The organism is Sandarakinorhabdus sp. (genome assembly GCF_051860625.1).
In the GTDB taxonomy this organism is placed as follows: domain Bacteria; phylum Pseudomonadota; class Alphaproteobacteria; order Sphingomonadales; family Sphingomonadaceae; genus Sandarakinorhabdus.
In genome coordinates this window covers 444,845-500,535 of sequence record NZ_JBHYDQ010000001.1, presented here as the reverse complement: position 1 = coordinate 500,535, position 55,691 = coordinate 444,845, and the positions used below count along the sequence as shown (strand labels likewise).

Here is a 55,691-nt window from a genome sequence, read left to right as displayed (position 1 = left end):
GGCAATCAGCGTGCCACCACACTGAAATCGCCGGCCGTCCGGCGCTTCAAACAGCAGAAATGCCTGAAACGGCCACTTTCCGGGCGGCGCCTCTGCGCCGCCAACCACGCGCGCACCCACCGCCGGTGCCGCCGCGGCGGGTGCCACCGCAGCGAAAGCCAGCGTCAGGATCATCCAAGCAATAAAGGGAAAGCGGGCGATCACTTGCGTGCGCTCTCCAGGCGAGACACGTTGCGACTGTTGGCCACCAACTGCTTGCTGCGCAGATAAGCCTCAGAAATCAGCTTGTCAGGCTTGGACAGCAAGCCATCAGCTTTCGCATAATAAGCCAGAGCAGCGGCTGGATCGTCAGGCAGCAATACTTCCTGGCAAACGCCAAGATTATAGAGAAGGCCGACATTCTGTGCATTTGCTGGGGAATTCAGGCCGTCAAACATGGCGCAGGCGCGATCCATTCGCCCACCCTTTGCAAACTCTACAGCATTTTTGAACACTTCGTTATCGGTTTTTACGAGACCGCTCGTACCATTCTTTATTTTCACCTCGACTGTCATGCTATAAGGTGACACAAGCCTCTTGGTAACTTCTGCAGCATCTTCGCGCAATTCAAGCAGAAGAGCTTCTGGTGTTGTGGCTGTTGACCTGGGCGTTGCATCCTTGCGTCCGAATATCATGCCAACAAAATCAATGGCTGCGCCACCACCATCCGCGCATTGTTCATATTGGCCCTGACGGGTCACCGTTTCTGAAAACAGGATCGACCCGTTGTCTACCCGGATTGCTTGTGGCACGACGGAATATTGGCCCGTCACTCTCTGGCAGGCAACATTTGATGTAACATTATTACATTTTGTGCCAAGACCTCCCCCGACACAGCGCGTTACCTCCTTCGTAAATGGTGTTTGACGGACACTTGCCTCCGTTACGGTTCCAGTGAACACGACGCGTACGCCGAGTTTTTGCCCGTTACGAATTGCAGTGGCCATTTCGGACTTGCTGATTACTTCGGTTGATCGAAAGTTCAGGCTGTCCATGGTGCGCAAATCAAAGGTGGGCCGCCCGTCCATCACCGCCGATTGCAGGCGGCCGGCAAGTGATGCTGTAAAAGACGCACCGTCGCGCCCATTGAATGGCAAGACGCCGATTGATCGCATCGCCGCCACCGCCGGATAGCGTGGCGCAACCTGCATATCATAATTGATCTTTTGCTGCGCCGCTGCCGGGTACCAGCCAAGACACGCAAGTGCAGCAAGCCGAAGGGCATAGCTTCGGATGGAAATCGGTCGATTGAACGTCGTTGTCATACGCCACCCCGCTGTTGTCGAAGAATGATCGTCAAATTGGCTGCCCCGCGCCGGATCGACAGCTGCGTTGGCAAACCTTCACCGATGCGGCCGAGCTGTTCGCCGATAGCAACACTGCGACTTGTCACACGCCCGTTGACGGCTGTTATTCGGTCGCCTGGCAACAACTCGCCATAAGCCAAGCTGGTGCGGGCAACAGACATCACCTCAATATGGTCGCCGTCCGAGACCACACGCAACTGCATCCCCAGCCCTGAAAATAGCGGCTGCGCGGGCAGGCTCGGCGCTGCGATGACTGGCTGTACGGTCGCCAGATCCAGGACCCGCGAACGGGCCAGCGCCGCGAACCGGCCTTTTGGAAAATCTCGCGAGTAGGCCTGGCAAGGGGCGGGCGATCGCGCTTCCCTGCATTGCAGCCAGGTTTCTGTTTCGAGATCGGCTGGCTGGCCTGCAAGCCGCGGCGGCGTGAAATAAAACTGCTCGCTGGACAGGCTGCCGTAGGTGAACGGCTCCTGTTCTCGCTTTGTCATGCTCAGCACATCGTCTCGTACCTGGCGGAACAGCAGGTTAATCTCGCGCCCTGGTTCGACGATGCGCCGCGCCAGTGCGGTGGCAAAGGGGCTGTTTGCACCACTGCCGTCGGCTGCCACCGTCCCAGCTTTGGCACTATAGACGACAAGACTGTCGCCCGAAGGCTCGACCGGCGCCAGCCCGCGGCCGATGTTGCGGCTGGCAGCCGATCGGCGCAATCCCGCCGGCGGGGTTCGGCATGCGTCCAGAATGATGATGCGCATGCGTCGCGCGCCCTCGACCATCGCAGTGACGGTCGACAGCTTGACCGCTTCGATATCGAGATCGCGGTCGTTTGCCAGCGCGGCATCGACGGGGATCAAGTAATTCTCTCCGTTATGCTCGATGCCGTGGCCTGCAAAATAGACCATAGCGACGTCAGCGCGTTCAGCTTTTGCGGCAAAGGACCTGATGGCACGTTCCATCGTCAGGCGATCAGCGTTTGCCACCAGCTCTACGTCGGCAAATCCAACAGCTTTCAGGCTGGCAGCAATCAGCCGGCCATCTGCGACAGGGTTTGGCAACGCTGGCGCACCGCCAACATAGGCGCTGTTCGCAATGATCAAGGCAACGCGTCCCGTCTGCGCGTCAACCGCCGTTGCACACAACAACATCCAGACCAGCGTGAAAATGCGTACCACGAAACCTGACCCCCCTCAGGATAAGTCGCATAAATGCCAAGTGATGATAGGCTTAACAAGCAGAACTTGCGGCTGGACGGAGTCACTGGCATCGTCCACGGGTACAGGGTGGCCAAAAGTTCTACGACTTTTTTTGGCGGTGGGGATATGAGCAAACGTAATTGGCAAATTTTCGTGGCAGTCTCGGTACTTATTGGCGGTTTTTTGTCGCCGCAGGTAAGTTTTGGTCAGACTCCGACTGTGGAAGAGGCCAAACAGCGGCTGCGACAGGCGGGCGAACGGGGCGGCTACGGCCGGGCTCTTGTGCACAATGATTCGCAGGGCGGCATAGCGCTGGCCTTCCCAGATCGACCCTCCAGCGTGCCCGCACCGCCGCCCGCAAATCCTCCAGCCCGATTCGGCGCCATCGATTTCGATCATGATTCCGCACGGCTGCTGCCAAGCGCCATTCCCACGCTGGATGTGTTGGCAAGCGCCATGCAAACTCCGGAACTGACGGGTCTCAGATTCCTGATCGTAGGGCATACATCGTCGGTTGGTGATGATCGCTACAATCTGCGTCTCTCCAATGAACGCGCCCGCTCCGTGGTCAGCGCCCTGGTGGCTCGCGGTGTCTCAGCAGACCGGCTGTTTCCCGAAGGCAAAGGCGAGGCCGAGCCGATTGGTGGTATAGACCCTGAGGACGGTCGCAACCGCCGCGTCGAGTTGTGGCGGCGCAGCGAATGATGGCGTCAGGGACCGGGGGTGGCGGCCGCCGCCGCGCACGTGGCGTACCCACTCACATCATTGCCACTTCGGCACAGGATGCGCCAACTCAAGGATGATTTGCTCAAGCCTGGCGGGTTTGCGGCAAGCAATATCCTGTCAATACTATCGATTTCTGCTGCATCCAATGGCGCAGTTCCAACGCCGAACATCTGACGCAGTGGTTCTGGCAGCAGTGGCAGGATAGGCACGGTGGCACCGTAACATATCATTTGCTCCACAAGATCCGGGTGGAGTGCCTTTACTTCGAACGTATCGCCTGGGCCTGGCAACGCAACATTCTGGCCAGGCTGAATCGAGCCGTCACGACGCTGGCGATTGGGGTAAATCAGCGCCATTTGTTTGGCCCCGTCAACGTAGTAGCACATGATATGGCCAGGACGGACTACAGCCAATGAAACGCTGATCCGTTCGTTCATGCCGACAATCGCCTCGGCTCCAACTTGCGCTGATTCGTAAATATCGAGCGCCCGTAGGGCTGGAGAGGCCGGTGAAATCAATAACCCGAGCGGATTGCCGGTCAGGCTGCCAGGCAATTGTGCAGCCTGCGGCAGGCGGGGGGCTTGTGTCTGCAAGGCTTCAAAAAGCTCGAACAGGATTTCGCCGGTTGCAATCAGCCCCTGCTGGCGTTGGAAGGACGCGATAGCCTGACGCAACTCGGGCGTGACGTCGGTTCCGATGGCGCCCTTGTACAGCCCTCGATCTGCCAATGCTTGTGCAATAGCTGCAACGCGCTGCGCAGGCTTCATCCGGTCAAAATTGCGGCGTAACGTTGCTACCGCTGTTTGGTTCGACGCAGTGCCCGCAAGGCACCGCTCGAAAGGCACTTGCGCAAAGCTGCCGATCGACTGGATCAACGCCAGATCGACCATCGCTGACAGGGCCGCCATGGGGCCGTCATTCCGACTGAACCCGGCGCCGATAAAGCCCCCGAAGAAACTGATGTTGCCCGCGACATCGCCGTTACGGCTCCGGCTGGCGAGGGCGATTGCCACTTGCGACGTGGTTCCCGGCAGTATCGCTGGCTGCTTGCCGCCCGTCTTCAGGTAGAGCGTCAGCTCCATGCGGGATTCAGTGTTGTTGCTGCCAAAGCCAAAACCAAGAGGCCCCAGCGTGACGCCGCCGGATTTGTTTCTGCCTTTCAGGTCCCGTTCGAAGGCTGTTACTGACCCTTCAACGACAAGGGCGTCCGGCGGCAGCGCAGCTAGAGTGTCTTCGCTGGGATCCGTTTCGATCTGGAAAAAGCGGCTATTGAGAGACATCCGGGCCAACGCGCGCACAATCAGGTCACGCGTGTTGGCACCGATTTCCTGCGCAGGCTCGTCAAGCCGGTGCACCAGAATACGTACGCGCTTCTGATATTGCGTCCGCGCCAGCAGCTGATCCATGCAGGCCAGTGCTGGCGCGAAATTGGTGGACGCCTGCTCAACCGGAGCTGCAGGGCGCGCTGCAACGTTGATGTCCTGCGCGGCAACCGGCATCGCCAGCGCGGTGCACAAGCCAACCAGCCTGCGAAAATACCGTGAATTCAACATTACGCCCCCTGGCCGATCTGCAGCGTCAGTTTGCGGCGCGCCCGCCCACGCAGTTTTGCACCGACAGCACCGTCACATTGCCCACCACGGTTGGCTGGTTGGGCCGGGCAGGGTTCGATCCGATATTGACGTCCTTGTCGCACACTGTCGTGGCACGAAACTGATTGGCGCCAATCCCTGAACGCACACGCGCCAATTGCGCCAACGCCTCGGCATCAATCAGCGTGGCCTGAACCGGTGTTGTCCGATGCTGGGACCGTTGCACCCCCAATCTGCCTTGAGTCGCAGCGAGACGTTGTTGCGGGGTCGGCCTGTCATATCGCGACTGGTAATTTCCCGCATATTGGGCGGTCGCGGGTTGGCCTGCCAGCAACATTGTGCCTGCCAGAGCCAGCCAGGTCAGTTTGGTGATAATCATGTCAATCCCTCCTGTATTCAGCAAACGGCGCCGCTGGTGCCGATGCGGATGCGGGTGCGGGTGCGGAAGCCCAAATCGATGGCGGTGACGTTCCCGGCCGCACCAGAGGCATTGCGGCCACCGGGACCGACGCTGCCGACCGCAACACATGTCCGGCTGCCCCAACCAATCGACAATGCGCTGGCTGAACGCACCGAACCGCGGGCACGTGCGCCGCCACCATCACCCACAACACTGCCCACCAGCACACGCGATCGCGCACCACCCCCGATGGCAATCGAGGTAACCCGATTGGCCGTTCCGAAGCTGCTGGTTGCGCCGCTGCGATCACCGATAACCGATCCGACGGCCGTGAAGCTGCTTGTGTAGGGGCCAACCGCCACAGACTGTTGATTGCCGACCTGGCCAACGGCGATCGTCTGTGCGTGACCAGTATAGGCTGGTAGAGCAAGAAGAAGTGCAATAAATCGTAAATTCGACATCCCGCTCTCCATTGTTATGATACTGGCATGGTTGTGGTGCGGAAGCAGCCCCACATTGCTGCTGACCCAGGCTGCCAATCAAAAAATAATTTTTTCCCGCACAGCCAGCATCGGCCGCCACGTTCCTCGCCACCACTGGTTCAGCGCAGGCATCCAGCCTGCCGCAACGTGGGAGTGAGAACAATGACCAAGGCTTTTGTGATGATCGCGATTGTGGTCGGCCTGTTCGCTGGGGCCGCCCAAGCTGCACCGTCTGGCAACAGCTTTGCCGGCGATGTCAATGTGCGGGGGAGCGTCGGCAAGAACAAAACCGTGGTAGCCATCGGTCCTAAGGCCGAGGCTTTGAGCTTCACCGGCGTAATTGCAGGACAAAACCTGTTCAAGGGTACCACCAACGTGCGGGGAAGCATCGAGGGCAACGAAACTGTCGTGGCCATCGGCCCCGGCGCAAAGGCCGTTTCCGCAACTGGTGCTGTCCTCAGCGAAATGCCCTGAGCACATTTGCCGTGATGTCTTGAGCATATCGGCCTATCAACACCGCCTCCCGCCTCCCGCCTCAGGCCCGCATCGGCAACGATGCTGACCCGGGGCGGGTACGGCCAGCAAGGTGGTTGGGCCTCCCCAAGCAAGATGCGCCGATCAGCACATCGATGGTCCATCGAGGATATCGCCGTTGACACCGCTTCCTGCCTCTGGCCTGCATCGGTAATGATGCCAGCCGGGGTGGGAATGGTGACGCATGACGGATGACGATATTTACTTGAGTGTGCGGTGGACAGAACTTCGTCGTTTCATCGTGGCTCGGGCTCGACCATTTCTTGCCAGGCTGGGAACCAGCATTGTTGCCAACAATGGCCTTGATGATGAAGCCTGGGAGAAGTTTCACCTTGGACTTGTCAATGATCTGGCGTCGCGCGTGACAGCAGCGCAGTTGAATTTCAGCGAAGGCGCCAAATCACAGACGCAGACAAGGGCCGAAGCAAGCTTGAGCCTGGTGGGCAATGTGGACCTTTTGCGCCGGCCCCTCAATGAAGCGGCAATTGCAATGTTGGCGAAGCGGCAACGAGGCGATGCCGAGGCCGATCTGTTTGGCATGCTGATCGGTGGTTTGCGCCGCGGGTTGAACGCAGCCCGCCGCGAGCTGACCAATGTAACCGAACATGAAGACCGCACTTGGCAAACCCTCGACCGCTTGAGCCGTGACTATCTGCGCGGTCCTGGAGCCCATTGGTCAAGCCGCTGCGACTGGGCATTTTTTTCTGATTTTTCTCGACACCTTAAGGGCTTGATAGATAGAGACCGCAATCTTGTGACTGATGTCACAACACTGGCCAGGTATTTTGGTCGCTTCTGCATAGACTGTCAGGACCTCGCCTACGAGATCGACTCCGATGGTGACCTTGTAGAACCGACTCTGCCTGTTTCAGGTTTGCCACGTTCTGATGCGGCACGCCGCTGGCTGACACTTTGCCTGGAAGGCTTGCCCGATGATGCGCGGGAAATGATCGCAGTTCAGTTCAACACGGGCCAGATCGCTGAGCTGAATGCGAAGTCTTGGCGGGAGCGCAATCAGATTTCCCGTCACCGTTTCGAGCGCAGTGTCGACGCCAGCCTATCAGCCCTGCGAGCGTGCCTGGAGGAAAAAATTAAATCCGGGTTTCCAGACGAGCTGCACCCGCGGTCGGTGTGGTCAGCAATCGACACGATCGACGAACGGGATTGAGGAGAAAAGGACAATGTCCGCGGATCGCCTGCTGGCTGCGCTTTTGGCCGGCCAACCACAACCCAACACATTATTCGACGATGCCGCATTTGCTTCGGCTGTCCACCACAGCCTGACCAGTGGTGTCCCACTGGCCAATGCAGATGCAATGCAGATCTGGTTGCATCCCGAGGCCCGGGAACTTTACGCCACGATCCGTACAGACCTCACCCGACGGGCCAAACGCCAGTGGGTCGGCCGTGGTCTTGATCTCAGTGCCGAACGGCTTGCCGCCGCAAGTGACGACGGCGAAAGCGGCGTGGCCGAGGAGATTCGTGCGCGTGGTTTCACCGTTACGACCCACCAGAACAAGGGCGACGGGCGGTGGCTCGTCAGTCTGCTGATCGAACCCGAGATCGCTTCCGAGCTGCCAGCCGGGATTTCGGTCGCCCTCAGCGATTCGGGCGGCCTTGGCTGGCTATCTGGACCGCTCGATCGTTTGGGCGGCATCGACGCTTGGTGGCCGCACAACGAAAGTCCCCGCCAGCGCCTGGCTGTCCATCAGCTGCTTATTGATTTTGCCTGAAGCGGCACAGCCATGCAGTCCGCACAATTTCCCACGCTTGGCGCCGGCAGTGTCCGTTTCATCACGTTGGAACTCTCCCGCTATCCGGAACTGGACGGCAAACAACGCTTTGCCGCTGTGCCCGGACTGCCGAACATTACCGAGCAACTGATTGACGCTCGCCAAAGCGAAGCTGTCGGCCGCCGCGATCGCGGAGTCTTGATCCAACTTGATGCCACCGCCATCGTTGATCGCAGTTACGGATTGGCCTTGGCGATTGCTGACAAGCGACTGGAATATGGCGGACCAGCAACAAGCATTGTTGCGACTGGTGTGCTCGTTGATCGGGGCCAAGGGCGGATTGGGCCGGTTAGCGGCCTGGGCGAAAAGGCCGCTGCCGTCGCAGATATGGTCGACGGCGCGCCGGAACCGGTGGTCTTCGCATTTCCGATTGACCAGGAAACAGCCATACCCAGCGATGTGGCGCGCCGGCTCCACGCACAGGTCCAGGCAGGCAAATTGCGTCTGGCCCCTTGTCGTCAACTCGATGACCTAGATTGGCTTTGGTTGGCGCCTGGCCTAGACCGTCCACACCGCAGAAGGCGCGGCGCTAGCGTTGCAGCAGTGGCTTTGTTGATCTTTGCAGTGAGTGCATGGGGGGGCTATCCTCGTTGGTTGGCTCATGAATGTGAAACTGATGCAGAGGCGCTGAATAATCCCAACATGTCCGCGCGGGCCATTGCTGCTGCTGTAGCCAGCTGTGACAGGGCATTGGATAGGCAGCCTGACCATGGACGACTGGCCTTTTTGGCCGGTCAGGCCCATGCTGCCAACGGGGGCGGTCAGATCGATGCCGCTACTTTGGCACTGTTCGCGCGTTCAGCGCGCCAAGGTGACGCAAACGGGCAGATTGTCTATGCTCAGGCCGTTTGGCTGGAGCCTTCATGGCAAGCCAATCGGCGTGAAGCGAAAGGGCTGCTGGAGCGCGCGGCGCGCAATGGCGACACCGCGGCGGCCGAGCAGCTTGGGGTGATGACGCTGATCGGCAATCCGAACAGTCCGCCTGGCGATGGAAGCCCCGAAGCGGCCGCACCCTGGTTCCGCGCCTCGCAGCCGAAATCTGGCGCAGCCCCCCTGTCGATCGACGACAGGCAAGCCGTCAAGGCCAACCGATGGCAAGACTTGGGCCGACTCGGATTGCTGACATCCCTTGATCGCCCGATTGCACAATATCCAGTTGGCACGACGATAGGTGTTGCCGCCACTACGCGCCGGCCTTCAGTGATTACAATTTGGCGCATCGAAACAGACGGCACTTCGGTACTGCTTGCATCCCGACCAGCGCCATCTGGTCAGTTGGCCCTGACCATATCGGCACAAGGTACAGGTTTGCAGCGACTGCTCGTTGCAGCATGGCCAATGCCGACGGTCCGCGACTACAACAACGCACGTGGCCTTGAAGCAGATACCATGCTGGCGGGATCAGACCGATTGGCCGTGCAGATGATGAGGCTGGCCGTGGTGGGACCTGCATAGCGGCATGCCCCCTGCTGCTGTTCTTGATTACCGCGAACTCAGCCGGGCGCGGGTGCCGCGGTTCCTGTTCGATTACACGGATGGCGGCAGCTATGCCGAAACGACGCTGGCGGCAAACCTGGCCGATCTGGCGGCCGTGCGGTTGGATCAGCGTGTGCTGGTGGATGTGTCGCGCATCGATACGGTGGTGACGCTGCTGGGGCAGAAGCTGGCGATGCCGGTGATATTGGCGCCGGTGGGCCTGGCTGGCCTGCATGCGCGGCGCGGGGAGGTGCAGGCGATGCGGGCGGCACAGGCGGCGGGGGTGCCGATGGCGTTGTCCACCGTGTCGGTGTGCTCGTTGGCCGAGGTGGCACAGGGTGCCGGTGCACCGCCTTGGTATCAGCTTTATCTGGTGAAGGATCGCGGCGCCAACGTCGCGATGATCGAGGCCGCCAGGGCGCAGAACTGCCCGGCGCTGGTGCTCACCGTCGATCTGCCGACGCCTGGCGCGCGATACCGTGATGTGCGCTCCAGCCTGTCTGGGGCGCCGGGGCTGACCGGCTGGCTGCACCGTGCCGCACAAGTGGCGGCGCGGCCGCGCTGGGCGGTGGATGTCGGCCTGCTGGGTGGCCCGGTCGAGATGGGCAATCTGTCCAGTCTGGTCGGCGCGAAGGCCCCGCTCAGCGATTATCTCGGCTGGCTGGCGCGCAATTTCGATGCCAGCGCCGATTGGGATCGGCTGGCCTGGGTGCGCGCGCAATGGCCGGGGCCGTTGATCGTGAAAGGTATTCTCCACCCGGACGATGCCGCGCTGGCGGTACAATACGGCGCCGATGCCATTGTGGTGTCAAATCATGGCGGCCGGCAACTGGATGGCGCGCTGTCGGCGGTGCGGGCGCTGCCGGCGATCCTGGATCGGCTTGGTGGCTGCGTGCCGGTGCTGGCCGATGGCGGGGTGCGGTCCGGCCTTGATGTGCTGCGCTTTGTCAGCCTGGGGGCGAGCGCCGTGCTGATTGGCCGGCCCTGGGTGTGGGCGCTGGGCGCGCGTGGGCAGGGGGGCGTTGCGCATGTGCTGGCGTTGATCCGGGCCGAGCTGGAGACGGCCATGGCGCTGACGGGTCGCACCCGGCTGGCCTGATGCGCCAAAGCCTTGTATCGCGCGGACCATGACCGATCGGCTGACCATCGCCCTTGCCCAGTTGAACGCCAGTGTCGGCGATGTGGCCGGCAATGCCGACGCCATCCTGCAGGCCCGCGCGGCGGCGGCCGGCGCCGATCTGCTGCTGACGCCGGAGCTGAGCATTGTCGGCTATCCGCCCGAGGATCTGGTGCTGAAACCCGCGCTGGTCGCCGCGGCGCGGGTGCAGGTGGAGCGGCTGGCGGCGGCGACGGCGGATGGTGGCCCGGCGCTGCTGGTCGGCGCGCCCTGGGCCGAGGATGGCAAGCTGTTCAATGCCATGCTGTTGCTCGATGGCGGGCGCATCGCCGGCATCGCCCGCAAGCATGATCTGCCCAATTACGGCACCTTCGATGAAAAGCGGCTGTTTGCCAGCGCGTCGCTGCAGGGCCCGATGATGTTTCGCGGTGTGCGCATCGGCGTGCCGATCTGCGAGGATATCTGGTTTCCCGATGTGTGCGAATGCCTGGCCGAAACCGGGGCAGAGCTGCTGCTGGCACCCAATGGCAGCCCGTTCGAAGTGACGAAGGGCGATCGCCGCCTGTCGGTGGCGGTGGCGCGGGTCAGCGAAACCGGCTTGCCGATGGCGTTTCTCAACCGGGTCGGCGGCCAGGACGAGCTGGTATTCGATGGCGCGTCGTTCGTGCTGAATGCCGATCGCACGTTTGCGCACCGGTTGCCCGACTGGGATGAAACGATCCGCATCACGCAGTGGCAGCGTGGGGCCAATGGCTGGGCCTGTACCCCCGGCGAGATCAGCCCGCCCGATGCGGACCCTGCCGATATCTATCACGCCATGTTGGTGGGCCTGCGCGATTATGTGAACCGCAACCGCTTTCCCGGCGTGGTGCTGGGGCTGTCGGGCGGCATCGATTCGGCGCTGTCGGCCGCCGTCGCGGTCGATGCGCTGGGGGCGGACCGGGTGTGGTGCGTGATGCTGCCCAGCCCCTACACCAGCCGCGACAGCCTGGAAGATGCCGCAGGCTGTGCAGCGATGCTCGGCTGCCGGCTGGACACGGTGCGCATCGAGCCGGCCATGCAGGCGTTTGACGCGATGCTCCAGCCCCTGTTTGCCGGGCGCGACGCAGACCTGACCGAAGAGAATATCCAGTCGCGCATCCGCGCCGTCACGTTGATGGCGCTTTCGAACAAATTTGGCCACATGCTGCTGACCACCGGCAACAAGAGCGAGATGAGCGTGGGCTATGCCACCATCTATGGCGACATGGCCGGCGGCTATTCGGTGCTGAAGGATGTTTACAAGACGACCGTGTTCCGTGTTTCCGAATGGCGCAATGCGCATCGCCCGCGGCTGGGGCTGGGCCCCGATGGCCCGGTGATGCCGGTGCGGGTGATCACCAAGCCGCCGACCGCCGAACTGCGCGACAATCAGCGCGATGACGACAGCCTGCCGCCCTATCCGCTGCTCGATGCCATCCTGCATGGTCTGGTGGAGCTGGAACAGTCCGCCGCCGACCTGGTGGCGCAGGGGCTGGACGCTGCCACCGTCGCCCGCATCGAGCGGCTGCTCTACATCGCCGAATACAAGCGCCGCCAGGCGCCGCCCGGTGTGAAGATCGGCGGCCGCAATTTCGGCCGCGACCGGCGTTACCCGATCAGCAATGCGTTTCGCACGGCCTGAGCTGGCGCTGCTCGCCGCACTGATGCTGATGTCGCCAGCGCTGGCGGCGCAGGCGTCGGCCCCACTGCCGCCGCTGGAGCTTTCCGCGTCTTCGCCGCTGATCGATGTGGAGATTGCCGGGCAGCGACTGCGGCTGACGGTGGACATCGGCGGCGACGATGTCGTGCAGATCAATCCCGGCAGCAGCGCCCATGCCATGCTGGCGGGCGCCGAGCGCCCCGATGGCAGGCCGGTCAGTCGCGGCAACTATCACGTGGCCGTTGGGCAGACATCGCGATCGATCCCCTTCGTCCGTGACGTGCTGCTGATCGCCGGGCGGCCCATCAAGGCGCGTGTGCTGATGCCGGATACCGCGCCGCCCGGGCAACCGCCCGGCAGTGACGGCACCATCGGCTTGCCGCTGCTGCCGCATAGCTCGCTGACGCTGCGCTGGCGGCCGGACACCGACGGGGATCACAGCGTTACCCTGCCGGCGCGGATCGGCCGCAGCGATGCCTATGGTTTCGATTGGGCGCTGGCCGGCGATGCGGTGCTGGATGTGGAATTGCACCCGCTGCGCCCGAACAGCGTCGCCAGTGCCGCCGCCGCCAGTATTCTTGCCGAGGCTGGCGCTGGTCGGCTCGATGGTCCGGTGCAGCGGGTGCTGATTGCCTATGGCGTCGCCCGCCCAGTCCGCGCGCTCGTGCTGGAACGGCCCGTCAAGATCGCCGGGCTGGTGCTGGCCACGGCCGATGTCCGCTTGTTCGATTGGGCCGGGCGCGCCGATCTGCCGCCTGACGCCAACCCGGATACGGCGCTGACCGTGATCGGCCGCCGCGCGCGCCAGCCCGGTTGGGCGGTGCTGAAGCTGGGCCAGGACATGCTCGCCCGCTGCGCCAGCATCAATTGGCAGCGCCAACCGGATCGATTGCAACTGACCTGCCTTGCCAGTTGAACAAAGCGGGGAATCCGGCGGCACAAGCATCTTGCCGCATGGCCTGTCTGGCGCAATGATGGAATATCCGGTCGATACACCGCTCAGACGGCGACCGTTCTTGGGGAGGAACGCACGTGAACATCAATCGTCGTGAAACCTTGGCTGGTGCCGCTGCTGCCGCCGCACTTGCCACTGCTGCCGCACCGGTCGCCGCACAGTTTCCGGATGGCACCTACGCAGGCGCCCGCCGCCTCGGCTCGAAGGAAAAGGTCGCTTACTGGGTGGCCACCGTGACGCCGTGCGATGCCAAGGGCATGTTCGATCCCGGCGCGATGAAGGCGGTGATGGAATGGCACCAGAAATGCGGCGCCGACGGCGTTGTCGTGCTCGGCACGTCGGGCGAGTTCCCGAGCTTCTCGATGGCCGAGCGCAAGTTCATCACCGAGACGGCGATGAAGCACAAGGGCAACATGAACATCATGGTCGGCCCCGGCACACCCAACATCATCGAGACGATCGAACTGGCCAAGCATGCCCAAAGCGTTGGCGCCGATGGCCTGCTGGTGATCCCGCCGTTCTACTTCAACCAGCCGCCCAACGATGGGCTGATCCATTATTACACCCAGTTGTTCGAAGCGGTGTCGATCCCGATCAACCTTTATCACATCCCCGGCACGTCGGAGGTTGCGATCACCCATGAACTGCTGCAGGCGATGATGAAATATCCGCATCTGGCCGGCATCAAGGATTCGTCGGGCAGCGCCGAAGGCTTCCAGAAATTCCTGACGGCTTTCCCGGAGCTCAACATGCGTTGCGGCACGTCGAACAACCTGATTCCGGCGGTGTCGGCCGGCATGGGCGCCATCCTGGCTGACGGCAACCAGTTCAGCGACAAGTGCGCGGATATCTTCAAGACCTACCGGGCCAAGGGCGACTGGCAGGCCAAGCTCGAGCATCTGCGCGCCGCGCAGACGGTGATCCGCGATCACAACATGGGCGCCAACACCTATGCGTCGATGAAATATGTGCTGTCGCTGCGGATGGGCGGCCCGATGATGTATGCGCGCACCCCCTATCCGCAGTTGACCGACGCGCAGAAGACCAGCCTGAAGACCGGTGTGGAAAAGGCGATGGCGCTGGCCTGACGATCCAGCCCCTCCGCCCGCCCCTTCCCATGCGAAAGACCAGACCGATGATGATCACCCGTATCCTGCCACTTTCCATCGCCGCCGCGCTGCTGCTGAACGCGGCGCCCGGCGCGCTGGCGCAAACCCCGGCCAAGGAAGGCACGGTGTCTGCGCGCACGACCGCCGGAGTCGCCAACTGGACCACCTACAATGCCGATCTGAAAGGCAGCCGTTATTCGCCGCTCGATCAGATCAATGCCGGCAATTTCAACGATCTGGAGATCGCCTGGCGCTTCAAGACCGACATTCTGGGCTCGCGCCCCGAATATAAGCTGGAATCGACCCCGCTCGCGGTGGACGGTGTTGTCTATACCACCGGCGGCACCCGCCGCGCCGTGGTGGCCTTGAATGGCGCCACTGGCGAACTGCTGTGGACCTATGCGCTGCACGAGGGCAAGCGTTCGGCCGAAAGCCCGCGCGCGCTGTCGGGCCGCGGCCTCAGCTACTGGACCGACGGCACCAAGCGCCGCATTCTTTATACCACCATCGGCTATCGCCTGGTCAGTCTGGACGCCGACACCGGCCGCCCCGATCCGGATTTCGGCACCAATGGCATTGTGGATCTGAAGACCGATTTCGATCAGGATCTGGGCGATCTTGATACCGGCGAAGTTGGTGTGCACTCGGCGCCGGCAGTGGCAGGCAACACCATCATCATCGGCGCGGCCTTCCGCGAAGGCTTCACGCCGCGCACCCACAACAACACCAAGGGCTATGTCCGCGCCTTCGATGTGCGCACCGGCAAGCGCATCTGGACCTTCCACACCGTGCCCAAGAAAGGCGAGTTTGGGTATGAGACCTGGCTGAACAACGCAGCCGACGTGAACGGCAACACTGGCGTGTGGACGCAGGTGTCGGTGGATGAGGATCTGGGCCTGGCCTATCTCGCGGTCGAATCGCCGACATCGGATTTCTACGGCGGCAAGCGGCCCGGCCCCAATCTGTTCGGCAACAGCCTGGTGGCGGTGGACCTGAAAACCGGCGAACGCCGCTGGCACTATCAACTCATCCACCACGAGATCTGGGATCTCGACAACAGCTCGGCGCCGCTGCTGATGGACGTGACGGTGGATGGCAAGCCGCGCAAGGTCGTCGGCCTGCCATCCAAGCAGGGATTCTTTTATGTCTTTGATCGGGCCACCGGCGAACCGGTGTGGCCGATCAAGGAAGTGAAGGTCGCCAAGGGCGATGTGCCCGGCGAGTGGTATTCGCCCACCCAGCCGATGCCCACCAAGCCGCCAGTCTATGCCCGCAACGGTGTGGAAGAAAAGGATCTGATCGATTTCACGCCGGAGCTAAAGGCCAAGGCGCTGACATTGACCAGCAAATACAAGCTTGGCCCGGTCTACACGCCGCCAATCGTTTCCACGCCGGAGAAATTCGGCGTGATCAACAATTGGGCCCAGGGTGGCACCAACTGGCCCGGAGGCAGCTTCGATCCCGAATCCGGCATCGCCTATGTCTATGCCTGCGGCGCCTGCATCTCCTCCACCGGACTGCTGCCGCCACCCGCAGGTCTGTCCGATATTCCGCTCGTCGTCGGCGTGGCCGGCCAGCCGGTGGTGATGATCAAGGGCCCCGGCGAAGGCGCTGGCGCGGACAGCCCGGCGCCATCCTCGCCGCCCGGTGCCGGCGGTGGCCCGCCGCGCCTGGCCGTCGATGGTTTGCCGCTGGTCAAGCCGCCCTATGGCACGATCAGCGCCATCGATGTGAACAGCGGCACGATCAAATGGCAGATCGCCCACGGCGAAACCCCGGATTTCGTGCGCAATCACCCGGTGATCAAGGCGATGGGCGGCATTGCGCGCACCGGCCAGGCCACCTATCAGATCGGGACGCTGGTGACGAAAACCGTGGTGATCGCCGGGGAAAATCAATACACCACCACCCCCGACCACCCGCGCGGTGCCATGCTGCGCGCCTATGACAAGCAGACCGGCCAGGAAGTCGGTGCGGTGTACATGCCGTCCACCCAATCGGGTTCGCCGATGACCTATATGGTGGGCGCAAAGCAGTATATCATCGTGCCGACCAGTGGTGGCAACGCATCGGGCGAGTTCATCGCCTATGCACTGCCGAACAAGCGATAACGGAGTGAAATGATGCGTTCGGTTGTGTTTGCCCTGCCGCTTGGCCTCGCCATTGTTCTGGGCAGCAGCGCGCTGGCCCAGGATGGCGGCAAATCGGTATGGCAGGGCGTGTTCACGCCTGAACAGGCAGAGCGCGGCGCCGGGCTCTATGCCCAGCGTTGCGGCGCCTGCCATGGTGCGGCGCTGAACGGCACCGGCGAAGCACCGGCGCTGATCGGTGGCGAATTCGTCAGCCATTGGGACACGCTGACGGTGGGCGATCTTTACGATCGGGTGCGCACCACGATGCCGCAGAATGATCCGCAATCGATGACTCGTGAAGAATATGCCGATGTGCTGGCCTTCCTGTTGAAGAACAACGGCTTTCCGGAAGGTGGCCAGCCGCTTGATCGCCGGTCGGAAGTGCTGGCGATGATCGGCATCACGGCGCAGAAGCCGGACAGCACCGGAAGCTGAACCGTGCAGCCGCCGGGCACGCTGCAAAGGCGGCCCGAAGAAGCTTGGGGGATGGATATGAAGAAACGCCTGTTCGTGGCCGCGGCCCTGCTGGCCGGCACCGCCGCCGTGGCCCAGCAGGCGGCCACAACCCCGCCGCGCCCGGTGTGGACGGTGGACACGCTGCCCAAACCGGCCCCGCTGACCGCGGAGACCAACAAGCAGCCCAACGGCTACCGCAGCGACCTCAATTTCTTCAAGCTGCCGCCCGGCCGCGTGATGGGATCGACGAGCGCGGTGGGTGTGGACAGCAAGGGCCATATCTGGATCGCCGAGCGCTGCGGCGCCAACAATTGTGCGACCAGCAACATCGATCCGATCATGGAATTCGATGAAAATGGCAATTTCATCAAGGCGTTCGGCGGCGGGCTGACGGTGTTCCCGCACGGTTTCTTCATCGATGCCAAGGACAATATCTGGCTGACCGACGCCCGCGCCGTGAGCGGACAAAATGGGGGCAAGGGCGCGACGGTGATGAAATTCTCGCCCGACGGCAAATTGCTGATGACGCTGGGCAAGCCCGGCGTACAGGGCAAGGGCACCGATGTGTTCACCGAACCCAATGCGGTGCTCGTCGCGAAGAACGGCGATATTTTCGTGTCGGACGGCCACGAAGCCGATCGCGGTGTCGCCCGCATCCTGAAATATAACGCCAAGGGCAAGTATCTGATGCAATGGGGCCAGCCCGGCCAGCAGCAGGGCGACCTGGAAGTGCCGCACGCGCTGGCGATGGATTCGAAGGGCCTGCTCTATGTCGGCGATCGCTGGAACAACCGCGTGCAGGTCTATACCCAGAACGGCAAATTGCTGAACAGCTGGTTCCAGTTCGGCCGGCCATCGGGCCTGTTCATCGACAAGAACGACATGCTCTACAGCGCCGACAGCGAAAGCCGGCGCCCGGTCGGCTATGGTTACAACCCCGGCTGGCAGCGCGGCATCCGCATCGGCAGCGTGAAGGACGGCAAGGTGACGGCCTTCATCCCCGACACCGATCCCGATCCCGACAAGGGCGCCACCAGCAACGCCGAGGGCATCACGGTGGATCGCAACGGTGTGATCTATGGCGCGCAGGTGAAGGAGCGCCTGGTGGCGCGGCATGTGCCGGTGAAGTGATTCGGCCCGGTTTCTGACTGTGTCTTCCGGCCCGGCCCCGCTTGGCCTATGGGCAGGCAGATGATCGTCACCCGTTTCGCTCCATCCCCCACCGGCCGGCTCCATGCCGGCAATATCCGTACCGCGCTGGTCAACTGGCTGCTGGCCAGATCGGCTGGCGGCCGCTTCGTGTTGCGGCTGGACGATACCGATCTGGCGCGCTCTACCGAAGCGTCGGCGCAATCGATCCGCGATGATCTGGCGTGGTTGGGGCTGGTGCCCGATGCCGAGGTCAAGCAGTCCGAACGCTTCGCGCTGTATCAGGCCGCGCTCGATGCGCTGGCGGCGCAGGGCCGCGCCTATCGCTGTTATGAAACGCCGGAAGAGCTGGAGCTGAAGCGCCGCGTTGCCCTGTCGCGCGGGCTGCCGCCGATCTATGACCGGGCCGCGCTGGCGCTTTCCGACCAAGACCACGCCGCACTGGCGGCGCAGGGCCGCAGCCCGCACTGGCGCTTCAAGCTGGACGACAGCGCCATCCACTGGGACGATGCGGTACGCGGGTCTTGCGATTTCGATGCGGCCAGCCTGTCCGATCCGGTGGTGCGTCGCGGCGATGGCACCTGGCTGTACATGCTGCCATCGGTGGTCGACGATATCGATCTGGGGATCACCGACATTGTGCGCGGTGAGGATCATGTCACCAACAGCGCCGTGCAGTTGCAGATGTTCGCCGCGCTGGGCGCAACAGCGCCACGGCTGGCGCACATGGCGCTGTTCACTGGCAAGGATGCCGCGCTGTCGAAACGGCTGGGATCGGATGGGGTCGATCAGTGGCGCGAACAGGGAATCGAGGCCGTGGCGATTGCTGCGCTGCTGGCCCGGCTCGGCACGTCGCAACCGATCGAGCCGGTGGCACGGTTGGCCGATCTGTTGCCCGGCTTCTCGCTCAGTCACTTTGGCCGCGCACCAGCGCGGTTTGATCCGGCCGATCTGGTCGCCCTGTCGCCGCGCTGCCTGCATCTGATGGACTTTGCCCAGGTGCAATCGCGCCTGCCCGCCGACTTGACGGAGGCCGGCTGGCTCGCCGTGCGCGGCAATCTCACCCGGATCGAGGAAGCCGCACTGTGGAGCCAAGTCATCACCGGGCCGATTGCGGCGGTGATCGAGGAGCCGGATTATATCGCCGCGGCGCGCGACGCACTGGCCGAGCTGGAATGGAGCGATGACATCTGGGCGCGCCTGATCGACACCTTGAAGGCCAGCACCGGCCGCAAGGGCAAGGCGCTGTTCCTGCCGCTGCGCCTCGCGTTCACGGGCCAGCCGCACGGCCCGGAAATGGCGGCGTTGCTGCCGCTGATCGGGCGCGACGCAGCCCTGGCCCGGCTGGCGGGCTGAGCGGGCGCCCGAACGCCGCACCTCTGGCAAAGCTTGGGCCGCGCCCTTATGGATAGCGCATGGCCTTTCTCGATCCGCCCGATGCCCAACAGCGCCGCACCCGATACTGGATCGGCGGCGGTGCGGTGCTGGCCACGGCCGCGATCATGACCCTGTTTCTGATCGAATCGCGCTGGGGCTATTCCAAGCCTGATTCAAAGATCATCTATGCGCAAAGCTGGAAGGCCGATCGCACGCGTGAACAGGCCATTGCCGACATGAACGCCACCAAGGCGGCACGGGAAGCCAAATTGGCCGAAGCGCGCGCCTTCATCGCGACACTGCAGGGCCAGGCGAAGATCGACGCGCAGGCGCAATATGATGCCTATGTCGAAGGCGGCGGCCCGGCCAAGGACATTCCTTATGTGCAGGCGCAGCCGGCCACCGACGCCATCGTGCGCGTGCCGCCGCCGGCCGAACCGCCCATCGAGTGAGCGGCGATCACGAGGACTGGCGCTGGATGGGCGCGGCGCTCGCGCTGGCCAGCCGCGGCATCGGGCAGACCACCCCCAATCCGTCCGTCGGCTGCGTGATCGTGCGCGATGGCCGCGTTGTCGGCCGTGGCCACACCCAGCCTGGCGGTCGCCCCCACGCCGAGGCGATGGCGCTAGAGCAAGCTGGTGAGGCGGCGCGCGGTGCATGCGCCCATGTCACGCTGGAGCCCTGTGCGCACAACAGCGTGCGTGGCCCGGCCTGTGCCGATAGCCTGATCGCCGCCGGCGTGGCGCGAGTGGTGGTGGCCGCCGCGGATCTTGATCCGCGCACCAATGGCAAAGGCATCGCGCGCCTCGCCGCCGCTGGCATCGCGGTGACCAGCGGCGTGCGCACCGCCGAGGCCGAAGCAGGCTTGGCTGGCTTTCTCACCCGGTTGCGCCATGGCCGGCCGCACATCACCCTGAAACTCGCCGTCAGCCTGGATGGCGCCATTGCGATGGCCGATGGCCGCAGCCGCTGGCTCACGTCGCCGCGCGCCCGTGCTGCCACGCATCTGCTGCGCAGCCGGTGCGATCTGATCGTGGTGGGCCGCGGCACCTGGGATGCCGATGCGCCAACGCTGGACGTGCGCCTGCCCACCCTCGAACCGCGCAGCCCGCGCGTGGGCGTGGTTGGCCGCGCAGGTGGCCTGCCAGCGCATGTCGCGCACTTTGCCGATCTTGCCGCCGTTGCTGCCGATCCGGCGCTGCATGTGCTGGTGGAAGGCGGCATGGGCCTTGCTGCCAGCCTGCTCGCCGCCGATCTGGTCGACACGCTGGTGTTGCACCGCGCGCCGATTCTGATCGGCGCTGGCCGCACGCTGGGCGATATCGGCCTGAACGATCTGGCGCATGCGCATGGCCGCTGGGCCGCCGCGCCGGCATTCATGCTGGGGCCGGACGGCATTGAACGCTTCACCCGCATCCGATAGGGCAGTTTCATGTTTACCGGCATCATCACCGACATCGGCACCATCACGGCGGTGGAGGAGCGCGGCGATCTGCGCGTCACCGTCGCCACTGGCTATGACACCGGCGGCATCGCCATCGGCGCGTCGGTGGCCAACAGCGGCGTGTGCCTGACCGTGGTCAGCAAGACCGCGAACAGCCTGTCCTTCGATGTTTCCGCAGAAACGCAGCGCTGCACGGCCAAGGGCATGTGGCAGGCCGGCGCCCGCCTCAATCTGGAACGCGCGCTCAAGGTCGGCGATGAACTTGGCGGCCACATCGTCACCGGCCATGTCGATGCGGTGGGCCGTATCACCGACATCAGCGCAGAGGGCGACTCCAAACGCTTCACCTTCCAGATGCCGGCCAGCGTCGCGCCTTACATCGCGCCCAAGGGCAGTGTCAGCCTGAATGGCGTCTCGCTTACGGTCAACGAGGTGGCCGATGATGATCTCGGCCACTGGTTCACCATCAATCTGATCCCGCACACGGCCGACTGGACGACCTTTGGCACGGCTGCAGTGGGCGACGAAGTGAATATCGAAATCGACGTGCTTGCCCGCTATCTGTTCCGGATGAACCAGCTTCGCGCTTGACACTGTAATGTGATAGCGGCACACATCGCATCACATTCTGATGTGAGGCGCGATGATGAGCGAGTCCCTGATAACGCGGCTGCGTGACCTTGTTGCCAGCGGCGAGGAATCGAAGGCCGGCATGGCCCGCGCCGCCGGCCTGCACGCCAACAGCTTGCGCGCGCTGGACGAAACCGACTGGAACCCGACAACCGACACGCTGCGCAAGCTGGAAGCCTGGCTGGCCGACCGCGAAGCCGGCCCGGCGCTGTCTCCCATCACCGACATCATCAACGAAGCCCGCAACGGGCGCATGTATATCCTGGTTGATGATGAAGACCGCGAAAATGAAGGCGATCTGATCGTCCCAGGCCAGATGGCGACGCCGGATGCCGTCAATTTCATGGCCAAACATGGCCGCGGCCTGATCTGCCTCGCCATGGCCTCCGAACGGGTGCGCGCGCTCGGCCTGCCGTTGATGGCGCAACACAATGGCACGCGCCACAGCACCGCCTTCACCGTTTCGATCGAAGCCAAGGAAGGCGTGACCACCGGCATTTCGGCCGCCGATCGCGCCCGCACCATCGCGGTGGCCATCGATGCCGGCAAGGGCGCCGAACATATCGTCACGCCCGGCCATGTGTTTCCGCTGGTGGCGCGCGACGGCGGCGTGCTGGTGCGCGCTGGCCACACCGAAGCAAGCGTGGACATCTCGCGCCTGGCTGGCCTGAACCCGTCGGGCGTGATCTGCGAGATCATGAACGATGATGGCAGCATGGCGCGCCTGCCCGATCTGATCCCGTTTGCCCGCCGCCACGGCCTGAAGATCGGCACCATCCGTGATCTGATCGCCTATCGCCACGCCCATGACCGGCTGGTGAAATGCGTGGCCGAGACTCGCCTCGAAAGCTGGCACGGCGGCGACTGGATCGCCAAGACCTATGCCAATACCGCCGAGTACAGCGAACATATGGTGCTGCAGAAGGGCCGCATCGAGCCCGGCAAGCCCACGCTGGTGCGCGTGCATACCCAATCGATGTTCACCGACATGTTCGCCGAAAAGGGCAACCGCGCCGGGCAGCTGAACCGCGCCATGGACGAGATCGGCCGGGAAGGCGCCGGCATCATCGTCATCATCCGCGACGGCAGCCCCACCGCCATTTCCGAACAGATGCGCGCAAAGGACCAGGGCGAGCCGATCACCTTGCGCGATTACGGCATCGGCGCGCAGATATTGGTCGATCTCGGTGTGTCCGAGATGATCCTGCTCACCAACCAGCACCGCAACATCGTCGGCATCGAAGGCTATGGCCTGAAAGTGGTCGGCGAACGCGCCATTCCTGCCCGGAGTTGACCATGCACATCCTCATCGTCGAAGCCCGTTTCTATGACCATATCGCCGACATGATGCTGGATGGCATCAAGGCGGCCCTGAATGCCGCCGGCGCCACCCACGAAGTGATCACCGTGCCCGGCGCGCTGGAAATCCCCGCCGCCATCGCCTTTGCCGAAGCTGCGGGCAAATATGACGGCTATGTCGCCAGCGGCTGCGTGATCCGCGGCGAGACGTACCACTTCGAGATTGTCGCCGGCGAAAGCGCCCGCGCCATCATGGCGCTCACCCTGGACGGGCTGGCCATCGGCAACGGCATATTGACCGTGGAAAACGAAGCCCAGGCCATCGCGCGCGCCGACAAGGGGCAGAAGGACAAGGGCGGTGAGGCCGCCAAGGCAGCGCTGGCCATGGTGGCGCTGCGGGAACGCTTTGCGTGAACCAACGCCCTCCCCGTTGTGGGGAGGGCGTTTTTACGCCGCCAGCGCCAGCGCCGTCGCTTCGGCAATGGCGCGCTTGGCGTCCAGTTCGCCGGCTTCCTGCGCGCCGCCCACCAGCTGCGCCGGCACACCGCGCGCGATCAGCGCGTCATACAGGCTGCGCTCCGGTTCCTGCCCGGCGCAGACGATCACCGTGTCCACCGCGAACAACCGCGGTTCACCGTTCACCAGACAGTGCAGGCCCGCGTCATCGATGCGCAGATAGGTGACACCGCCCAGCAGCTTCACGCCGCGGCGCTGCAGGCTCAGCCGGTGGGTCCAGCCGGTGGTCTTGCCCAGCGATCGCCCGGGCGCGCCGTCGCGGCGCTGCAGGATCGTCACCTCCCGCCCGGCATGTTCGATCTGCGGCGCGATGCCCGTCACCCCGCCGCGCGGATGGCCGGCGAAATCCACGCCCCATTCCCGGCAGAAGGTCGGGATATCCATCGCCGCCGACGGCCCGGCATGGGTGATCAGCGTCGCCACATCGAAGCCGATGCCGCCGGCGCCCATGATCGCCACGCGCTTGCCGATATCGCGCCGGCCCATGATCGCATCGATATAGCCCACAGCCTTGGGATGATCGATGCCGGCCACATCGGGCACGCGCGGGCGGATGCCGGTGGCGACGATCACCTCGTCATGACCCGCCGCAGCCAGCATGTCGGCATCCACCCGCGTGTTCAGCCGCAGGGTGATGCCGAGTTTTTCGATCATGCGCCGGAAATAGCGCAGGGTTTCGGAAAATTCCTCCTTGCCCGGCACGCGGCGCGCCAGATTGAACTGGCCGCCGATCTCGGCCGCAGCATCATAGAGCGTCACCTTGTGGCCGCGCTGAGCGGCTTCGGTGGCGAAGGCGAGGCCCGCCGGCCCGGCGCCCACCACCGCCAGATCGCGCGGACGCGTGGTGGGCTGCGGCACGATCAATGTTTCATTGCAGGCACGCGGGTTGACCAGGCACGAGGTCAGCCGGCCGGTGAAGGTGTGATCAAGGCATGCCTGGTTGCAGGCGATGCAGGTGTTGATCTCGTCCTCGCGGCCTTCATACGCCTTGTTGACCAGATCGGCATCGGCCAGCATCGGCCGCGCCATCGACACGAGATCGGCATGGCCGGCGGCCAGCACCTGTTCCACCACATCAGGCATGTTGATGCGATTCGACGTGATCATCGGCACGGTCACATGGCTCCGGATGCGCCCGGTCACTTCGGCAAAGGCGGCGCGCGGCACCATGGTGGCGATGGTCGGCACCTGGGCTTCGTGCCAGGTGAAGTGCGTGCTGATGATCGTCGCGCCGGCGGCCTCCACGGCCTTTGCCAACTGGATCACCTCGTCGCCCGACATGCCGCCGTCCAGCATATCCATCGCCGGAATGCGGAAGATCAGGATGAAATCATCCCCCACCGCCGCCCGCGCCCGGCGGATCACCTCCACCGGGAAGCGCATGCGATTCTCGAAACTGCCGCCCCATTCATCGGTGCGGGTGTTGGTTTTTTCGACGAGGAAGGTCGAGAGCAGATAGCCGGCCGAACCGATGATCTCCACCCCGTCATAGCCCGCTGCCCTCGCCAAGCTTGCGCAATTGGCAAAATCCGCCAGCTGCTTCTCGATGCCGTCCGCGTCCAGTTCGTTCGGGACAAAACGCCCGATGCGGCTGCGCACCGCCGATGGCGCCACACAGGCGGGGGTGCCGGCCAGCGGCCCGGCATGGAGGATCTGCATGACGATCTTCACGTCTGGATCGGCGGCATGCACGGCCTCGGTGACGATGCGGTGCTGGGCGGCTTCTTGCGGCGTCGAAAGCTTGGCGCCGCCGCCACCTTCGTGATTCGGCGCGATGCCGCCGGTAATGATCATGCCCACCCCGCCGCGCGCCCGTTCCGCGAAAAACGCCGCCATGCGCTCGAACCCGCCCTCGATATCCTCGAGGCCAGTGTGCATCGATCCCATCAGCACGCGATTCTTGAGGCGCGTGAAGCCCAGATCGAGCGGGGAGAACATCAGCGGATAGCGGTCATGTGTAGCCATGGCGACATGATACCCCAGCCGCAGCGCCGGTCATCCTCCCAGTTCCATGCGGGCTCGCTTGCTATCCCATCCGCGACACTCTGAAGCGCGGTGCGCACGCCGCAGTGCAACATGATCGTGCTGCGCGCATAACGTGCCCAAGCCTGTCCTCCACAGGCCAGCGTGGGCGGTGGCCTGGCGACCCGACCCGCTTTCCACCGCCCCCGCTGCCCCCGTTCTTGCTCCCTCTTGGCGGCACACCCCTTTTGCGCCTATGCCCGCAACAATGGCGGCGCTTTCCAACATCGATACCTGGATCTTCGACCTGGACAACACGCTGTATCCGGCGAAGGCGGCGTTGTTTCCGCAGATCGATGCCCGCATGGGCCAATATATCCAGCGGCTGCTGAGCGTGGACCCTGTCGAAGCGCATCGCATCCAGAAAAGCCTTTATCACACGCACGGCATGACCCTGCCCGGCCTGATGTCGTTGCATGGTGTCGATCCCCATCATTTCCTGACGGATGTGCATGATGTCGATATCGATGTGATCGACCCGCACCCTGAGCTGGGCGAACTGATCGGCCGGCTGCCGGGCCGGAAGTTCGTCTTCACCAACGCCGACGCGCCTTATGCGACACGTGTGCTGGCCCGGCTGGGCCTGTCCGAAGCCTTTGATGCGCTCCACGATATCCATGCCCTTGGCTATGTGCCCAAGCCGCAAGCGCCGGCCTATGCCCATATCTGCGCCACCCACGATATCGACCCGATCACATCCCTGTTCGTGGAAGACATGGCGCGCAATCTGGCGCCGGCCAAGGCCATCGGCATGACCACAGTGTGGATCGACAATGGCTCTGAGCAGGGCCCCGTCGGTGGCAGCAGCCATATCGATTATATCATCGAGGATCTGGCCGGCTTTCTGGCCGGCGTGTTGACGGAATTGGAGCGCACATGAGCATGATGGATGTGATCGAGGCCGGCTGGGAGAGCCGCGCCGACGTGACTTCGAAAACGCATGGCGAGCTGCGCCTTGCCGTCGATCATGCACTGGCCCTGCTGGACAGCGGCGAACTGCGCGTTGCCGAACCCGATGGGCAAGGCGGCTGGACCACCCACCAGTGGCTGAAGAAGGCCGTGCTGCTCAGTTTCCGGCTTAACGACAACCAGGTCATGCCCGGTTTTGGCAATGCCAATTTCTATGACAAGGTGCCGCTGAAATTCGATACGTGGGGTGACAATCGCTTTCGCGACGCCGGTTTCCGCGCGGTCCCCGGTGCCATCGTGCGGCGCGGCGCCTATATCGCGCCCGGCGTCGTGCTGATGCCCAGCTTCGTCAACATCGGCGCGCGCGTGGGCAAGGGCACCATGGTCGATACCTGGGCCACGGTGGGCAGTTGCGCCCAGATCGGTGAGAATGTGCACATCAGCGGCGGTGCCGGCATCGGCGGCGTGCTGGAACCGCTGCAGGCCAATCCGGTGACCATCGGGGACGGTGCCTTCATCGGCGCCCGCGCCGAAGTCGCCGAAGGCGTGATCGTGGGCGATGGTGCCGTGTTGTCGATGGGCGTCTATCTGGGCGCGAGCACCAAGATCATCGATCGTGCGACGGGCGAAATCCACATCGGCCGCGTGCCGCCCTATGCCGTCGTTGTTTCGGGCACGCTGCCAGGCAAGCCGCTGCCCGATGGCACCCCGGGGCCCAATCTTTATTGTGCCGTGATCGTGAAGACCGTGGACGCCCAGACGCGCAGCAAGACGGGCATCAATGAGCTGTTGCGCGATTGAGCCAAAGCACGACGATCAGAACGGAAACATGATGGTGATCGCGAAGATCGCCACGGCTCCCGTCAACAGGTTGAGCGGCACGCCGACCCGCACGAAATCCATGTAGCGGTATCCGCCGAACTGGTAGACGATCACATTGGTCTGATAACCGAACGGCGTTGCAAAGGCGGCGCTGCCGGCCATCATCACGGCGATCAGAAACGGCCGCGGGCTCACCCCCAGGCTTTCGGCCAGCGCCACGGCAATCGGTGTTACCAGCACGGCAACCGTCGCGTTCGACAGCGCCTCGGTCAACAGCGTGGTCGCCAGATAGAGCAGAATGAGCGCCATCAGCGGCTGCACGCCCGAGAGTGCACCGATCAGGCCTTCGGTCATCGCCGCGGCCAGCCCGCTTTCCTGCATGGCGATGCCGATCACCACCATGCCGGCGATCAGGATCAGTATGTCCGGTTTCAGGCCGCTATAGGCCTGATCGGCGCTGATCACCTTCAGCAGGATCAGCACGACAGCCCCCGCAAAGGCCGTCGCCGCGATCGGTGCAACGTTCAGCGCCGATAGGGTGATAGCGCCCACGAACACGGTCAGCGCGATGGCGGCCTTCAATGGCTGGAAGGGCTGCCGGGCCGCAAACAGTTTCACATCACCGATCTGGCCGGATGGAAAATCGAGCACCGTCGGCGCTGTCGTGGCGGCGTCCTCAACCGGCGCCTTCATGGCATCGGCGCCCAACAAGCGCCCGCTCAGCAACACCAGATAAAGCGCCCCCGCCAGCGCCACCGGCAGCCCCACCGGCGTGATTTCAAACATGGTGAAGCGCGGCTGTCCGGCGATACGGGCCATGTCGTCCACCAGCAGATTGGTGGAGGTGCCAACCAGGGTGCAGCAGCCGCCCATGATCGCCAGGTAAGACAAGGGCATCAGAAAGCGCTTTGGCGGCAGCTTCAGCGAATTGGCGACATCGCGCACCACCGGCGCGCCCAGCACCACGATGGGTGTGCTGTTCAGAAATGCTGACAGCACGCCGATGATGCCCAGTAACAGCCAGAGACCGGCCGCGCCAAGCCGCTGGCACATCGCAACCGCCGCCTTGATGCCCCGATCGAGCAGTCCCGACAGTTCCAGCGCATAGGCAATCACGAACAGCGAGGCCAACGCGATGATGGCCGGGCTGGCAAAGGCGCCCTGCACCTCGACCGGACGCACCACGCCCGTCATCAACAGCACTGCCGATCCGGCCAGCGCGACGACATCGGCCCGCTGCTTGCCCCAGATCAGCGCAGCAACCACGCTTGCCAGCACCAGCAACGTGAGGATCTGGTCAAAATTCACATAAGTCCCGACACGATGCTTGCGGCATGGCGCCATCCATATGGCCAGAACGTCGCAGCGAGAACAGCAAAGTTTGTAATGTGGCGGGCCCGGCGCCCTATGCTATCACCCTGCCATGGTGGATCCCAGTTCGCGCACCAGCCGCCAGGCCCTGGCCAGCGGGCTTGGCATTGCCTTGGTCGTGGCGGTCGGCGGCTTCCTGCTCGGCCGGGAATCCGCATCGGCGCCGCCCGTGGTCGTGGCCGCGCCGCCGGTTATCGTGGCGGTACCGGAGCCCATCGAACCGAGCATCCTGGGCCGCAGTGACTTGATCGCGCTGGCCGCGGCGGCGGCCGACGCAATCGCCAGCGGCAACCGCCTGCCGGACGATCTGAAGGCGGCCGACGGACGGCGGTTCGATATGCGACTGGCCTTCGGTTGCAACGGGCCGGCGCCAGCCGACAGCACGGCGCCGATGCGCTGGCGCTATGATGCGGAAAAATCCGTGCTGCGTGTGCAGGCGGCGCCGATCGGCTGGCAGCCTGCCGATTTCCTTGGCATCCCGCTGCCCGAAACGGTCGCTGGAATCGAGGCCTATTGGATCCCGCGGCCGTGGACACGCAGCGAGGCCTGTCCGCCCGCCGCCGCCCAGACAATCATTGCCGCAAACACGCCCTTCCCGCTGCCTCTGGCGCTCCCACAACCTCCCGCACCGCCCGAACAGAGCCTGATGCTGGTCCAGTTCTTCACCGCCGAGGCCGGCCGCCAGGCCGCGCGAGCTGACCGCCCGTTTACCGTGACGCAGCGGATGAGCGAATTGCCGGCCAGTTTTGCCAACGGCTTGCGGCTGCGGCTGCGGGGTCGGTTAGCGGGGAACGCCGGCGGCGGCCCGGTCTATTGCAGCCAACCGGGCGGGCCGCAACAACGCCCGATCTGTGCCGTCTCCGTCACGTTGGATCAGGTTGCCATCGAAGATGCCGAAGGCGCCGTGCTTGGCAATTGGGATGTGGGACAGCCTGTCCGTCGGGCAAGTTGATGCGCCCCAAAATGCACCGCAACTTGCAACGGGCTGCAATGGCGTAAGGTCACGGCGCCAACATGTCAGAAATGCTGCTTTTTTTTGACTGTCACAACAATGTCATGCCCCCAGCCTAGAGGCCCGGAAACCGCTGGGGAAACACACAGATGGCCGTTGCGCTCGCCAAAGCCCGTCACACTGCTGTTCGCGATGCGGTGCATCGCCATGATGAATTCAGCAAGCAAGGGGTGCTGGAGCGCGCCTTCACCTTCGCCTTTCGCGGGCTGGTCTATGCACAAATCTGGGAAGACCCGGTCGTCGATCTGGCGGCGCTGCAGCTGGGGCCGGGCATGCATCTGGTTACCATCGCCAGCGGCGGCTGCAATGTCCTGTCGTATCTGACGGCGGATCCGGCGCGGATCACGGCGGTCGATCTCAACACCGCGCATGTCGCGCTCGGCAAACTGAAACTGGCGGCGGCCCGCCATCTGCCGGACCAGCCGAGTTTTCACCGTTTCTTTGCCGATGCCGACAGCCCGGCCAATGTCGCGGCTTACAAGGCGCATGTCGCGCCGCATCTCGATCCGGTGTCGCGCGATTACTGGGAAGGGCGCGATCCCATCGGTCGCAAGCGCATTGGCGGGTTCGCCAGGAATTTCTACCGCCGCGGGCTGCTCGGCAGCTTCATCATCACCGGACAGTTGCTGGCCCGCGCCTATGGCATCGACACCCGCGAAATGCTGGAAGCCAAGAGCCTGGAGGAACAGCGCGCGATTTTCGAAACCAAATTTGCCCCGTTATTCGACAAGAAGTTCGTGCGCTGGCTGACCAGCAACCCGGCCTCGCTGTTCGGGCTGGGCATCCCGCCGGCGCAGTACCAGGCGCTGCTGGGGGATGCGCCCGACATGGCCAGCGTGCTGCGCGCCCGGCTGGAAAAACTGTCGTGCGATTTTGCCATTTCGGAGAATTATTTCGCCTGGCAGGCGTTCGGACGCGGCTATGGCAAACACGAGGCTGCCCCGCTGCCGCCCTATCTGCAGGCCGCAAATCACGCCGCCGTCGCCGCCCGCACGGACCGGGTCGATTATCGCCACATCAACTATGTCGATTTTCTGCGGGGCCAGCCGGCGGGCAGTTGCGACCGCTATGTGCTGCTCGACGCGCAGGACTGGATGACCGACGCGCAGTTGACCGAATTGTGGAGCGAGATCACCCGCACCGCACGGCCTGGCGCCCGCGTGCTGTTCCGCACCGCCGCCGAACCAACATTGTTGCCCGGCCGGGTTCCCGATGAATTGCTGGCGCGCTGGACCTATGCGGCCGAAGACTCCGCCAGCTTCACCCGCTCTGATCGCTCGTCGATCTATGGCGGTGTCCACCTCTATGTCCTCAACGCCGCATGAGTGACGATGGGGCGCTCGCCCAAGGCGCGGCCCACGCCGCCGCCCACGCCAAGGCGATGGACCGCATCTACCGGCGCCAACGGCACTTTTACGATCTGACCCGCAAATATTATTTGCTCGGGCGCGATGATCTCATTGCTGGGCTTGATGCCGGCACCGGTTGCCACGTGCTGGAGGTCGGCTGCGGCACCGGGCGTAACCTTATTGCTGCCGCTCGGCGTTTCCCGGGCGCCCGCTTCACCGGCATCGATATCAGCCAGGAAATGCTGGCCACGGCGCGCAGCAATGTGGCGCGCGCCGGGTTGGACGGCCGCATCACCCTGCGACCAGGTGATGCCACGGCCTTCGATCCGGCAGCGCTATCGGACGGCACCGGGTTCGATCGCGTCTTCCTGTCCTACACCTTGTCGATGATCCCCGACTGGCGCGCCGCGCTGGCGCAATCCGCGGCCGCGCTGGCGCCGGGTGGTCGGCTCGATCTGGTCGACTTTGGCCAGCAGGAACGACTGCCCGCCGCGTTTCGGGCGTTCCTGTTCAACTGGTTGGCACGGTTCGATGTCACACCCCGCGCCGATCTTGGCGAAGCGGTGGCCCAGGTGTCGGCGGCCCAGGGCCTGATCGGTGATTGGCGATCGACACGGGCCGGTTACGCATGGGTCGCGCAACTGCGTCGGTCACACTGAAGGCCATGACATGCTGGCTGCGAACGGCGATGGACGCCATTATCGCTCATGCGGATTGAGGCCAATCGGGCGAACTTGAAGCCTTCGCGGTTCATGCGATTGGTCAGCGCCTTGCTCTGGCGGACGGCTCGTGTCCCCCTCCCGCTGCCGCCAGCTTCCCGTGAGATACGGAACTGCCTATCCTGGGGCATAATCAGGGGAGTTCGGCATGCGCGACCACATCATCACGACACTCGAAACCGCGCTGGCTGCTGCCGATATTCCGGGCGCGGTGGCGGCGGTGGGCAATGGTGCGGGCACGCTTTGTGAGGTCGCGGTCGGCAGCAAGGGGCCAGGGGGGCCGCCACTGACCAGCGACACGCTGTTCCAGATCGCCTCCATGACCAAGGCGCTCACCTCGGTCGCTGCCATGCAATTGGTCGAGGAAGGCCGGCTCCACCTCGATGAAGACATCGGCACGGTGCTGCCGGAACTGGCCAGCCCACAGGTGCTGGAGGGTTTCGACGACAGCGGCCAGCCGATCACCCGGGCGGCCGCGGGCCCGATCACGCTGAGGCAGTTGCTCACCCACACCTCCGGGCTGGGCTATGAATTCATGTCGGCCGAGTTGACGCAGTGGCGGCAACATCACCTGGCTGCGCCCGGCACCAAGGCCAGCCTGACCCTGCCGCTGCTCGCCGATCCCGGCACGGCATGGATTTACGGCGTCTCCACTGACTGGGTGGGGCAGGCCGTGGAACGGGCGAGCGGGCGCGGCCTGGGGCAATATCTGCTCGATCGGGTGACCGGGCCAATGCTGATGGCAGACACCGGCTTTGGCTTTGATGATGCGGTGAAGGCCCGGCTGGCGCCGCTGCATGCCCGCCTGCCCGATGGCGGGCTGATGCCGTTTCCGATCCATTTCGATTCGACCGAATTCAATGCGGGCGGCGCCGGGTTGAAGGGCACCGCCAGCGATTATCTGACCTTCTGCCGGATGATCCTGAACGGCGGCGGGAACGACGCGGCGCGCATCCTGCAGGCCAGCACGGTGGACGAAATGAGCCGCAACCAGGTGAGCATGCCGGCCGGGCGCATGACCACCAACATGCCGAGCCTGACCGGCGCCTTCGATCTGTTCCCCACGATGGATTGCGGCTTTGGCCTGGGCTTCCTGATCAATCCCGAGCCCGGCCCCGATGGCCGCGCCGCCGGCAGCCTGGCCTGGGCCGGCATCGCCAACAGCTATTACTGGATCGACCGGCAGAACGACATCGCGGCGGTGCTGATGATGCAGCATCTGCCGTTTGGCGAACCGGCCGCACTGGATGTGCTGCGCGCCTTTGAACGGGCAGTTTATGGGCGCTGACCCAGCCGCAGCCTGATGGACGCGGCATGGGCGGCCAGGCCTTCCACGTCGGCAATCGCGGCGCCGGCCGGGCCGATGGCGGCCAGGCCACGCGGGCCGCAATCCAGGAAGGTCGTGCGCTTCATGAAATCCGCCACCGATAGCCCCGAGGCAAAGCGGGCGCGGCGGCCGGTGGGCAGCACATGGTTGGGCCCGGCGAGATAATCGCCGGCAGCTTCGGGGGTGTGGCGGCCCAGGAACACCGATCCGGCATGGCGCATACGGGCGAACAGCCAATCGGGCTCGTCGACCATCAGTTCGGCATGTTCCGGCGCCAGCGCGTCGAGCAACGGCAGCGCATCGGCCAGATCGGATATGGTGATGATCGCGCCGAAATCGCGCCAGGATGCGCCGGCAACGGCGGCGGTGGCCAGCGATTGCAACTGGCGTGCCACGGCCTGTTCCACCGCGTCGGCCTCTGCCGGCGACGTGGTGATCAGGATGGATTGCGCCACCGGATCATGTTCGGCCTGAGCGAGCAGATCGGCCGCAATCCAATCCGGATCGGATTTGCCATCCGACACGATCACCACTTCCGATGGCCCGGCCACCATGTCGATGCCGACCACGCCGTAAAGCTGGCGCTTGGCCTCGGCCACATAGGCGTTGCCCGGCCCGGTGATGACATCGACACGCGGCACATGCGCCGTGCCATAAGCCAGTGCGGCAATCGCCTGGGCACCGCCGATGCGGAAGATCCGGGACACGCCTGCCACCCGCGCCGCCGCAAGCACCAGCGGGTTCACCGTGCCGCCCGGCGTTGGCGTGACCATCACCAGATCGCGCACGCCGGCCACCACGGCGGGAATTGCGTTCATCAGCACCGATGACGGATAGGCGGCGCGGCCACCCGGCACATACAGGCCGGCGGCGTCCACCGGAGTCCAGCGCACGCCGGTGCGCACGCCGGCGGCGTCCACCGCATCATTGCCGGCCGGTTTCTGGCGTTCATGAAAATCGCGGATGCGGGTGGCGGCCAGATCGAGCGCGGTACGCAAATCCGGCGCCAGGCCGTCCAGCGCGGCATCGAGATCGGTAGCGGCAAATTCCCAGCCCGCCGCATCCAGATCGACGGAATCGAACTTCGCGGTGAGTTCCGCCACCGCCGCATCGCCGCGGCTGCGCACATCGGCGATGATGCCGGCCACCACGCCCGACACATCGGCGGCATCATCCCGCTTGGCATCCACAAGCGCGGCGAAGGCGGCGGCAAATCCCGGTGACTGTGCGTCAAGCCGCTGCGGCATCGTCAGTCCTTGGGTCATTCTCAACGAGGCTGCGCATGGCATCGATTACGCCCACGATGCGTGGATCGGTCTTGAAGGCGGCGCGGTTGGCGATCAGGCGGCTGGTGATCGGCGCGATCACCTCTACCTCGGCCAGGCCGTTTTCGGCCAGCGTCTTGCCGGTGGAGACCAGATCGACGATGCGGCTGCACAGGCCGACCAGCGGCGCCAGTTCCATGGCACCGTTCAGCTTGATCACCTCGGCCTGCAGGCCGCGCGCCGCGAAGTGCCGGCGGGTGAGATTGGGATATTTGCTGGCCACCCGCACATGGCTGAGGCGCGTGAGATCGGGATCGAGCCCGACGGGTTGTGCCACACTCAGCCGGCAATGGCCGATGCCCAGATCAACCGGCGCATAGATTTCGGAAAAATCATATTCCATCAGCACATCATTGCCGGCGATGCCCAGCCCGGCCGCGCCGAACGCCACAAACGTCGCCACATCGAAACTGCGCACCCGGATCACCCGCACATCGGCGCGGCTGGTGGCAAAGGTCAGTTTGCGGCTGTTTTCATCGGAAAAATCGGCTTCCGGCACGATGCCGATGCGGGCGAGCAGCGGCAGCGCTTCTTTCAGGATGCGGCCCTTGGGAAGGGCGAGAGTGATGGGTGCAATCATGATGCGGCGCGGTTTAGCGGCAGCCCGCACAAAACGCCACTGCGCCCGCGCCGCATGCCGTTGTGGCGGGCAGCGCGAAATATCTTCGCCGCGATTTGCGGGATCGGGAACGAGCGGTTTGTTCGCGGCATGCAGCTTTTCGGTTTTGACAGGGTTTACGGATCAGGTGGTCTTCCGCCTTGAAATTGCTGTATAATCAGAAAACCCGTGTGAACGGCAGGTGACAACAGCCGTGGGGGAAACGGCGTATCCACCTATTATGGCAGCATGGCGGCGTGTAGGACAGGGCGGGCGTTATGCGCGGCCGGCCTGATAATCGGGGCGCAGCCAGCGGATGGTGCCAGCGGCTTCCTCGGCGCCGCGCGCCGCGTTGAGGGCGACCAGCCGGGCCACGATTTCTGCGGTGGCCGGATCTGCCCGCCAGCCATAGGCCGCCGCCACCGCCGCATCGACGTTGAGAAACTCTTGGAGGCCCACAGTTGATGCTTATCGCCTGAGGGCTAGAAAGCAAACTACCCGCGCAACAGGCGGATGATGCTGGAAAAATCGTCGCTGCCGCCGCTGTTGTTGACGAGCAATTGGTAGAGGCTCTGCGCGCTGGCGCCCATTGGCGTGGATGCGCCGGCGGTGCTGGCGGCTTCGGCTGCGAGTTTCAGATCCTTCAGCATCAGCGCGGCGGCGAAACCGCCGGCATAGTCGCGGTTGGCGGGCGATGTGGGCACTGGGCCGGGGACGGGGCAATAGCTGGTCATGGACCAGCTTTGGCCGCTGGCCTTGCTGCTGATGTCGAAGAAGGTCTGCGCGTCGAGGCCGAGTTTTTCGGCGAGCACGAAGGCTTCGGCGGTGGCGACCATGGTGGCGCCCAGGATCATGTTGTTGCAGATTTTCGCGGCCTGACCCATGCCGGGGCCGCCGGCGTGGATGACGGCCTTGCCCATCTGTTCCAGGATCGGCCGGGCCTGTGCGAACGCCGATTGTGGCCCGCCGACCATGAAGGTGAGGGTGCCGGCATCGGCGGCGGCGGTGCCGCCCGACACCGGTGCATCGACCATGGCGAGGCCGCGGGTGGCGGCAGCTTCGCCCAGCTCGCGGGCGGTGGCGACATCGATGGTGGAACAATCGATCAATATGGCATCGGGGCGCGCTGCGGCGAACAATGTGCCTTCGTAAGCAGCGCGGACGTGATGGCCGGCGGGCAGCATGGTGACAATGGCATCGGCATCGGTGGCGGCATCGGTGGCGCTGGTGGCGGCGGTGGCGCCGCCGGCCGTCACCCGGCCGCGCGCTTCGGGCGACAGATCGAAGGCGCGCACATCATGGCCGGCGTTCACCAGATTGAGCGCCATGCCGCCGCCCATGTTGCCGACGCCGATGAATGCGATCTGCATTAACTCCCCTCCCGCTTGCGGGAGGGGCTGGGGGTGGGTTTGGCCCCCTGCATCCTCCTGCGATCTTGTGGTGCGTCCATTCCCACCCCCGGCCCCTCCCGCAAGCGGGAGGGGAGGGGTCATTGCCCGGTGAAATTGCCCGGCCGCTTTTCCACAAAGGCCGCCATGCCTTCCTTCTGATCGGCGCTGCCGAACAGGCCATGGAACAGGCGGCGTTCGAAGCGGACGCCTTCCTTCAGGCTCATTTCGAAGGCGGCGTCGATTTCTTCCTTCACGGCGATGCTGGCGAGCGGGGCCATGGCGGCGATGGTTTGTGCCAGTTTGAGGGCCTCATCGAGCAGGGTTTCGGTGGGGACGACGCGGGCGACGAGGCCGGAGCGTTCAGCCTCGGCGGCGTCCATCATGCGGCCGGTGAGGCACATTTCCATCGCCTTGGCCTTGCCGATGGCGCGCACCAGCCGCTGGCTGCCGCCCATGCCGGGGGTGACGCCGAGCTTGATTTCGGGCTGACCGAACTTGGCGTTTTCGCCCGCGATGATGATGTCTGCCATCATCGCCAGTTCACAGCCGCCGCCGAGCGCGAAGCCGGAGACCGCCGCGATCCACGGCTTGCGGGTGGCGGTGACGTGATCGTAACCGGCGAAGAAATTGCTGCCGTACATTTGTGCGAAGCTCTGGGTGCTCATTTCCTTGATGTCGGCACCCGCCGCGAAGGCCTTTTCGCTGCCGGTGATCACCAGGCAGCGCTGGGTTGCGTCGGCATCATAAGCGGCAAATGCTGCGATCAGATCGGCAAGCACCTGGCTGTTGAGCGCGTTCAGCGCCTGCGGGCGGTTGAGGCGCAGCAGGGTGACGGCGCCATGCTGTTCGATCAGGATGGTTTCATAGGTCATTGGCTTTACCCCATTGTCGGAATGACGAACGCACTGCCAGCGTCGCCCACGCCGCCATCTGGCCAGCGCCCGGTGACGGTCTTGCGCTTGGTCCAGAATTGCACGCCTTCCATGCCGTGCTGGCCGATGTCGCCGAAGGCGCTGCGCTTCCAGCCGCCGAAGCTGTGATAGGCGACCGGCACCGGGATCGGCACGTTGACGCCGACCATGCCGACATTCACGCGGGCAGCGAATTCGCGGGCGGCGTGGCCGTTGCGGGTGAAGATGGCGACGCCGTTGCCATATTGATGCTGGCTGGGCAGCGCGAGCGCGGCTTCGAAATCGGCGGCGCGGACGATCTGCAGGACGGGGCCGAAGATTTCCTCGCGATAGCTTTGCATCGTGGGGGTGACATGATCGAACAGGGTCGGTCCGACGAAGAAGCCGTTTTCGTGGCCCTGCAGGGTGAAGCCGCGGCCATCCACCACCAGTTCAGCGCCTTCGTCCACACCCATCTGGATGTAGGATTCGATCTTCGCCTTGTGGGCGGCGGTGACGACCGGGCCGTAATCGGCTTCGGGATCGGTACTGGTGCCGATGCGCAGTTTTGCGATGGCGGGCAGCAGCTTGGCGCGCAGGGCATCGGCGGTGGCTTCGCCCACCGGCACGACCACCGGCAGTGCCATGCAGCGTTCGCCGGCCGAGCCGAACGCGGCACCGGCGAGATCGCGCACCACCTGATCGAGATCGGCATCGGGCATCACCACGGCGTGATTCTTGGCGCCGCCCATCGCCTGCACCCGCTTGCCGCGCGCGCAGCCGTTGGCATGGATATATTCGGCGACATCGGATGAGCCGACGAAGCTGATCGCCGCGATGTCCGGGTGTTCGATGATGGCGTCCACCATTTCCTTGTCGCCGTTCACCACGCTGAAAATGCCATCGGGCAGGCCGGCGCGGCGGAACAGGTCGCCGAGCATCACCGGCAGGGTGGGATCGCGTTCCGACGGTTTCAGGATGAAGGCATTGCCTGTCACGATGGCGACGCCGGCCATCCACATCGGGATCATCGCCGGGAAATTGAACGGGGTGATGCCAGCGCCGATGCCGATCGGCTGGCGAAAGGCCATGATGTCGATGCCGGGGCCGGCGCCGTGGCTATATTCGCCCTTCATCACGTGGGGGATGCCGCAGCAGAACTCGATCACTTCCAGCCCGCGCTGGATATCGCCCTTCGAATCGGCCAGCACCTTGCCATGCTCGCTGCTCAGCACGCGGGCGAGGTCATCGATCTCGGCCTCTACCAACGCCTTGAACTTGAACATCACCCGGGCGCGGCGCTGCGGATTGGTGGCGGCCCAGGCTGGCTGCGCGGCGCGCGCGGCGGCGACGGCCTGTTCCAGCAGATCGGCGCCAGCGAGGCGGACTTCGGCCTGCACCTGGCCGCTGTTGGGATCATAGACGGGGCTGGTGCGGCTGCCGTGGCTGATGGTCTGGCCGGCGATATGGTGATCGATGATGCGCATGGGCCGCTGTTTACGCCTCGCCGTCGCCGCCCGCCACCCACAGTTGCATCAGTGCAGGCAACCATCCGTCACCGCCTGGCGGCAATGTTCGGCACCCGTCTCCACCTGCAGCGTCGCGTGGCCGATATCGAATCGGTGGTGCAGCGCGTGGGCGATATTGGCCAGCGCCTCGTCGCCCGGATGGCCGCCCGGCATCACCAGATGCGCGGTCAGCACGGCGCCCGTGGTGCCCTGCGGCCAGATATGCAGATCATGCACCGCTGCCACTCCGTCCAGCCCACCCAGCCAGTCGCGAACATCGGTGGGCTCGATACCCGCCGGCACCGCATCAAGCGCCAGCGCGGTCGATTCCTTCAGCAGGCCCCAGGTGCCGCGCAGGATGACCGCCGCCACCGCCAGGCCAAGCAGCGGATCGACGAACGTCCAGCCGGTCTGGCGGATGATGAGCCCGCCCACCACCACCGCCGCCGACACGCCGGCATCGGCCAGCATGTGCAGATAGGCGCCGCGGATGTTCACATCGCCTTTGCGACCGCGCACGAACAACAGCGCGGTGCCGGTGTTCACGACAATCCCGATGCCCGCCACGATCATCACGACATCACCCGACACCGGCAGCGGATTCATCAGGCGGTGGATCGATTCGAAGGCGATGCCGCCGCACGCCGCGACCAGGATCAGCGCGTTGGCCAGCGCCGCCAGGATCGGCGAGCGCGACAGGCCCCAGGTGAAGCGCGCGCTCGGCGCGCGCTGCGCCAGCGCAATCGCCCCCCAGGCAATCAGCAACCCGGCCACATCCGACAGATTATGGCCAGCATCGGCCAGCAACGCCATCGAATCATACCAGAGGCCGGCCGCCGCTTCGATGGCGACATAGGCGATATTGAGCGTCACACCGATGGCAAAGGCCCGGCCGAAATCCGCCGGCGCATGCGCATGGCCGTGGCCATGATGATCATGGCCGCCCAGCGGATGGCTGTGAGCGTGGGCGTGGCTGTGCATGGCCCCGTTCTAGGGGCGGCTCAGGGGTGTGTCGAGGGCAGCGGCGGCGGTGCCAGTTCCGGGTGGATCCAGGCCCTCTGCAACAGCGACTGCAACTGTTCGGACTGTTCCATCGCTTCGGCCTGCGCATCGCGCCAGCGCTGGCTGGCGGCATGCGTGCTGGCGGTGCCATGATATTTGCCCGCCTCCTGCCGACACAACTCGGCGCGCTCGTGCAGGGCCCGCAGCGCTTGTTCGATGAAGCGTTCCATCGTCAGGAATTGCGCGGCCAGCATGACCTCGGCGGTATAGACATGGCCGATGTGGCAACTGAACTGGGTGAGCGAGCCGAGCGCATCCACACCGCCAGCCGAAGCGCCGATGACGATGATGGCGGGGCGGTTCGGCACATGGGGGGAACGCGGGGATTGGCGTGTGGTTCCGGATTGGTGTTTCGGCAATTGTGCGTGTTTGCGCGGCCGGCGGCGGAGCCGCCGAGTCCGCTGGGGTGTTGAGAGAAGAAAGTAGAAAGAGGCGCGGCGGAGCCGCGTCGTCAGACGAATCAAAAAAGGCGGCCTTTGGGGGCCGCCCTTTTTTGCTCGCTGGCCGGTCTCGGCCGAGTCTGAAACCAACGCTGCGCGTTGCTTTCGAGCCGGCCTGCGACTGGAGCGGGCGAAGGGATTCGAACCCTCGACTTCAACCTTGGCAACCTTCTTAGGGTTGCTGTCGGGCAATGTATCCGGTTGTATAAGTACCTGAGTTTCCTGCATAAAATTGTTCACAGCGGTGTATCAAGTTGTAGCCCGCTGTTGGCCCAAACCTACGCAATTCCTACGCAGGAGACCTCAAGATGCCCGCACTTAACATCACAGAAGACGCCCTCCGTCGCATCGGTTTGCCGGACGCTGGCCGGGTGGTTTACTCCGACACAAAGCTGAAGGGCTTCTCTGTTGTTGTCGGCAAACAGTCCCGGTCTTTCTATGCCCAGCGGGACGTGCATGGCCGCACCCATAAGGTCTTTCTTGGCCGTCATGGTGAGATCAGTGTCATCGAGGCCCGCAAGGCGGCGGAAGATGTGATCCATGGGATGCGGCGCGGCGAGGCGCGCTACCTCGAGCGCGAGAACCCGACCTTGCGATCAGCCCTCAAAGGCTATCTTGGCGCGACAACCGCTTGCTCCGCGCACAAGACCTATGTGCAGCGGGCGTGCGAGGTGCGCTTGAAGGACTGGCTCGACCATGCATTGCGTGACGTGACGCGCGGCATGATCCGCACGAAGCACGCAGCATTGGGCCGGGAAGGCAAGACAATGGCCAATGACACGCTGCGGGCCTTCCGCACGGTCTACAACTATGCCTTGGCCGAATACGAGCGAGCCTCGTTGCCGGTCTGCCCGACCATCGCCTTGCGCGGAAAGTGGTTCACGGAAGCCAATGAACGCAACAGTGCCATCCGCGATCTGGCGGCATGGAAGAAGGCGGTTGATGCTCTGGAGAACCCTACCCACCGCCACATCTACATGCTCTGTCTGCTGACCGGTTTGCGGAAAACGGAGGCTTGCCGGCTTGAATGGAACCGGGTGCTTGATGACCGCATCTTCATCCGCGAGAACAAGTCCAACCGGCCCTTCTATCTGCCCCTGCTCGACGAACACCGCGCCGTGATCGATGTGATGAAGGGCCTCCACAAGCAGTGGGTGTTCCCTGACCGGACGAACAAAGGCCCGACGATCGATCCCCGCCACGAAGAAGTGCCGGGCACCATGCACAGCCTGCGCCACACCTTCGCCAGCGTTGGCGCTGAGATCGGCGTGCCGGATGACATTATCGCTCGGTTGCTGAACCACAGCAGCACGAAGATCACTAGCCGCTATATCGCGGTTGATGTGAGCGCTTTGCGCGAACCGATGCAGTTGATCGTCAATGAGATCATGAAGCGTTTACACGCCTCTACTGACTCCGACCTTGAGGAGGTCAAGTTGGCTGCCTGAATTGGCTGTAGATTCCCCATTGCATCCTGTTTCTGTTTGAAATACCAAAATGGGGTCAGTGCCATTCCGGTGCTGGCCCCACATATCGGGCAGAGCAGCCAAGGCGCTGTCCGTGACGGCACTAAAAGCCCTTGGGGACTGAGGCGCCTAGCCCTCCGCCCGCTCGCCATGCGCGAGTCGGCACCAGCAAAGGATCAAACCGAACGCCGGTTGGGAGTCGAACTCGATTCCGAGGATGCTTTGTTATGTCTGAGTTACTGACCACGAAAGAGACGGCGGATTATCTCCGCCTTGCCCCGACAACACTCGAACACTGGCGACTGGACGGCAGAGGCCCTGCCTTCGTCCGGTGGGGCCGGAGCGTCCGCTATCGCCGCGCCGACATTGAGCACTGGTTGGCTGAAACGACTGAGGGCGTGACGGGTCGCTGACACCCTTCACGCCCTCACGATTGCAACGAGCAGAACACCATCTGCGGTCGTTTCATAAGTCGCTTATGCCGGCTGCGACAACCGCTTGACTGCCCGTTGCCTCGATCTGTGAGGTGGCGAATGACTGAACACTACCGCAACCGTTATCGGGAAGCCGGCTGGGACATATTTCCGCTGAAAGGCAAGCATCCACGCGTCAAATGGTCGGCGTCCTACAGGGGGGAATGGTCTGAGGCCGACAATATTGGTGTCGCCCTCGGTAAGAGGTCTAACAACCTTGTTGATCTGGATTTGGATTGGCCGGAAGCGCCCGATGTCGCCCGAGGGCTGATCGGCACGGAAACGACGAGCATGTTTGGCCGACAGGGCAAAAGGTCGTCTCATTTCCTGTTCTTCAGCGAGATCAGAAAAACAAAGAAGTTCACGCTGCCCAAGTCGTTCCTTAGCCGTGGGGTTCCAGAGGAGCACGCGCTTACGGTGTGCGAACTGCGATCGAATGGTGCCTACACCATGTTCCCGCCCTCTATGCATCCGAGCGGTGAACGGGTCGATTTCGAAAATGAGTGCGAGGTGGCTCGCGTCGAGCCAGACCGGCTTTGCCGGCTGGCCGGCGTCATCGCCTTTACAAGCGTCTGTGTCCGATTCTGGCCTGGTGAAGGCGCACGGCATGAGGCGGCGCTTGCCTTTGCCGGGGTGATGAAGTGGGCCGACGTTCCAATCAATGTCACCCTTGCGATCGTCAAAGCCATGTCCGAAGGCGATCGTGAAATTGCCGACCGCATCAGAGCAGTCGAAGACACCTATGCACGCGACACCACCACATCAAAGTGGCGGAAGCTGTTCGAAGCCTTCGCCTTCCCTGACGATGCGAGGCCGGTGTTTGCGGATTGGTTGGCTCTCACCGACCATGCGGCTGTTGAGGAATACAACGAACGCTACGCCGTGATCCGTGACGGCTCACGCGTCCGCATCGGCACCACGAAGCGCGACCCGCACTACAATCGAGAAACGTGGGACTTGATGTCCGAGTCTGACTTCATGCTGCTTGAACGCAAGAGGAAGGAGGCGGCTATCTGGCTCCAGTCAGATGCGCGGCGTGAATACCCCAACGGCTTCGTCTTTGACCCCTCAGGGCGTCAACACGAGGGCTATTTGAACCTGTGGAAAGGGTGGGCCGTTGCGGCTGAGCCAGGTGACTGGTCTCTGATAAAGGCACACATCAACGAAGTTCTTGCCGACGGCAACGCGGAGCACGGTGACTACATCGTGCGCTGGATCGCATGGATGCTGCAAAACCCGGACAAGCCCGCCGAAGTGGCCCTCGTGTTTCGCGGGGAGAAGGGTGTCGGCAAAGGCGTGCTGGGGAGAGCCCTTGGGAAAATCGCAGGGCAGCATGGCATCCACCTGTCGTCCTCCTCGCTCATGACCGGACGCTTCAACGCTCACATGCGCGACTGTGTATTTCTGTTCGCGGACGAGGCTCTCTGGGCAGGCGACAAGGAGGGTGAGGGTCAGTTGAAGCGCATGACCACGGAAGACACGTTGGTGATCGAAGGAAAGGGCCGTGATGCGGTTGTGACCCCCAATCGCCTGCACATCATGATGGCGTCGAATGAAGACTGGGTTATCCCCGCATCCTCCGATGAACGCCGCTTCGCGATGTTTGACGTGTCGTCAGCGCGACGGGGCGATCATGACTACTTCGATGCTCTGACGAGGCAGATCAGCGGCAGCGGCCTTGCGGCGATGCTCAAGGAGCTTCTGAGCCTTGATCTTGGCCACTGGCATCCGCGTTCCAACGTGCCAAAGACCGAGGCGTTGCGGGGTCAGATCCAGCTTTCGGAAGACCCAACGCGATCGCTGTTCCGTCGCCTGCTGATGTTCGGTGAATTGCCCGGCATCCGTCCTGACCGGAATGTGCCAAACGAATTGCTGTTCGACGAACTTCGCAAGCTGATCGACAAGGAACCTTTTGGCCGAACACTGACAAGCGCGAAGGCGGGCCGCTTTCTTATGTCGATACCGGGTGTCCGTAGGAACAAGAATGGCTGGGCTTTCGACGGGTTGGACATGGAGACCGCTAAGCCGAAGTTCAAAAGAACCATGAGCTATCTGCTGCCTCCGCTGTCATCGGTACGACAGTGGTTCGATCCCTATGAGGCTTGGGACGAACAGGCCGATTGGGATTTCCCACCGCCTGATGATGGTGTTCCGATGTGACGGTTGGTCAGGGCTGTGACGGTTGATGGCTGCATCTCGAAACCGTCGCAGTGCTTTTTCTTATATAACGCAATCGGTTAGGCGATTTCTGTGACGGTTGTGACGATGTGACGGTTTGCTTTGTTCGCCGCTAGCAAGCCGAATTGCGTTGCCCACGCCCGATGCGATTTGCTGTGATCACATATATAGCGTCACAACCATCACAACCGTCACAACTCATTGGTAATTCAAACAAAAAGCGGTGCGAGGGTTGTGTGACGGTTGGATTAGGCAGGGAAACCGTCACAGCAGCCCCATTGATCGAACCACACTCCCCTCCCGCTGCCCGCGCCAGCCGGCAGCGACGGCGCGCTACCTGCTTACCGGTGTCTCAACTTTGAGACAGTGAACGTCTCATAGCTGCATCAAGTGTCTCAAAAATAAGACGGTGGCGCATGAATGGCGCCGGTTGAGCAGCGCCGGTGGCAGGCATTACGTCAATCTACAGCGATCAACATCGATCACCCCAATGCGGGAGCCAAGCCCCATGTCCAACGTGATCCGCCTTTTAGGGGCAGAGAAAGGCGAGACGCCGAAACCCCTGCGCAGCGTCCTCCATGCCCATGATCGCCCAGCGCTGGGCGGCGCTGCCCGTCGCTCGTGGCGATATGCGCGCCTCTATGCGGAATGCCTCGGCTGGCTAGTGATCTTGGGCGCGATCGTGGCGGCTGCCCGATGATGGCGCTCGTCACTCCGATGCGCGGCAAGGCGTTCCACGTCTGGTGGGACGGTGCCGCCTTCACCGATGGCCGTTCCAAACTGGCCCGAAGGGCGGTGGCCATACTCAACGGCGAGTTAGACCTACCGCAAGGCATCAAGCACGAGGGCGGCACCGATGGCCACGCATGGGAACGGGGCCGGCTTCGATCGCGCGATGACTTCCTGCTGACTGTCGGCTCCCTCGTCGATCGACTGGAAGGGGTTGCGCTGGTCGAGCTTTTGCCGGACGCATAAGGCCGATTTTCGGGGCAAGCAGCCGTTGCTGCCTACGCATTGCCTGCGCAGCGCGGCTCGACACACGCGAAACTGCTTGGATTTGAAGCTGGTAGCGAGCGCCGGCTTCAACCTTAGATAGGTTGTCTCCGCAGTTTTGCCTGTCTCGCCGCTTTCAAGCTGCCCCAAGCTGACTGAAATTGCGGCATGGGACAGTTCACTCACCCCTTAGCGCCGATGGTCATGAAAATGTTCGGCAAGCACACCACGCTAGACGTGACGATCGTAGCGGCAGAGCTAGGCTCCCCGACGCGACCACAGAAGGGGCCACGCGCCTATCGGATCGTGGCGGCAGACGTGCTGTGCTGCCTCCATGAACAAGGACACATTGTCCGGCATGGCAACATCGATCGCCACAAGATCGAAGACGGTGGCCATTGGTACACGTTGCCCACGTGTAGCTGACACAGAGACCGGGCAGAGACGGGCAATGCGAACTCGGCCCCTACGTCGTCACTGATCGCCGGAAGCGCAACGCAGATGCCTTTGGCTGTCAGTCTGTTATGCTCGCGCTAGCTATGTTGCTGCGTGAGATTTGCGATGCGCCTTCTCTACTGTGACGAGACCAACATGGAGGAGAGGGCGGGCGACTTCCTGCTCTACGGCGGGCTGATGATCGATGCAGCCCAAGCTGGGGCGCTCAGCCGAGCGATTGATGCCATCCGCGCCCAGCACCGCGTTCCCGAAGATTATCGCCTGAAGTTCAACCCTGGCCCTGAAACATTCTCGCACCAGCAATTCATCGACCTGAAGCGGGAAGTCCTCCAGACTGCTCACGCCCACGGGGCACAGCTACTTATCTACCTGATTTTGCATGACGTCGCCAATGACCCAGACGAGGCGCGGCGCAGTGGCATCAACACCGTTTGCTTGCATTTTCACCGCATTCTCACTGGGTCGCTAGATGACTACGGCATGGTGCTGATCGATCGCTTCAACGATGCCGGCAATCGGATCGAGGCGCATCTTCGGGACAAGTTCACCGTCGGCATAACTGGCCTTCCGTTCACACCACGGCAGAGATTGAGCCGCATTGTCGGCTTCCACTATTCAGCCATCGGGCAATCCCACTTTCCAAGCATCGTGGACATCGCCCTTGGTTCACTGCGATTTGCGATCAACGCGCACACGCGCGGCCAAGATCACAATCTTGCGACAGCCGGCGAACTGATTGGGTTGGTCAGTCCAATGATGTGGCGCTTTCGCGACAACAATGCGGTTCCCGAGATGGCTTTCACCTTTAGACCACAAGGGGTCAGGCACGCCCCATACCGAGAGCGGTATCAGTCCTTGAAAGATTTTCTCACTGCCAATGGCCTCGTCACGACACAGGAAATCGTGGCCCAACGCCAATACTGATACCTGAAACTCCCGACCAACGACCGCCGAGCAGCGATTATGTTGCGTCTGCTGGCCCCTTGCTCCAGCCGGGGCGGCTTCGTGCCGCCCCGTTATCACTCTAGGATTGCTATGTTTTGGCGCGAAGCCTTCACCTGCTTGATCGCCCATAACCTGCCTGTGTTGCGGGTCGAACGGCGCGGCAAATCGATTGCCGTGCATTGGCGCACTGTTCCCGCGCAATCCCAGCTTTCGACCGCCTCCCGGCTGCTAGGCCCTGTCCGTCACCATGTCCCTGCGGTGTGAGTCGCTGGCGCAAGCCGTCATCATCCAAGCCCTGTCAGACGCCAATATCGGCGTCCGAATCCGCAACACGCCAGCCCTTTGCGAACAGGCGGAAGCGGTCTCCTTCCTGACAGATACCGGCAGCGCATGGAGCCGTGCGCGGCATTTCTGGTGCGACCTGGCTGGCTTGGACGAGTCCCAAGTGCGCCATCACGCGATGCGGGCACTCGAAGGCAAACCGCCCATATCGATGCCTTCCCCGCCAAAGCGCCGGCCTCGACCCGGCAGCAAACTCGCCCGCGCCCTTGAGATGTTGGAGCGGCCAGACGGCGTGTCGCTTGCGGAAATGGCACAGGAGTTCGGCTGGACGCTGAGCAGTGCAAACACTGCGCTGACTAGCGATCTCCCAATCCGCTTCGGCATCCGTTCCGTGCGCTGCCCCGACGATCGATACCGGCTTCGCACTACCTGAATCCACGGCAGCGTTACCTGCATACCCCGGTCGCACAGGTGCAAGACCTGCCCGATGATGGGCCTACCACGAGCAGGTAGGGCCTGCGTCGATACTAATCGGCACCCGTCCTCCTGCCATGCGCAAGGAGGAACTATGCCGACCGAACAACAACTATCCGCCATGATCGAAGCCGCCGTCCGCGAGGCCGTCGATCGCACCACCCGCGAGTTGACCGCCAAGTTCGAAGACACAACGGCGGGCCTCAAAAAGAACCGCGATGAGCTGCTGACCGAGAAGAAACGCAAGCCATGGCAGGATGTTTTGGATGAGGCCGACGCATGGATGGCCCGATCAGACGAAAATCTTGCCAAGCACCGCGCCTTCATGGCTGGCGGCACGAAAGAGCCTGCCCCGAGTGGCCACGTCATCAGCCGCGAAGATGCCCGCGACCCGCAACGCTACCGCGCAGCGAAGGAAGCCGCCGCAAGAGCCGGCAAGCCCCTCGTTATCGCGGGCGACGGTGCAGCGCAGCAGTTCACCACGTCGCCGGTCAAGTTCCTGCATGACGAGATCAGCGGCACGCTTTTCGCCAACCGTGCCCTCGTCGATCGTGTCGGCCCTGTCCGACTCAAGGCATATGCGGCGGAACGCAGCGCCCGGCTCGTCGTCTTCAAAACGATCGACGATCTCCCGCCCGAGATGCGCCGCCGTCATGCAGAAATCGTCGCCAAAGGCGATGCCGATGCGCTGTTGGAGCGCGAGTCATGATCGAAGCGGCCTGCCTTACCGTCGCCTTTGAAGCGCGCGGCTATCGCGTCACTGTTCGGCCCAGCGGCCTTGTGCTGACCGGCGCAGGCGATGCCATGGACATTCTGACTGACCCGGCGATCAAGCTGGAAGCCCTGCCGCTGGCGATCCTGCTTTACGAGGCCATGACAGGGCGCGAGCCATCGGGCCTACATGACAGCTTCCGATGTGCTGCCGACAAGATGGCGCTGACACGGCAGGAGCGCCAATCTCTGTTCGATCAGGTCAGCCAGGAGGAGATCGATCGCCTGCTGTCAACAGCTATCCGCGCGCTGCAACTGCGCTGCGCCCGGCAGCGCGTCAGCGTCCCACCGCTTGCGCCGTCCGTGCTGGACTTGGCTTATTATGCCTAAGCCGCCAGCACAGGGCCGCCGTTGCACCGCCTGCACCCATCCGCGCGTGGCAAGCATCGATCGCGATCTCGTGGCCGGCATGTCCATGCGAGCGGTAGCCCGCAAGTATGGCCTGTCGAGCGACGCCGTTCACCGTCATTCGAAAGCGCACATATCAGAGGAACAGCGCCGAGATATCGCCGTCGAAATCAAGCGCGATCAAGCCCTCGCGGTGGCCGATGAACTGAACGGCGAAGCCGTCGAGATAAAAGGCGGCCTTGCCCGGATCGTCCGCGAGTTAGAACTGATCTTGAACAAGGCGAAAGTGCGCGGCGATGATCCGTTGGCGCTCGTGTCGCTGCGTGAACTACGGACAACCCTGCTCGATCTCGCCAAGGTCTATGGCGGCCTCAAGTCGGAACTGACGGTGAACGTCAACCTCAACGACAGCCCGCAATGGCTCCAACTTCGCGACGTGTTGCTCGGTGTGTTTGAACAGCATCCGGCAGCGAAGCAGGAGTTCATCGAGCGGGCGCGCTTCTTGCGGCTCGATCATGCTGGATAGCACGCTTCTCGACTTCCTTGACGGCTTGCACGTTGCACTTGATCCGGCAGCCCGCTTCGAGCGCGTCATCGGCCAGCCGGACGATTGGCAACGGGACTTCTTGCGATCGACGAGCGAGTTTTCGCTGGTGCTGTGCTCGCGGCAGGTCGGCAAATCCACATCAACGGCCTGCCTCGCTTGGGGCGCCATGACGCTGGGCCGCATGGTGCTGATCGTTGCGCCGTCAGAACGCCAGAGCAAGGAACTGCTGCGCAAGATCATCGACTTCAAGAACGCAGACCCAAGCGCCCCGCGCGTCGTCCGATCGACGCTGACAGAATTGGAACTCGCGAACGGTGGCCGCGTGCTGTGCGCCCCGGCCTCGTCCGACACGATCCGGGGCTTCACCGTCGATCTGATCGTGGTGGAGGAAGCCGCCTTCGTGCCGGACGATGTAATCACGGCCATCCTGCCCATGCGAAAGGAAGGCGGGCGGGTGGTGATGATCTCCACGCCAGCAGGGCGGCAGGGCTTCTTCTTCGATCTATGGCAGGCAGGCCGCGTTCATCGCATCTTCGCCCGCTCCGTCGATATTCCGCGATTGGCCGCCAAGGTCGAGTTTGATCGCCGCTTCATGCCCCTGGTCAAGTTCCGCCAAGAGCACCTGTGCGAGTTCCTCGGCTCCGGCACTCCGTTCTTCGATCCGCTGTCCCTTGAGGCCGCGATCTCCCAAGACAGCAAGGCGCTCGTCCTATGACCTATCTCCACCGTGGCGAATCGGTGATTCTGCCCACCGGCAACGATCCTGCTGTCCGGCGCGTCACCGGCCATCACCGTTTTCATATTGGCCTCGATCTCGGCCAGTCTGACCCGACAGCGATCGCCATTATCGAAGATCGCCAGTACCCTGTTTGGGATGGCTGGCAGCAGCGCCTAGAGAAACGTCAGCGCTCGGTCGTGTATGCGGACAGGATTACAGACACCCGCTATGTCGCGATCGCCCGGCACGTCGCAGCGCTGACGCAGCGCTCACCCATTGCTGATCGTTGGACGCTGACCGTTGATGCAACGGGCGTCGGACGGGCCTTCGTGGACGTGCTGAACGAGTTCGAGATCGCCCATATGCCGGTGCAGATTGTGGGTGGCAGCAGCATCACGCGGGTGGGCCGGTTCACCAACGTCGCGAAGAACCTGCTGATCACGTCGCTCGCCGGGGCCTTCGAAACACAGCAACTCGCGATCGCAGCCGACCTGCCGCTGCGGAACGACCTGATGGCAGAACTGGAATCGTTCTCGGTGAAGTTCACGGCTGCCGGCAATCAGGTGCTCGAAGCGGGCGGCGCTGGGCACCATGCGGACATGGCGATCGCCGTCGCCCTTGCGTGGTTCCGTTCGGAGCAGTCGAGCGGGCTGACGGGCGAGGAGCAATTGACGGGCTGGTTCTGACGCAGAGAGCCGGACAGAGAACGTAGCGGCTGATTATGGTGCTATCGATGAAGGAGAGAGGCGCTTATGATCGTGGCCGTGTGATAGGGTGCGTAGCCGGTAATGATGCCCGCTTGGTTTTAATCTTTGGTTGAACCGGGTCCCCATTCTCGGCGATATGGCTCCCGCTGCCGAGTGAGACCGATTGCCAATGCGAACCGCCACCGAGCCTGCTGCCAATCTGTTCCTAGCGGCAAGCCAATCGACACCTATCCATAGTGTTAAATCGCTGTCAGAAGCAGATTGGAAAACTGCAAACTTTATTATCCACGCAAACGCAGAGCACGCTCTTGCTGCTATGCCTTCGGGCACAGTCAACATGGCCGTCACTAGCCCTCCTTACTTCGGGCAACGCGACTACAATGTAGAAGAACAGATAGGTTCTGAAGAAACGCCCGAACTATACGTGGAGCGTTTAATTACTATTTTCCGCGAGGTTCGGCGCGTCCTCAGAGAAGACGGCACCCTATGGCTCAATCTAGGTGACAAATACCGAGATGGAGCGCTGTTGGGTATGCCTTGGCGGGTCGCTCTGGCTCTCATTGCAGATGGTTGGACACTTCGTTCTGACATTATTTGGCATAAACCGAACGCAATGCCTCATTCGGTTAAGATCCGGCCCACGCACGATCATGAGTATCTGTTCATGTTTAGCAAGGGCAAAGATTATTACTATGATGCCGATGCCATACGCGAACCTCATGTGACATTTACCGAAAACAGCAAAATGAAGGGAGGACGCAAGCACTTAGGCAAGCGTGGGGGCACTCCAGAGACAGGGAAGAACAACGGCAACACCAATTTGCATGACGCTCGATGGGACCAAGCCTTTCATCCACTAGGTCGAAACAAGCGCACAGTTTGGAGTGTGGCTCTCGGCAAATTTCGAGAAGCTCACTTTGCTGTTTTCCCTGAAAAGCTAGTGGAGCCTTGTATTCTGGCTGGAAGTCCGCGCGGCGGGATCGTTCTCGATCCCTTCTTCGGATCAGGAACGACCGGTCTCGTTGCACTGAACAATAATCGTCGCTTCGTAGGAATCGAATTGAACCATGATTATTGCGAGATTGCTCAACGACGACTGATCACATGATTTCTTGGAATGCGGGCAGTCGCTGCTTTAACTCTTCAACCAATAAAGGCTCAACTTCAAGAACCTGATTAGGGTTCTTGTTGATATAGACATAATCCTTACAGGCAAGCGCTGTCAGATCTCCAGCCCAACTCTCGGCAATAATCACTGGCAAGCAGTCAAATCCTGCTTCATGTGCTACTGCAATTGATTTGTGAATGTCACGGGTGAACAAAAGAGCGTGCCCACCGCCCATTGTTTCTCGCGTTTTTACTGGAATGAGGATGCGTCCTTTTTTCCCGACAACACTGACGTCGTATGTTTCTCCACCGAGTTTTATCTCCGCGTTGCCGATTGTTAGGTTCACGCCGCCATCATCGAAAATTGCGCTTAGGCTTCGGCGCACAATAGCCTCGAACAGAGTGCCCTTGATGGCGCGACGGCTGCCTTCCAGTCGATCGATTATGACCTCGGAAACGGCGGTCCATTCCCAACGCGATGGTTCGGGGAAAATCTTCCCGACTGACGCTCGAACCTCGTTTAGCAAGACAGCTTGCTTTTCCAAGGAAGAATTTCCCGGCATGGATGAGATCATCGGGCGCAATCGCTGTTCGGGTGCGTCGCGAAATATCCAACCCAACAACAGCCACTTGGCTTTGTCCTGCGCGTAAGGGCGAGCAATTCCGTCATAGAGTTGCACACCCATCGGCAGTGGCGCCCTTAAAAAGCGCAAGATGACTGCCCCCGCCTTCGCGGAATCCTGATCCGATACAAACGCGTGCAGAGACTGGTAGCCCTGCTTAACCAGGAATTGGACGAAATATTCGAAAGCGGGCTTATTCTGTTCCGCAACGATGGCAAGTTCCCTGAGCCGCAGATTTTCGACGACGAACGCCATACCTTATACTCCCACTGCCAATGTGGATTTTCATTCTCACTTGGCTGCAAATGCGGCAAGGGGCGTTGGAAAAACAAAATGCAGAAACCTACTCGCTTTGGCGGCGTATGGACGCTCTGAAAGCTCCTGTGCCCAGCTCGCCCCCAAGGCCATTAGAGCCGCAAAAGACGAATTTTTTGCCTGCCGGCTCCGTCCCATTTAGTGAATCGCGAAGCGCAAGTGTCGCCAAGTCGTTTCACAGGCACTGCACTCATTTCTAGCGCGGGCGTTCCCGACGCACGCTGTAGTACCAGCTGCGGACTGTCTCCGGTGCAAAACGACCCTTTAGCACCGTCTCGCTGTATTGCTTCGCTGCGCTTGCGACGGACTTAACCTCGCCTGACCGGATAATCTCATCGATCGCATGAGCGGCCTCATGCGGGTCTAAGTGGGTGCCCGTCCAATCCCACTTCTCTTTCTTCACACGGTCGAAGCCGAGAACCTTCGGCAAGTCCATCGGGTTGCGCACGTCACGATTAGCGAAGTGTTCAAGGAGGCCCGCTGCTGTTTCCCCGAGGTAGCGACTCACCCAAGCCGGTAGCGGCAGGCCCTCGTGGGTGCAGAGTTTGACGGCCTCCCAAGCGGCCTCCGCATCGCCCTTCTCCTCAAGCACGTCGAGCAGAACGATGTTGGCGAACTTGTCCACGGCGGCAACAGACTCCCGATGAGCGCCACGGCTACCAAGGCTCCGCCATCACAGCAAGGAGGCGAGGATGCGAATCTACACGGTGAAAGAAGCAGCGGAAATCAGGTGCGTGCCCGAAATCGAAATCATCGATGCGATCCGCACTGGAGAGATCAAGGCTACTGACGCCGGCTCGATGGGACCGAGCTTTCCCGCACCCTTCACGACCAACCGAATTCGCCACAGGGATCATCTTCGCATCAGCGCTGACGAACTCGACCAGATTCACCCCGACCTGTGCCATCGCTGGCAGTTGCTCAGCTGCCTCGGCGTAGCCGAAAAGCAGGACGCGCTCGATCTTCTCAAGGCTGCGCTGACCGCTTGGTATGGAGCAGCCCTCGACGATCCTAACGATCGCGAAGCGTGGGGCGTGATCGACGTTCTCGAGTCATGGGCCATGTTTATGGGCGCGCAGAGTAACGGCACGATTGTAGAGCAGAAGAAGACCGCCTGACCCAGCAAGCAGAATCATTGCGTAGGCCCGCCCAGCAAAAACCTACACAGCACCTACACAAACGGATGAGGCCGCCTTGCGGCGGCCTCACAACCCATTGATTTTATGGACAACGACTGGAGCGGGCGAAGGGATTCGAACCCTCGACTTCAACCTTGGCAAGGTTGCGCTCTACCCCTGAGCTACGCCCGCTCATCTCGTCGATGAGAGGCGGGCGTCTAGCGCGGGAGGCTGGGGGGTGCAAGACTCTTTTTTGCGAACCGGCTTTAACCGGCCTGTGCGCAACCGCCGTCTTGGCAAACCACCTGCCTGCCCCCCATATGGCACTCGAAGCGAAATCACCGGAGCAGCGATCTTGGCCACTCTTCCCAACCCGGCCGCCGAAAAGGCCAGTATCGAAGCATTCCGCCGCGACGTGATCGACGCGTCGAAAACCGCGCTGGTGCTGGTGGATTTCTGGGCAGAATGGTGCGGGCCCTGCAAGACGCTGGGGCCAGCGCTGGAGCGGCTGGTTGCGACACGGGCGCCCAAGGTCAAGCTGGTCAAGATCGATGTCGACAAGAATCAGGCGCTGGCCGCGCAGTTCCGCATCCAGTCCATCCCCACCGTCTATGCCTTTCTGGATGGCCGGCCAGTCGATGGTTTTCAGGGCGCGCTACCCGAACGTGAACTGGCCCAGTTCGTCGATCGCCTGCTCGCCGGCGTGCCCGCCGATGCCGATGAAACGGCGCTGGAAGAGCAGATCGCCCAGTTGGTTGCTGCCGCGGAAGACGCCACCGCTGCCGGCGCCCATGACGAAGCCATCGCGATGTTGAGCGCGTTGGTGCAGGAACTGCCCGACCGCCATGATCTGGCTGGCCGGCTGGCGCTTGCCCTGCTGGCCGCCGGCCAGGCGGATGCCGCCGCCGCCGCGCTGGCCGCCGTGCCGGCGGACGTGAAGGACGAAATCGTGGCGCGGGCGCGGGCGGCCGTGGCCCTGGCCGCCGCTGCGCCGGAGCCGGATGAGCTCGCCGGCCTGGTGGCGCAGGTGGAGAGCGCGCCCGACAATCACGAAGCCCGTTTCGATCTGGCCAGCGCGCTGGCGGCGCGCGGCGACCGCGATGCGGCGGCTGAGCACCTGCTGGCCATCATCAAGGCCGATCGCGGCTGGAACGAGGGCGCGGCGCGCGCCAAATTGCTGACCATGTTCGAAGCGGCCGGCCTGGCCGATCCGTGGAGCGTCAAGACCCGCGCTGCGCTACGCGCCATCTGGTTCGCATGAGCGCCACCGAAGCCCTCGATCCGTTGCCGGCCGCGGTGCCGGTGTTCCCGTTGACTGGCGCCGTGCTGTTTCCGCGCGGCGTGCTGCCGCTGAACATCTTCGAGCCGCGCTATCTGGCGATGGTGAAGGATGCCATGGCCGCCACCGGCGCTGCCAACCGGGTGATCGGCATCATCCAGCCGCGCGCATCCGACAATGAACCGCCGCCGCTTTATCAGGTCGGCTGCCTGGGCCGAATCAGCGATTATCGCGAAACCGACGATGGCCGCATCCTGATTGCGCTGGTCGGCACCAGCCGATTCCGCGTCGGGGCCGAGCTGGAGCGCGACACGCTGTATCGCCAGGTAATGACCGATTATCACAGCTTTGCCGATGATCGCGACGAGCCGGACGCGCTTGATGCCGCGACGCGCTCCGCCGTCGAGGATGCGCTGCGCCCCTATCTGGATGCGCGCGGGCTGGCGGCGGATTGGGAGGCGGTGCAGTCCGCCGACGATGAAGCGCTGGTGACGACGCTGGCCAGCGTGTTGCCATTCGAGCCGGCGGAAAAGCAGGCGCTGCTGGAAACCGTGACCTTGCCGGAACGGGCACAGACGCTGGCGGCGTTGATGAGCTTTGCCACCGGGCCAGGACCAGGCTTTGGCGCTGGCCCGGCGCGGCTGCAATAATCATGTCAGGCGCTGCACTCGATCCCCGCCTGCTCGGCATATTGGTGTGCCCGCTGACGCGCCAGCCGCTGCGTTACGACGCGGCGGCGCAG

Annotated in this window: 59 protein-coding genes and 1 tRNA gene (2 of these 60 running past the window's edge); 41 read left to right on the top strand and 19 right to left on the bottom strand. The window is 63.1% G+C overall.

Annotation, left to right across the window (positions count from 1 at the left end; genetic code table 11):
* The 3 genes in view from ACTIEZ_RS02430 to ACTIEZ_RS02420 are tightly spaced (each overlapping or abutting the next) and all read right to left on the bottom strand, a layout consistent with a single transcriptional unit that may run on beyond the window.
* Nucleotides 1-204, bottom strand: partial view of a trypsin-like serine protease gene (locus tag ACTIEZ_RS02430; RefSeq protein ID WP_439545050.1) — the start only. 1,221 nt of this gene lie to the left of the window's left edge; only the first 204 of its 1,425 coding nucleotides appear in the window; its start codon is at nt 202-204; its stop codon lies off the left edge, out of view.
* Nucleotides 201-1,304 (bottom strand): hypothetical protein, encoded by a 1,104-nt coding sequence (locus tag ACTIEZ_RS02425; RefSeq protein ID WP_439545049.1) that lies wholly within the window; start codon nt 1,302-1,304, stop codon nt 201-203. The genes ACTIEZ_RS02430 and ACTIEZ_RS02425 overlap by 4 nt, the downstream gene beginning before the upstream one ends.
* Nucleotides 1,301-2,515: a caspase family protein gene (locus ACTIEZ_RS02420; RefSeq protein WP_439545048.1), complete on the bottom strand. Its 1,215-nt coding sequence runs from the start codon at nt 2,513-2,515 to the stop codon at nt 1,301-1,303. Before ACTIEZ_RS02420 ends, ACTIEZ_RS02425 begins: the two co-directional genes overlap by 4 nt.
* A 33-nt stretch (nt 2,516-2,548) precedes the next feature.
* Here ACTIEZ_RS02420 and ACTIEZ_RS02415 point away from each other — a divergent pair, with 33 nt between their 5' ends.
* Nucleotides 2,549-3,241, top strand: a complete 693-nt coding sequence (locus ACTIEZ_RS02415; protein ID WP_439545047.1) for an OmpA family protein — start codon at nt 2,549-2,551, stop codon at nt 3,239-3,241.
* Nucleotides 3,242-3,246: 5 nt separating this feature from the next.
* Here ACTIEZ_RS02415 and ACTIEZ_RS02410 read toward each other — a convergent pair whose 3' ends face one another.
* From ACTIEZ_RS02410 to ACTIEZ_RS02400, 3 genes are read right to left on the bottom strand one after another with little or no spacing between them, the layout of a single operon-like run.
* On the bottom strand, nt 3,247-4,815 hold the full coding sequence (locus tag ACTIEZ_RS02410) for a DUF4384 domain-containing protein (RefSeq protein ID WP_439545046.1): 1,569 nt from the start codon (nt 4,813-4,815) through the stop codon (nt 3,247-3,249).
* Between the two features lie 25 nt (nt 4,816-4,840).
* Nucleotides 4,841-5,257, bottom strand: a complete 417-nt coding sequence (locus ACTIEZ_RS02405) for a hypothetical protein (RefSeq protein ID WP_439545045.1) — start codon at nt 5,255-5,257, stop codon at nt 4,841-4,843.
* Entirely contained in the window at nt 5,251-5,793 is a 543-nt protein-coding gene (locus ACTIEZ_RS02400; RefSeq protein ID WP_439545044.1) for a hypothetical protein, read from the bottom strand. The genes ACTIEZ_RS02405 and ACTIEZ_RS02400 overlap by 7 nt, the downstream gene beginning before the upstream one ends.
* Nucleotides 5,794-5,898: 105 nt before the next feature.
* Here ACTIEZ_RS02400 and ACTIEZ_RS02395 point away from each other — a divergent pair, with 105 nt between their 5' ends.
* The 17 genes from ACTIEZ_RS02395 to ribH all read left to right on the top strand — a co-directional run bounded on the left by ACTIEZ_RS02395 (nt 5,899) and on the right by ribH (nt 23,302).
* The gene (locus ACTIEZ_RS02395) at nt 5,899-6,210 is read left to right on the top strand and encodes a hypothetical protein (RefSeq protein WP_439545043.1); all 312 of its coding nucleotides are present in this window, start codon (nt 5,899-5,901) and stop codon (nt 6,208-6,210) included.
* A gap of 244 nt (nt 6,211-6,454) precedes the next feature.
* Nucleotides 6,455-7,438, top strand: coding sequence for a hypothetical protein (locus ACTIEZ_RS02390; protein WP_439545042.1), 984 nt, complete (start codon nt 6,455-6,457; stop codon nt 7,436-7,438).
* Between the two features lie 13 nt (nt 7,439-7,451).
* A complete protein-coding gene (locus tag ACTIEZ_RS02385) occupies nt 7,452-8,003 on the top strand; it encodes a hypothetical protein (protein WP_439545041.1) in 552 nt (183 codons plus the stop codon).
* A 12-nt stretch (nt 8,004-8,015) separates the two neighbouring features.
* Complete coding sequence (locus ACTIEZ_RS02380; RefSeq protein ID WP_439545040.1) at nt 8,016-9,518, top strand: hypothetical protein; 1,503 nt, start codon at nt 8,016-8,018, stop codon at nt 9,516-9,518.
* A 4-nt stretch (nt 9,519-9,522) separates the two neighbouring features.
* Nucleotides 9,523-10,638, top strand: coding sequence for an L-lactate dehydrogenase (locus ACTIEZ_RS02375; RefSeq protein WP_439545039.1), 1,116 nt, complete (start codon nt 9,523-9,525; stop codon nt 10,636-10,638).
* 28 nt (nt 10,639-10,666) lie between these two features.
* The gene (locus tag ACTIEZ_RS02370; protein WP_439545038.1) at nt 10,667-12,319 is read left to right on the top strand and encodes an NAD+ synthase; all 1,653 of its coding nucleotides are present in this window, start codon (nt 10,667-10,669) and stop codon (nt 12,317-12,319) included.
* Complete coding sequence (locus ACTIEZ_RS02365) at nt 12,300-13,253, top strand: hypothetical protein (RefSeq protein WP_439545037.1); 954 nt, start codon at nt 12,300-12,302, stop codon at nt 13,251-13,253. The genes ACTIEZ_RS02370 and ACTIEZ_RS02365 overlap by 20 nt, the downstream gene beginning before the upstream one ends.
* 116 nt (nt 13,254-13,369) lie before the next feature.
* Nucleotides 13,370-14,380: a dihydrodipicolinate synthase family protein gene (locus tag ACTIEZ_RS02360; protein ID WP_439545036.1), complete on the top strand. Its 1,011-nt coding sequence runs from the start codon at nt 13,370-13,372 to the stop codon at nt 14,378-14,380.
* Nucleotides 14,381-14,409: 29 nt separating this feature from the next.
* Complete coding sequence (locus ACTIEZ_RS02355; RefSeq protein ID WP_439545035.1) at nt 14,410-16,512, top strand: outer membrane protein assembly factor BamB family protein; 2,103 nt, start codon at nt 14,410-14,412, stop codon at nt 16,510-16,512.
* A 9-nt stretch (nt 16,513-16,521) separates the two neighbouring features.
* The gene (locus tag ACTIEZ_RS02350; RefSeq protein ID WP_439545034.1) at nt 16,522-16,968 is read left to right on the top strand and encodes a c-type cytochrome; all 447 of its coding nucleotides are present in this window, start codon (nt 16,522-16,524) and stop codon (nt 16,966-16,968) included.
* Nucleotides 16,969-17,019: 51 nt separating this feature from the next.
* A complete protein-coding gene (locus ACTIEZ_RS02345) occupies nt 17,020-18,120 on the top strand; it encodes a peptidyl-alpha-hydroxyglycine alpha-amidating lyase family protein (protein ID WP_439545033.1) in 1,101 nt (366 codons plus the stop codon).
* A 60-nt stretch (nt 18,121-18,180) separates the two neighbouring features.
* Entirely contained in the window at nt 18,181-19,494 is a 1,314-nt protein-coding gene (gltX, locus tag ACTIEZ_RS02340; protein ID WP_439545032.1) for a glutamate--tRNA ligase, read from the top strand.
* A 59-nt stretch (nt 19,495-19,553) separates the two neighbouring features.
* Nucleotides 19,554-19,967 (top strand): hypothetical protein, encoded by a 414-nt coding sequence (locus ACTIEZ_RS02335; protein WP_439545031.1) that lies wholly within the window; start codon nt 19,554-19,556, stop codon nt 19,965-19,967.
* Between the two features lie 26 nt (nt 19,968-19,993).
* Nucleotides 19,994-20,938, top strand: coding sequence for a bifunctional diaminohydroxyphosphoribosylaminopyrimidine deaminase/5-amino-6-(5-phosphoribosylamino)uracil reductase RibD (gene ribD, locus ACTIEZ_RS02330; protein ID WP_439545082.1), 945 nt, complete (start codon nt 19,994-19,996; stop codon nt 20,936-20,938).
* 9 nt (nt 20,939-20,947) lie between these two features.
* Nucleotides 20,948-21,550 (top strand): riboflavin synthase, encoded by a 603-nt coding sequence (locus ACTIEZ_RS02325; RefSeq protein WP_439545030.1) that lies wholly within the window; start codon nt 20,948-20,950, stop codon nt 21,548-21,550.
* Between the two features lie 55 nt (nt 21,551-21,605).
* On the top strand, nt 21,606-22,883 hold the full coding sequence (ribB, locus tag ACTIEZ_RS02320; RefSeq protein ID WP_439545029.1) for a 3,4-dihydroxy-2-butanone-4-phosphate synthase: 1,278 nt from the start codon (nt 21,606-21,608) through the stop codon (nt 22,881-22,883).
* A 2-nt stretch (nt 22,884-22,885) separates the two neighbouring features.
* Nucleotides 22,886-23,302 carry a 6,7-dimethyl-8-ribityllumazine synthase gene (ribH, locus tag ACTIEZ_RS02315; RefSeq protein WP_439545028.1) on the top strand — a complete coding sequence of 139 codons (417 nt, stop codon included), beginning with the start codon at nt 22,886-22,888 and terminating at the stop codon, nt 23,300-23,302.
* A gap of 33 nt (nt 23,303-23,335) precedes the next feature.
* On the opposite strand, the gene ACTIEZ_RS02310 is transcribed toward ribH, so the two are convergent.
* Nucleotides 23,336-25,369: an FAD-dependent oxidoreductase gene (locus ACTIEZ_RS02310; protein ID WP_439545027.1), complete on the bottom strand. Its 2,034-nt coding sequence runs from the start codon at nt 25,367-25,369 to the stop codon at nt 23,336-23,338.
* A 253-nt stretch (nt 25,370-25,622) separates the two neighbouring features.
* Between ACTIEZ_RS02310 and ACTIEZ_RS02305 the strand changes: the two genes are divergently transcribed.
* Both ACTIEZ_RS02305 and dapD read left to right on the top strand, forming a co-directional pair.
* A complete protein-coding gene (locus ACTIEZ_RS02305; RefSeq protein ID WP_439545026.1) occupies nt 25,623-26,306 on the top strand; it encodes a pyrimidine 5'-nucleotidase in 684 nt (227 codons plus the stop codon).
* Nucleotides 26,303-27,136 carry a 2,3,4,5-tetrahydropyridine-2,6-dicarboxylate N-succinyltransferase gene (gene dapD / locus ACTIEZ_RS02300; protein ID WP_439545025.1) on the top strand — a complete coding sequence of 278 codons (834 nt, stop codon included), beginning with the start codon at nt 26,303-26,305 and terminating at the stop codon, nt 27,134-27,136. Before ACTIEZ_RS02305 ends, dapD begins: the two co-directional genes overlap by 4 nt.
* A 15-nt stretch (nt 27,137-27,151) precedes the next feature.
* Here the strand turns inward: dapD and ACTIEZ_RS02295 are convergent, their stop codons facing one another.
* Complete coding sequence (locus tag ACTIEZ_RS02295; protein WP_439545024.1) at nt 27,152-28,465, bottom strand: SLC13 family permease; 1,314 nt, start codon at nt 28,463-28,465, stop codon at nt 27,152-27,154.
* A 115-nt stretch (nt 28,466-28,580) separates the two neighbouring features.
* On the opposite strand from ACTIEZ_RS02295, the gene ACTIEZ_RS02290 reads away from it, so the two are divergent.
* The 4 genes from ACTIEZ_RS02290 (at nt 28,581) to ACTIEZ_RS02275 (ending at nt 32,896) form a co-directional block, all read left to right on the top strand.
* Nucleotides 28,581-29,480 (top strand): hypothetical protein, encoded by a 900-nt coding sequence (locus ACTIEZ_RS02290; protein WP_439545023.1) that lies wholly within the window; start codon nt 28,581-28,583, stop codon nt 29,478-29,480.
* 149 nt (nt 29,481-29,629) lie between these two features.
* Nucleotides 29,630-30,865: a DUF3419 family protein gene (locus ACTIEZ_RS02285; protein ID WP_439545022.1), complete on the top strand. Its 1,236-nt coding sequence runs from the start codon at nt 29,630-29,632 to the stop codon at nt 30,863-30,865.
* Nucleotides 30,862-31,548, top strand: a complete 687-nt coding sequence (locus ACTIEZ_RS02280; RefSeq protein ID WP_439545021.1) for a class I SAM-dependent methyltransferase — start codon at nt 30,862-30,864, stop codon at nt 31,546-31,548. The genes ACTIEZ_RS02285 and ACTIEZ_RS02280 overlap by 4 nt, the downstream gene beginning before the upstream one ends.
* A gap of 208 nt (nt 31,549-31,756) precedes the next feature.
* On the top strand, nt 31,757-32,896 hold the full coding sequence (locus tag ACTIEZ_RS02275; protein ID WP_439545020.1) for a serine hydrolase domain-containing protein: 1,140 nt from the start codon (nt 31,757-31,759) through the stop codon (nt 32,894-32,896).
* Here the strand turns inward: ACTIEZ_RS02275 and hisD are convergent.
* From hisD to ACTIEZ_RS02235, 8 genes are all read right to left on the bottom strand, one after another.
* A complete protein-coding gene (gene hisD, locus ACTIEZ_RS02270) occupies nt 32,884-34,182 on the bottom strand; it encodes a histidinol dehydrogenase (RefSeq protein ID WP_439545019.1) in 1,299 nt (432 codons plus the stop codon). The genes ACTIEZ_RS02275 and hisD overlap by 13 nt on opposite strands.
* A complete protein-coding gene (hisG, locus tag ACTIEZ_RS02265; protein ID WP_439545018.1) occupies nt 34,166-34,840 on the bottom strand; it encodes an ATP phosphoribosyltransferase in 675 nt (224 codons plus the stop codon). Before hisG ends, hisD begins: the two co-directional genes overlap by 17 nt.
* Nucleotides 34,841-35,134: 294 nt before the next feature.
* A complete protein-coding gene (locus ACTIEZ_RS02260) occupies nt 35,135-35,317 on the bottom strand; it encodes a hypothetical protein (protein WP_439545017.1) in 183 nt (60 codons plus the stop codon).
* Between the two features lie 35 nt (nt 35,318-35,352).
* The gene (gene mmsB, locus ACTIEZ_RS02255) at nt 35,353-36,228 is read right to left on the bottom strand and encodes a 3-hydroxyisobutyrate dehydrogenase (RefSeq protein ID WP_439545016.1); all 876 of its coding nucleotides are present in this window, start codon (nt 36,226-36,228) and stop codon (nt 35,353-35,355) included.
* Nucleotides 36,229-36,347: 119 nt separating this feature from the next.
* Nucleotides 36,348-37,121 carry an enoyl-CoA hydratase gene (locus ACTIEZ_RS02250; protein WP_439545015.1) on the bottom strand — a complete coding sequence of 258 codons (774 nt, stop codon included), beginning with the start codon at nt 37,119-37,121 and terminating at the stop codon, nt 36,348-36,350.
* Nucleotides 37,122-37,126: 5 nt separating this feature from the next.
* A complete protein-coding gene (locus ACTIEZ_RS02245; RefSeq protein ID WP_439545014.1) occupies nt 37,127-38,626 on the bottom strand; it encodes a CoA-acylating methylmalonate-semialdehyde dehydrogenase in 1,500 nt (499 codons plus the stop codon).
* A gap of 48 nt (nt 38,627-38,674) precedes the next feature.
* Nucleotides 38,675-39,628, bottom strand: a complete 954-nt coding sequence (locus ACTIEZ_RS02240; protein ID WP_439545013.1) for a cation diffusion facilitator family transporter — start codon at nt 39,626-39,628, stop codon at nt 38,675-38,677.
* 20 nt (nt 39,629-39,648) lie between these two features.
* Entirely contained in the window at nt 39,649-40,017 is a 369-nt protein-coding gene (locus tag ACTIEZ_RS02235; protein ID WP_439545012.1) for a hypothetical protein, read from the bottom strand.
* 440 nt (nt 40,018-40,457) lie between these two features.
* Between ACTIEZ_RS02235 and ACTIEZ_RS02230 the strand changes: the two genes are divergently transcribed.
* The 13 genes from ACTIEZ_RS02230 (at nt 40,458) to ACTIEZ_RS02170 (ending at nt 51,615) form a co-directional block, all read left to right on the top strand.
* The gene (locus ACTIEZ_RS02230; protein ID WP_439545011.1) at nt 40,458-41,597 is read left to right on the top strand and encodes a tyrosine-type recombinase/integrase; all 1,140 of its coding nucleotides are present in this window, start codon (nt 40,458-40,460) and stop codon (nt 41,595-41,597) included.
* A 245-nt stretch (nt 41,598-41,842) separates the two neighbouring features.
* Complete coding sequence (locus ACTIEZ_RS02225) at nt 41,843-42,028, top strand: helix-turn-helix transcriptional regulator (protein ID WP_439545010.1); 186 nt, start codon at nt 41,843-41,845, stop codon at nt 42,026-42,028.
* 120 nt (nt 42,029-42,148) lie between these two features.
* The gene (locus ACTIEZ_RS02220; protein ID WP_439545009.1) at nt 42,149-44,248 is read left to right on the top strand and encodes a DUF5906 domain-containing protein; all 2,100 of its coding nucleotides are present in this window, start codon (nt 42,149-42,151) and stop codon (nt 44,246-44,248) included.
* Between the two features lie 526 nt (nt 44,249-44,774).
* A complete protein-coding gene (locus tag ACTIEZ_RS02215) occupies nt 44,775-44,966 on the top strand; it encodes a hypothetical protein (protein WP_439545008.1) in 192 nt (63 codons plus the stop codon).
* Nucleotides 44,963-45,241: a hypothetical protein gene (locus ACTIEZ_RS02210; protein WP_439545007.1), complete on the top strand. Its 279-nt coding sequence runs from the start codon at nt 44,963-44,965 to the stop codon at nt 45,239-45,241. The genes ACTIEZ_RS02215 and ACTIEZ_RS02210 overlap by 4 nt, the downstream gene beginning before the upstream one ends.
* A 579-nt stretch (nt 45,242-45,820) precedes the next feature.
* A complete protein-coding gene (locus ACTIEZ_RS02205) occupies nt 45,821-46,639 on the top strand; it encodes a hypothetical protein (RefSeq protein WP_439545006.1) in 819 nt (272 codons plus the stop codon).
* Between the two features lie 268 nt (nt 46,640-46,907).
* Nucleotides 46,908-47,375 carry a DUF3489 domain-containing protein gene (locus tag ACTIEZ_RS02200; protein ID WP_439545005.1) on the top strand — a complete coding sequence of 156 codons (468 nt, stop codon included), beginning with the start codon at nt 46,908-46,910 and terminating at the stop codon, nt 47,373-47,375.
* 135 nt (nt 47,376-47,510) lie between these two features.
* On the top strand, nt 47,511-48,125 hold the full coding sequence (locus ACTIEZ_RS02195) for a hypothetical protein (protein ID WP_439545004.1): 615 nt from the start codon (nt 47,511-47,513) through the stop codon (nt 48,123-48,125).
* Complete coding sequence (locus ACTIEZ_RS02190) at nt 48,122-48,517, top strand: hypothetical protein (protein ID WP_439545003.1); 396 nt, start codon at nt 48,122-48,124, stop codon at nt 48,515-48,517. The genes ACTIEZ_RS02195 and ACTIEZ_RS02190 overlap by 4 nt, the downstream gene beginning before the upstream one ends.
* Before the next feature lie 46 nt (nt 48,518-48,563).
* Nucleotides 48,564-49,061, top strand: a complete 498-nt coding sequence (locus ACTIEZ_RS02185; RefSeq protein WP_439545002.1) for a hypothetical protein — start codon at nt 48,564-48,566, stop codon at nt 49,059-49,061.
* Complete coding sequence (locus ACTIEZ_RS02180) at nt 49,051-49,797, top strand: terminase large subunit domain-containing protein (protein ID WP_439545001.1); 747 nt, start codon at nt 49,051-49,053, stop codon at nt 49,795-49,797. Before ACTIEZ_RS02185 ends, ACTIEZ_RS02180 begins: the two co-directional genes overlap by 11 nt.
* Nucleotides 49,794-50,486, top strand: a complete 693-nt coding sequence (locus ACTIEZ_RS02175; protein WP_439545000.1) for a hypothetical protein — start codon at nt 49,794-49,796, stop codon at nt 50,484-50,486. The genes ACTIEZ_RS02180 and ACTIEZ_RS02175 overlap by 4 nt, the downstream gene beginning before the upstream one ends.
* Before the next feature lie 190 nt (nt 50,487-50,676).
* On the top strand, nt 50,677-51,615 hold the full coding sequence (locus ACTIEZ_RS02170) for a DNA-methyltransferase (RefSeq protein WP_439544999.1): 939 nt from the start codon (nt 50,677-50,679) through the stop codon (nt 51,613-51,615).
* Here ACTIEZ_RS02170 and ACTIEZ_RS02165 read toward each other — a convergent pair.
* Both ACTIEZ_RS02165 and ACTIEZ_RS02160 read right to left on the bottom strand, forming a co-directional pair.
* The gene (locus ACTIEZ_RS02165; RefSeq protein ID WP_439544998.1) at nt 51,608-52,492 is read right to left on the bottom strand and encodes a hypothetical protein; all 885 of its coding nucleotides are present in this window, start codon (nt 52,490-52,492) and stop codon (nt 51,608-51,610) included. The genes ACTIEZ_RS02170 and ACTIEZ_RS02165 overlap by 8 nt on opposite strands.
* A 256-nt stretch (nt 52,493-52,748) precedes the next feature.
* Nucleotides 52,749-53,177 (bottom strand): hypothetical protein, encoded by a 429-nt coding sequence (locus ACTIEZ_RS02160; RefSeq protein ID WP_439544997.1) that lies wholly within the window; start codon nt 53,175-53,177, stop codon nt 52,749-52,751.
* Between the two features lie 67 nt (nt 53,178-53,244).
* Here ACTIEZ_RS02160 and ACTIEZ_RS02155 point away from each other — a divergent pair, with 67 nt between their 5' ends.
* Nucleotides 53,245-53,670 carry a hypothetical protein gene (locus tag ACTIEZ_RS02155; RefSeq protein WP_439544996.1) on the top strand — a complete coding sequence of 142 codons (426 nt, stop codon included), beginning with the start codon at nt 53,245-53,247 and terminating at the stop codon, nt 53,668-53,670.
* 117 nt (nt 53,671-53,787) lie between these two features.
* On the opposite strand, the gene ACTIEZ_RS02150 is transcribed toward ACTIEZ_RS02155, so the two are convergent.
* Nucleotides 53,788-53,862 (bottom strand) — tRNA-Gly (locus ACTIEZ_RS02150).
* Between the two features lie 163 nt (nt 53,863-54,025).
* On the opposite strand from ACTIEZ_RS02150, the gene trxA reads away from it, so the two are divergent.
* The 3 genes in view from trxA to ACTIEZ_RS02135 are tightly spaced (at most 2 nt apart) and all read left to right on the top strand, a layout consistent with a single transcriptional unit that may run on beyond the window.
* A complete protein-coding gene (gene trxA, locus ACTIEZ_RS02145) occupies nt 54,026-54,931 on the top strand; it encodes a thioredoxin (protein WP_439544995.1) in 906 nt (301 codons plus the stop codon).
* Nucleotides 54,928-55,599, top strand: coding sequence for an LON peptidase substrate-binding domain-containing protein (locus ACTIEZ_RS02140; protein WP_439544994.1), 672 nt, complete (start codon nt 54,928-54,930; stop codon nt 55,597-55,599). The genes trxA and ACTIEZ_RS02140 overlap by 4 nt, the downstream gene beginning before the upstream one ends.
* Before the next feature lie 2 nt (nt 55,600-55,601).
* Nucleotides 55,602-55,691: the start of a Trm112 family protein gene (locus tag ACTIEZ_RS02135; RefSeq protein WP_439544993.1), read on the top strand. The gene runs 102 nt beyond the window's last position; only the first 90 of its 192 coding nucleotides appear in the window; its start codon is at nt 55,602-55,604; the stop codon falls past the right edge of the window.

Bases quoted from the DNA above. Each gene is read 5' to 3' on its own strand.
- ACTIEZ_RS02250 (WP_439545015.1), bottom strand. From the start codon at position 37,121: ATGACCTATGAAACCATCCTGATCGAACAGCATGGCGCCGTCACCCTG.
- mmsB (WP_439545016.1), bottom strand. From the start codon at position 36,228: ATGCAGATCGCATTCATCGGCGTCGGCAACATGGGCGGCGGCATGGCG.
- ACTIEZ_RS02240 (WP_439545013.1), bottom strand. From the start codon at position 39,628: ATGCACAGCCACGCCCACGCTCACAGCCATCCGCTGGGCGGCCATGAT.
- ACTIEZ_RS02205 (WP_439545006.1), top strand. From the start codon at position 45,821: ATGCGCCTTCTCTACTGTGACGAGACCAACATGGAGGAGAGGGCGGGC.
- ACTIEZ_RS02365 (WP_439545037.1), top strand. From the start codon at position 12,300: ATGCGTTTCGCACGGCCTGAGCTGGCGCTGCTCGCCGCACTGATGCTG.
- ribD (WP_439545082.1), top strand. From the start codon at position 19,994: ATGGGCGCGGCGCTCGCGCTGGCCAGCCGCGGCATCGGGCAGACCACC.
- hisG (WP_439545018.1), bottom strand. From the start codon at position 34,840: ATGATTGCACCCATCACTCTCGCCCTTCCCAAGGGCCGCATCCTGAAA.
- ACTIEZ_RS02335 (WP_439545031.1), top strand. From the start codon at position 19,554: ATGGCCTTTCTCGATCCGCCCGATGCCCAACAGCGCCGCACCCGATAC.
- ACTIEZ_RS02275 (WP_439545020.1), top strand. From the start codon at position 31,757: ATGCGCGACCACATCATCACGACACTCGAAACCGCGCTGGCTGCTGCC.
- ACTIEZ_RS02140 (WP_439544994.1), top strand. From the start codon at position 54,928: ATGAGCGCCACCGAAGCCCTCGATCCGTTGCCGGCCGCGGTGCCGGTG.
- dapD (WP_439545025.1), top strand. From the start codon at position 26,303: ATGAGCATGATGGATGTGATCGAGGCCGGCTGGGAGAGCCGCGCCGAC.
- ACTIEZ_RS02380 (WP_439545040.1), top strand. From the start codon at position 8,016: ATGCAGTCCGCACAATTTCCCACGCTTGGCGCCGGCAGTGTCCGTTTC.
- ACTIEZ_RS02305 (WP_439545026.1), top strand. From the start codon at position 25,623: ATGCCCGCAACAATGGCGGCGCTTTCCAACATCGATACCTGGATCTTC.
- ACTIEZ_RS02375 (WP_439545039.1), top strand. From the start codon at position 9,523: ATGCCCCCTGCTGCTGTTCTTGATTACCGCGAACTCAGCCGGGCGCGG.
- ACTIEZ_RS02425 (WP_439545049.1), bottom strand. From the start codon at position 1,304: ATGACAACGACGTTCAATCGACCGATTTCCATCCGAAGCTATGCCCTT.
- ribH (WP_439545028.1), top strand. From the start codon at position 22,886: ATGCACATCCTCATCGTCGAAGCCCGTTTCTATGACCATATCGCCGAC.
- ACTIEZ_RS02280 (WP_439545021.1), top strand. From the start codon at position 30,862: ATGAGTGACGATGGGGCGCTCGCCCAAGGCGCGGCCCACGCCGCCGCC.
- ACTIEZ_RS02410 (WP_439545046.1), bottom strand. From the start codon at position 4,815: ATGTTGAATTCACGGTATTTTCGCAGGCTGGTTGGCTTGTGCACCGCG.
- ACTIEZ_RS02345 (WP_439545033.1), top strand. From the start codon at position 17,020: ATGGATATGAAGAAACGCCTGTTCGTGGCCGCGGCCCTGCTGGCCGGC.
- ACTIEZ_RS02215 (WP_439545008.1), top strand. From the start codon at position 44,775: ATGTCCAACGTGATCCGCCTTTTAGGGGCAGAGAAAGGCGAGACGCCG.
- ACTIEZ_RS02170 (WP_439544999.1), top strand. From the start codon at position 50,677: ATGCGAACCGCCACCGAGCCTGCTGCCAATCTGTTCCTAGCGGCAAGC.
- ACTIEZ_RS02415 (WP_439545047.1), top strand. From the start codon at position 2,549: ATGCCAAGTGATGATAGGCTTAACAAGCAGAACTTGCGGCTGGACGGA.
- ACTIEZ_RS02385 (WP_439545041.1), top strand. From the start codon at position 7,452: ATGTCCGCGGATCGCCTGCTGGCTGCGCTTTTGGCCGGCCAACCACAA.
- ACTIEZ_RS02180 (WP_439545001.1), top strand. From the start codon at position 49,051: ATGCTGGATAGCACGCTTCTCGACTTCCTTGACGGCTTGCACGTTGCA.
- ACTIEZ_RS02210 (WP_439545007.1), top strand. From the start codon at position 44,963: ATGATGGCGCTCGTCACTCCGATGCGCGGCAAGGCGTTCCACGTCTGG.
- ACTIEZ_RS02155 (WP_439544996.1), top strand. From the start codon at position 53,245: ATGCGAATCTACACGGTGAAAGAAGCAGCGGAAATCAGGTGCGTGCCC.
- gltX (WP_439545032.1), top strand. From the start codon at position 18,181: ATGATCGTCACCCGTTTCGCTCCATCCCCCACCGGCCGGCTCCATGCC.
- ACTIEZ_RS02190 (WP_439545003.1), top strand. From the start codon at position 48,122: ATGATCGAAGCGGCCTGCCTTACCGTCGCCTTTGAAGCGCGCGGCTAT.
- ACTIEZ_RS02350 (WP_439545034.1), top strand. From the start codon at position 16,522: ATGATGCGTTCGGTTGTGTTTGCCCTGCCGCTTGGCCTCGCCATTGTT.
- ACTIEZ_RS02285 (WP_439545022.1), top strand. From the start codon at position 29,630: ATGGCCGTTGCGCTCGCCAAAGCCCGTCACACTGCTGTTCGCGATGCG.
- ACTIEZ_RS02395 (WP_439545043.1), top strand. From the start codon at position 5,899: ATGACCAAGGCTTTTGTGATGATCGCGATTGTGGTCGGCCTGTTCGCT.
- ACTIEZ_RS02195 (WP_439545004.1), top strand. From the start codon at position 47,511: ATGCCGACCGAACAACAACTATCCGCCATGATCGAAGCCGCCGTCCGC.
- ACTIEZ_RS02310 (WP_439545027.1), bottom strand. From the start codon at position 25,369: ATGGCTACACATGACCGCTATCCGCTGATGTTCTCCCCGCTCGATCTG.
- ACTIEZ_RS02200 (WP_439545005.1), top strand. From the start codon at position 46,908: ATGTCCCTGCGGTGTGAGTCGCTGGCGCAAGCCGTCATCATCCAAGCC.
- ribB (WP_439545029.1), top strand. From the start codon at position 21,606: ATGAGCGAGTCCCTGATAACGCGGCTGCGTGACCTTGTTGCCAGCGGC.
- ACTIEZ_RS02390 (WP_439545042.1), top strand. From the start codon at position 6,455: ATGACGGATGACGATATTTACTTGAGTGTGCGGTGGACAGAACTTCGT.
- ACTIEZ_RS02355 (WP_439545035.1), top strand. From the start codon at position 14,410: ATGCGAAAGACCAGACCGATGATGATCACCCGTATCCTGCCACTTTCC.
- ACTIEZ_RS02230 (WP_439545011.1), top strand. From the start codon at position 40,458: ATGCCCGCACTTAACATCACAGAAGACGCCCTCCGTCGCATCGGTTTG.
- ACTIEZ_RS02245 (WP_439545014.1), bottom strand. From the start codon at position 38,626: ATGCGCATCATCGATCACCATATCGCCGGCCAGACCATCAGCCACGGC.
- ACTIEZ_RS02225 (WP_439545010.1), top strand. From the start codon at position 41,843: ATGTCTGAGTTACTGACCACGAAAGAGACGGCGGATTATCTCCGCCTT.
- ACTIEZ_RS02290 (WP_439545023.1), top strand. From the start codon at position 28,581: ATGGTGGATCCCAGTTCGCGCACCAGCCGCCAGGCCCTGGCCAGCGGG.
- ACTIEZ_RS02325 (WP_439545030.1), top strand. From the start codon at position 20,948: ATGTTTACCGGCATCATCACCGACATCGGCACCATCACGGCGGTGGAG.
- ACTIEZ_RS02165 (WP_439544998.1), bottom strand. From the start codon at position 52,492: ATGGCGTTCGTCGTCGAAAATCTGCGGCTCAGGGAACTTGCCATCGTT.
- ACTIEZ_RS02220 (WP_439545009.1), top strand. From the start codon at position 42,149: ATGACTGAACACTACCGCAACCGTTATCGGGAAGCCGGCTGGGACATA.
- ACTIEZ_RS02175 (WP_439545000.1), top strand. From the start codon at position 49,794: ATGACCTATCTCCACCGTGGCGAATCGGTGATTCTGCCCACCGGCAAC.
- ACTIEZ_RS02370 (WP_439545038.1), top strand. From the start codon at position 10,667: ATGACCGATCGGCTGACCATCGCCCTTGCCCAGTTGAACGCCAGTGTC.
- hisD (WP_439545019.1), bottom strand. From the start codon at position 34,182: ATGCCGCAGCGGCTTGACGCACAGTCACCGGGATTTGCCGCCGCCTTC.